The 52,025-nt window shown below is 64.0% G+C and carries 48 protein-coding genes; 22 read left to right on the forward strand and 26 right to left on the reverse strand.

Annotated features, from left to right (window positions below):
- The 8 genes from KDJ86_RS18685 to KDJ86_RS18720 all read right to left on the reverse strand — a co-directional run.
- The coding region (locus tag KDJ86_RS18685; RefSeq protein WP_291749350.1) for an ABC transporter substrate-binding protein at nt 1-1,070 on the reverse strand (1,070 nt) is incomplete at its 3' end.
- 272 nt (nt 1,071-1,342) lie between these two features.
- Entirely contained in the window at nt 1,343-1,648 is a 306-nt protein-coding gene (locus KDJ86_RS18690) for a N,N-dimethylformamidase alpha subunit family protein (protein ID WP_291749353.1), read from the reverse strand.
- A gap of 17 nt (nt 1,649-1,665) precedes the next feature.
- A complete protein-coding gene (locus tag KDJ86_RS18695) occupies nt 1,666-2,850 on the reverse strand; it encodes a M20 family metallopeptidase (RefSeq protein WP_291749356.1) in 1,185 nt (394 codons plus the stop codon).
- Between the two features lie 60 nt (nt 2,851-2,910).
- On the reverse strand, nt 2,911-3,681 hold the full coding sequence (locus tag KDJ86_RS18700) for an SDR family NAD(P)-dependent oxidoreductase (protein WP_291749358.1): 771 nt from the start codon (nt 3,679-3,681) through the stop codon (nt 2,911-2,913).
- A gap of 31 nt (nt 3,682-3,712) precedes the next feature.
- On the reverse strand, nt 3,713-5,983 hold the full coding sequence (locus KDJ86_RS18705) for a N,N-dimethylformamidase beta subunit family domain-containing protein (protein WP_291749361.1): 2,271 nt from the start codon (nt 5,981-5,983) through the stop codon (nt 3,713-3,715).
- 20 nt (nt 5,984-6,003) lie between these two features.
- A complete protein-coding gene (locus tag KDJ86_RS18710) occupies nt 6,004-6,327 on the reverse strand; it encodes a N,N-dimethylformamidase alpha subunit family protein (RefSeq protein ID WP_291749364.1) in 324 nt (107 codons plus the stop codon).
- A gap of 4 nt (nt 6,328-6,331) precedes the next feature.
- A complete protein-coding gene (locus tag KDJ86_RS18715; protein WP_291749366.1) occupies nt 6,332-7,024 on the reverse strand; it encodes an HAD family hydrolase in 693 nt (230 codons plus the stop codon).
- Nucleotides 7,024-8,523, reverse strand: a complete 1,500-nt coding sequence (locus KDJ86_RS18720; RefSeq protein WP_291749369.1) for an FGGY-family carbohydrate kinase — start codon at nt 8,521-8,523, stop codon at nt 7,024-7,026. The genes KDJ86_RS18715 and KDJ86_RS18720 overlap by 1 nt, the downstream gene beginning before the upstream one ends.
- 300 nt (nt 8,524-8,823) lie before the next feature.
- Between KDJ86_RS18720 and KDJ86_RS18725 the strand changes: the two genes are divergently transcribed.
- Nucleotides 8,824-10,311, forward strand: coding sequence for an amidase (locus tag KDJ86_RS18725; RefSeq protein WP_291749370.1), 1,488 nt, complete (start codon nt 8,824-8,826; stop codon nt 10,309-10,311).
- 16 nt (nt 10,312-10,327) lie between these two features.
- Complete coding sequence (locus KDJ86_RS18730; protein ID WP_291749372.1) at nt 10,328-12,058, forward strand: GMC family oxidoreductase; 1,731 nt, start codon at nt 10,328-10,330, stop codon at nt 12,056-12,058.
- Nucleotides 12,059-12,200: 142 nt separating this feature from the next.
- On the opposite strand, the gene KDJ86_RS18735 is transcribed toward KDJ86_RS18730, so the two are convergent.
- Both KDJ86_RS18735 and KDJ86_RS18740 read right to left on the reverse strand, forming a co-directional pair.
- Complete coding sequence (locus KDJ86_RS18735; RefSeq protein ID WP_291749373.1) at nt 12,201-12,923, reverse strand: maleate cis-trans isomerase family protein; 723 nt, start codon at nt 12,921-12,923, stop codon at nt 12,201-12,203.
- A 32-nt stretch (nt 12,924-12,955) separates the two neighbouring features.
- On the reverse strand, nt 12,956-13,768 hold the full coding sequence (locus tag KDJ86_RS18740; RefSeq protein ID WP_291749376.1) for a GntR family transcriptional regulator: 813 nt from the start codon (nt 13,766-13,768) through the stop codon (nt 12,956-12,958).
- A 173-nt stretch (nt 13,769-13,941) separates the two neighbouring features.
- Between KDJ86_RS18740 and KDJ86_RS18745 the strand changes: the two genes are divergently transcribed.
- Genes KDJ86_RS18745 through KDJ86_RS18765 form a run of 5 tightly spaced genes read left to right on the forward strand, consistent with a single transcriptional unit; the run spans nt 13,942 to nt 18,579 of the window.
- On the forward strand, nt 13,942-15,228 hold the full coding sequence (locus tag KDJ86_RS18745; protein WP_291749378.1) for an extracellular solute-binding protein: 1,287 nt from the start codon (nt 13,942-13,944) through the stop codon (nt 15,226-15,228).
- A 9-nt stretch (nt 15,229-15,237) separates the two neighbouring features.
- Nucleotides 15,238-16,158 carry a carbohydrate ABC transporter permease gene (locus tag KDJ86_RS18750; RefSeq protein ID WP_291749381.1) on the forward strand — a complete coding sequence of 307 codons (921 nt, stop codon included), beginning with the start codon at nt 15,238-15,240 and terminating at the stop codon, nt 16,156-16,158.
- Entirely contained in the window at nt 16,155-17,003 is an 849-nt protein-coding gene (locus KDJ86_RS18755) for a carbohydrate ABC transporter permease (RefSeq protein ID WP_291749383.1), read from the forward strand. The genes KDJ86_RS18750 and KDJ86_RS18755 overlap by 4 nt, the downstream gene beginning before the upstream one ends.
- A complete protein-coding gene (locus tag KDJ86_RS18760) occupies nt 17,000-18,025 on the forward strand; it encodes a carbohydrate kinase family protein (protein ID WP_291749386.1) in 1,026 nt (341 codons plus the stop codon). Before KDJ86_RS18755 ends, KDJ86_RS18760 begins: the two co-directional genes overlap by 4 nt.
- Nucleotides 18,022-18,579, forward strand: a complete 558-nt coding sequence (locus tag KDJ86_RS18765; RefSeq protein ID WP_291749388.1) for a TIGR00725 family protein — start codon at nt 18,022-18,024, stop codon at nt 18,577-18,579. The genes KDJ86_RS18760 and KDJ86_RS18765 overlap by 4 nt, the downstream gene beginning before the upstream one ends.
- 133 nt (nt 18,580-18,712) lie before the next feature.
- Here KDJ86_RS18765 and KDJ86_RS18770 read toward each other — a convergent pair whose 3' ends face one another.
- Nucleotides 18,713-19,669, reverse strand: coding sequence for a helix-turn-helix domain-containing protein (locus KDJ86_RS18770; protein WP_291749390.1), 957 nt, complete (start codon nt 19,667-19,669; stop codon nt 18,713-18,715).
- Between the two features lie 294 nt (nt 19,670-19,963).
- On the opposite strand from KDJ86_RS18770, the gene KDJ86_RS18775 reads away from it, so the two are divergent.
- The 3 genes from KDJ86_RS18775 to KDJ86_RS18785 all read left to right on the forward strand — a co-directional run bounded on the left by KDJ86_RS18775 (nt 19,964) and on the right by KDJ86_RS18785 (nt 23,245).
- Nucleotides 19,964-20,926 (forward strand): hypothetical protein, encoded by a 963-nt coding sequence (locus tag KDJ86_RS18775; RefSeq protein ID WP_291749392.1) that lies wholly within the window; start codon nt 19,964-19,966, stop codon nt 20,924-20,926.
- Between the two features lie 127 nt (nt 20,927-21,053).
- On the forward strand, nt 21,054-22,478 hold the full coding sequence (locus tag KDJ86_RS18780; protein WP_291749396.1) for a DUF1254 domain-containing protein: 1,425 nt from the start codon (nt 21,054-21,056) through the stop codon (nt 22,476-22,478).
- A gap of 95 nt (nt 22,479-22,573) precedes the next feature.
- Nucleotides 22,574-23,245 carry a hypothetical protein gene (locus KDJ86_RS18785; protein WP_291749399.1) on the forward strand — a complete coding sequence of 224 codons (672 nt, stop codon included), beginning with the start codon at nt 22,574-22,576 and terminating at the stop codon, nt 23,243-23,245.
- A gap of 267 nt (nt 23,246-23,512) precedes the next feature.
- On the opposite strand, the gene KDJ86_RS18790 is transcribed toward KDJ86_RS18785, so the two are convergent.
- Nucleotides 23,513-25,630, reverse strand: a complete 2,118-nt coding sequence (locus tag KDJ86_RS18790) for an ADP-ribosylglycohydrolase family protein (protein ID WP_291749402.1) — start codon at nt 25,628-25,630, stop codon at nt 23,513-23,515.
- A gap of 129 nt (nt 25,631-25,759) precedes the next feature.
- Between KDJ86_RS18790 and KDJ86_RS18795 the strand changes: the two genes are divergently transcribed.
- From KDJ86_RS18795 to KDJ86_RS18815, 5 genes are all read left to right on the forward strand, one after another.
- The gene (locus tag KDJ86_RS18795; RefSeq protein ID WP_291749407.1) at nt 25,760-26,764 is read left to right on the forward strand and encodes a LacI family DNA-binding transcriptional regulator; all 1,005 of its coding nucleotides are present in this window, start codon (nt 25,760-25,762) and stop codon (nt 26,762-26,764) included.
- Nucleotides 26,765-26,841: 77 nt separating this feature from the next.
- A complete protein-coding gene (locus KDJ86_RS18800; RefSeq protein ID WP_291749410.1) occupies nt 26,842-28,182 on the forward strand; it encodes an ABC transporter substrate-binding protein in 1,341 nt (446 codons plus the stop codon).
- 200 nt (nt 28,183-28,382) lie between these two features.
- Nucleotides 28,383-29,270: a carbohydrate ABC transporter permease gene (locus KDJ86_RS18805; protein WP_291749412.1), complete on the forward strand. Its 888-nt coding sequence runs from the start codon at nt 28,383-28,385 to the stop codon at nt 29,268-29,270.
- Nucleotides 29,263-30,102, forward strand: a complete 840-nt coding sequence (locus tag KDJ86_RS18810) for a carbohydrate ABC transporter permease (protein WP_291749414.1) — start codon at nt 29,263-29,265, stop codon at nt 30,100-30,102. Before KDJ86_RS18805 ends, KDJ86_RS18810 begins: the two co-directional genes overlap by 8 nt.
- A 33-nt stretch (nt 30,103-30,135) precedes the next feature.
- Nucleotides 30,136-31,281: a glycoside hydrolase family 172 protein gene (locus KDJ86_RS18815; RefSeq protein ID WP_291749415.1), complete on the forward strand. Its 1,146-nt coding sequence runs from the start codon at nt 30,136-30,138 to the stop codon at nt 31,279-31,281.
- 151 nt (nt 31,282-31,432) lie between these two features.
- On the opposite strand, the gene KDJ86_RS18820 is transcribed toward KDJ86_RS18815, so the two are convergent.
- From KDJ86_RS18820 to KDJ86_RS18860, 9 genes are all read right to left on the reverse strand, one after another.
- The gene (locus KDJ86_RS18820; protein ID WP_291749418.1) at nt 31,433-32,287 is read right to left on the reverse strand and encodes a sugar phosphate isomerase/epimerase family protein; all 855 of its coding nucleotides are present in this window, start codon (nt 32,285-32,287) and stop codon (nt 31,433-31,435) included.
- A 36-nt stretch (nt 32,288-32,323) separates the two neighbouring features.
- Nucleotides 32,324-33,148, reverse strand: a complete 825-nt coding sequence (locus tag KDJ86_RS18825; RefSeq protein WP_291749421.1) for an ABC transporter ATP-binding protein — start codon at nt 33,146-33,148, stop codon at nt 32,324-32,326.
- Nucleotides 33,148-34,044 (reverse strand): ABC transporter ATP-binding protein, encoded by an 897-nt coding sequence (locus KDJ86_RS18830; protein WP_291749424.1) that lies wholly within the window; start codon nt 34,042-34,044, stop codon nt 33,148-33,150. Before KDJ86_RS18830 ends, KDJ86_RS18825 begins: the two co-directional genes overlap by 1 nt.
- Nucleotides 34,041-34,856, reverse strand: coding sequence for an ABC transporter permease (locus KDJ86_RS18835; RefSeq protein ID WP_291749427.1), 816 nt, complete (start codon nt 34,854-34,856; stop codon nt 34,041-34,043). The genes KDJ86_RS18830 and KDJ86_RS18835 overlap by 4 nt, the downstream gene beginning before the upstream one ends.
- A 17-nt stretch (nt 34,857-34,873) precedes the next feature.
- Complete coding sequence (locus tag KDJ86_RS18840) at nt 34,874-35,878, reverse strand: ABC transporter permease (protein ID WP_291749429.1); 1,005 nt, start codon at nt 35,876-35,878, stop codon at nt 34,874-34,876.
- Between the two features lie 125 nt (nt 35,879-36,003).
- A complete protein-coding gene (locus KDJ86_RS18845; RefSeq protein ID WP_291749432.1) occupies nt 36,004-37,737 on the reverse strand; it encodes an ABC transporter substrate-binding protein in 1,734 nt (577 codons plus the stop codon).
- Nucleotides 37,738-37,763: 26 nt separating this feature from the next.
- Nucleotides 37,764-38,687, reverse strand: a complete 924-nt coding sequence (locus KDJ86_RS18850; RefSeq protein ID WP_291749434.1) for a sugar phosphate isomerase/epimerase family protein — start codon at nt 38,685-38,687, stop codon at nt 37,764-37,766.
- A 40-nt stretch (nt 38,688-38,727) separates the two neighbouring features.
- Nucleotides 38,728-39,198, reverse strand: a complete 471-nt coding sequence (locus KDJ86_RS18855) for an Lrp/AsnC family transcriptional regulator (protein WP_291749437.1) — start codon at nt 39,196-39,198, stop codon at nt 38,728-38,730.
- 846 nt (nt 39,199-40,044) lie between these two features.
- Nucleotides 40,045-40,857 carry an FCD domain-containing protein gene (locus KDJ86_RS18860; protein WP_291749440.1) on the reverse strand — a complete coding sequence of 271 codons (813 nt, stop codon included), beginning with the start codon at nt 40,855-40,857 and terminating at the stop codon, nt 40,045-40,047.
- Between the two features lie 157 nt (nt 40,858-41,014).
- On the opposite strand from KDJ86_RS18860, the gene KDJ86_RS18865 reads away from it, so the two are divergent.
- Nucleotides 41,015-41,917 (forward strand): aldose epimerase family protein, encoded by a 903-nt coding sequence (locus tag KDJ86_RS18865; protein ID WP_291749444.1) that lies wholly within the window; start codon nt 41,015-41,017, stop codon nt 41,915-41,917.
- Here the strand turns inward: KDJ86_RS18865 and KDJ86_RS18870 are convergent.
- Together KDJ86_RS18870 and KDJ86_RS18875 are read right to left on the reverse strand one after the other, a co-directional pair.
- The gene (locus tag KDJ86_RS18870; protein ID WP_291749445.1) at nt 41,914-43,326 is read right to left on the reverse strand and encodes an aminotransferase-like domain-containing protein; all 1,413 of its coding nucleotides are present in this window, start codon (nt 43,324-43,326) and stop codon (nt 41,914-41,916) included. The two genes, KDJ86_RS18865 and KDJ86_RS18870, sit on opposite strands and share 4 nt — an antisense overlap.
- Complete coding sequence (locus KDJ86_RS18875) at nt 43,326-43,556, reverse strand: hypothetical protein (protein ID WP_291749448.1); 231 nt, start codon at nt 43,554-43,556, stop codon at nt 43,326-43,328. Before KDJ86_RS18875 ends, KDJ86_RS18870 begins: the two co-directional genes overlap by 1 nt.
- 173 nt (nt 43,557-43,729) lie before the next feature.
- Between KDJ86_RS18875 and KDJ86_RS18880 the strand changes: the two genes are divergently transcribed.
- From KDJ86_RS18880 to KDJ86_RS18905, 6 genes are all read left to right on the forward strand, one after another.
- Nucleotides 43,730-45,151, forward strand: a complete 1,422-nt coding sequence (locus KDJ86_RS18880; protein WP_291749451.1) for an ABC transporter substrate-binding protein — start codon at nt 43,730-43,732, stop codon at nt 45,149-45,151.
- Nucleotides 45,152-45,234: 83 nt separating this feature from the next.
- Nucleotides 45,235-46,140, forward strand: a complete 906-nt coding sequence (locus KDJ86_RS18885; protein WP_291749454.1) for a carbohydrate ABC transporter permease — start codon at nt 45,235-45,237, stop codon at nt 46,138-46,140.
- On the forward strand, nt 46,137-46,970 hold the full coding sequence (locus KDJ86_RS18890) for a carbohydrate ABC transporter permease (RefSeq protein WP_291749457.1): 834 nt from the start codon (nt 46,137-46,139) through the stop codon (nt 46,968-46,970). The genes KDJ86_RS18885 and KDJ86_RS18890 overlap by 4 nt, the downstream gene beginning before the upstream one ends.
- Entirely contained in the window at nt 46,967-48,106 is a 1,140-nt protein-coding gene (locus tag KDJ86_RS18895) for a DSD1 family PLP-dependent enzyme (RefSeq protein ID WP_291749459.1), read from the forward strand. The genes KDJ86_RS18890 and KDJ86_RS18895 overlap by 4 nt, the downstream gene beginning before the upstream one ends.
- A gap of 2 nt (nt 48,107-48,108) precedes the next feature.
- Nucleotides 48,109-49,374 carry a D-amino acid dehydrogenase gene (locus tag KDJ86_RS18900; protein ID WP_291749462.1) on the forward strand — a complete coding sequence of 422 codons (1,266 nt, stop codon included), beginning with the start codon at nt 48,109-48,111 and terminating at the stop codon, nt 49,372-49,374.
- Nucleotides 49,371-49,955, forward strand: coding sequence for a hypothetical protein (locus tag KDJ86_RS18905; RefSeq protein WP_291749464.1), 585 nt, complete (start codon nt 49,371-49,373; stop codon nt 49,953-49,955). Before KDJ86_RS18900 ends, KDJ86_RS18905 begins: the two co-directional genes overlap by 4 nt.
- 11 nt (nt 49,956-49,966) lie before the next feature.
- Here the strand turns inward: KDJ86_RS18905 and KDJ86_RS18910 are convergent, their stop codons facing one another.
- The 3 genes from KDJ86_RS18910 to KDJ86_RS18920 form a co-directional block, all read right to left on the reverse strand.
- Nucleotides 49,967-50,734 (reverse strand): SDR family NAD(P)-dependent oxidoreductase, encoded by a 768-nt coding sequence (locus tag KDJ86_RS18910; RefSeq protein WP_291749467.1) that lies wholly within the window; start codon nt 50,732-50,734, stop codon nt 49,967-49,969.
- A gap of 60 nt (nt 50,735-50,794) precedes the next feature.
- Nucleotides 50,795-51,748 carry a cyclase family protein gene (locus KDJ86_RS18915; RefSeq protein ID WP_291749471.1) on the reverse strand — a complete coding sequence of 318 codons (954 nt, stop codon included), beginning with the start codon at nt 51,746-51,748 and terminating at the stop codon, nt 50,795-50,797.
- 86 nt (nt 51,749-51,834) lie between these two features.
- Nucleotides 51,835-52,025 (reverse strand): hypothetical protein (locus tag KDJ86_RS18920; protein WP_291749474.1); only part of this gene is annotated, 191 nt, incomplete at its 5' end.

Consider the following 52,025-nt stretch of genomic DNA (forward strand, 5'->3'; position numbering starts at 1 on the left):
GCGATCTGGCCATCCTGGTTCTTGTAGCCGTACCAGGACGCGAACTTCTTGACGTCGTCGGTCACCGCGTCGGGACGATCGCGGCTGGTCATCAGGTACATGGCGCTGTCGATCAGACCCCACGGCTGGCCCTGATAGGGGAAGAATCCGATCTTGCCGGCCACGGCAGCGGATTGTGCCGGATCGTTGAAGGTCTTGAGGTCGTAGATCTGCTGCGGGCTGATGATGTAGCGGCCGGACCGGTAGGCGTCGATATAGGCCGCCTCGTTGTAGGACAGCACTTCCTCGGGAATGAAGCCGTCCTTCCAGATCTTCTTCCAGTCCTCGAGCGTCTGGCCGGCGGGGCCGTCCACCGTCATCATCGGCGCATGGGTTTCCGGGTCGGCCATGACGCCGCCGCGGTTCATCATCTCCAGGACATAGCCCCAGCTGATGCCGAACCATTCAGCGAACCAGTGGGCCAGGTACGGCTGCTTCTCGCCCTTGTCGCGCAGCTTGTAGAGCAGGTCGTAAACACCGGGCCAGTCCTTCGGATAGTCTTCCTCGCTGAACCCGGCTGCCTTGAATTTCTCGGTATTGACGCACATCACGCCGCGGGTCGAGACGAAGTAGCTGAGCCCGAGCAGTTTGCCCTTGTAGGTCCAGGCCTCGCGGATGTTGTCGTACATCGCCGCCTTGATCTCGTCGGCGTCGGGCATCTCGTCGACTGGCATGATCCAGCCGCCGCCGAGATAGCGGACCGCGCTCGACGGATTGGCGTAGAGCACGTCGAGATCGGCCTTCGAGATCAGGCTCTTCTCCATGATCGACGGATAGTCGCCGGTGACGGTGGCATAGTCGACATGCCCGTCCATGGCCTGATTGTAGCTGTCGACGTTGCCCTGGACGACGTCGGTGCGGAAATTCCAGCCGCGGAAGTAGATTGGCTCGCCGCTGGTCGCCTTGAGGTCCATGCCCTGGGCATGGGCCAGATCCCTCGGCAGCAGCATCCCCGCCGCGGCGGCGGCACCGACTCCGGCGGTCGTCTGCAGCAGCCTGCGACGAGTGATGCCAGTTTCACGTTTCTTCATCGCTCATTCCCCTCTTTTATCGCGGCGCCCCGTTGTGCGCGAACGCTCCATCCGATCATTTGTGTTCGTTCGCTATTGTATATGTTCGATTAAATCGGTGACCCGTCAGCGGGTCAACAGAAAAGGAGAATGTCGGTAACAAAGGACCAGTCCTCGGCGCTTTCGTCACTCGCGCGCTCGCGCCCAGCCAGGTTTTTCGGCAACCCGCTGTCCATCTGGTGAACAATAGGTTTGATTTTGTGCAGATAGGATCGCCGCGCAAACAGGCGGGATCAGTCCAGCCAAATGCCGGTCCGGTCGTGCCAGCGGCGGCGGAACAATTCCCACTCCGCGGCGCCGGGGTCGGTGAATATCCGATCCCGCTCGATCTCGATCCGTCCCTGGCGATCTTCGGGGATGCGTGCGATCGCCCAGCGACGAAACGGCTCCAGGGTGACAAGCACCAGACGACCCGAGCCGGGATCGGCGCGCAGCCTGTTGAGAAGGCGCTGCAGCGCGGGCCCGTGCGGGCCCGTCGGGTTCCGGCGGAATTCGGCGATCAGGTCGGCCTCGGTTTCTTCCGGATAGAGGTCGGACAAGGTTGGTTCCTCATTGCCTAGAAGCGTGCGGCGCGTCTCGCCGCGTCGGCCAGCATGCGAGCCGCCTCCGCCACTTCGGCAAGGTCCACGAATTCGTCGCGGGCGTGCGCCTGCTCGATGCTGCCCGGCCCGAAGATGATGGTCGGGACGCCACCGACATTGACCATCTTGGTCGCGTCCGAACCGTAGGGGACGCCGGTCGGCGTCGGGTCGATGCCGCGGTCGCGGCATATCTCGCCGAACAACCTCACGATCGACGTGTCCTCGGCGACGTCCATGGCGGATGAATCGATGAACGGCTCGTGGACGGTGAAGCGCGCGCCGCCTTGCTGCTGGCCGGCGACCTTGGCCGTCAGGTCCTTGAAGGACCGCCATACCGTCTCGCCCGTCTCGCTCGGCAGGTACCTGTAGTCGAAGCGCAGCATCGCCCGCGACGGCACCGTGTTCGGACCCTCGCCGGCCTCGAAGCCGGTACAGACGAGGGTTGCGGGCCCCAGCAGCGGATGGGATTCGGTGCGTCCCGCCATCTCCGCCTCGAAGGCCGAAAGGAGCCGCCGTGCCGCCGCGATGGCGTCGGTTCCTTCGTGCGGCTTGGCGGTATGCGCAGGCCGCCCATGGATCTCGACATACCATCGGACGCAGCCCTTGCAGGCGCGTACGATGCTGAGATTCGTCGGCTCGCCGGCGACGCCGAGGTCGTAGGATTCGCCGCGCTTCAGATGGTGGCTGATTCCGGCGAAGCGGTACTCCTCGTCGGCCGCGGCGACGAAGGTCACGTCACCGGCGGGCGGATCGTCAGCGAGCGAGGCGAGGGCAAGCATGAACGCCGTCAGGCAGCCCTTGTCGTCGACCGCGCCGCGGCCGTAGAGGCGGCGACCTTCGACGCGCGGCGAGAACGGCGCGTCCATTCCGGTGACCTGAACGGTGTCGAGATGGCCCTCCCAGATCATCCGCGGCCCGCCTCCCGTACCGCGCAGTCGTGCGATGACATTGGGGCGGCCAGGCATCACCTCGTCGACCTCGACCTCGATGCCGCGCTGGCTGAGCCAGTCGGCGACGAACGCTCCGGCGCGGGCCTCGTCGAACCAGTCATCCGGGTCGCCGGGCAGGCGGAAATGCGGGTTGACGCTGGGGATCGCCACCAGCGCCGCCAGCAGCTTCGCGGCTTCGTCTTCGGAAATGCTGTCCTGCTTCGTGCCCATCGAGTCCGCGACCTCAGGTCGAGTGAACGGCGCCGGCAGTGTCGGCGGCATCGCGCTTGATCACCAGCAGGTATAGCCGCCGTCGACGAGGACGATGCTGCCGGTCATGTAGCTCGCCGCGTCGCTGGCCAGGAAAAGCATGACATTGGCGATCTCCGACGGTTCGGCGAAGCGCTTCATCGGAGTCATCTCCTCCCACAGCTTCACCCATTCGGTGTTGCTCAGGCCGCGCCTGGTCATCTCGGTGAGGACGTAGCCGGGGGCGACGGCGTTGACGCGAATCTTGTGGGGCGCGAGCTCGACCGCCATCGACTTGACCATCTGGTGGACGGCCGCCTTGGAGGTGTTGTAATGCGCTTGGGGCTGCGGCTTGTCGACGATGAAGCCGGAATCGGAGCCGATCGAGACGATGCTGCCGCCGCCGTTCCGCGCCATCTGACGGGCAAAGGCCTGGGCAATGAAGAACTGGGCGTTGACGTTGACGTTGATGACGTCCCGCCACTCCTCGGCCGGGATCTCGAGGACATCGGTATTGGGGTTGATGCCGATGCAGTTGAACAGCACCCCGACGCGGCCGAAATCACGTTCGACATCCTCGGCGACGGCCCGGGCTGCCACCGGGTCGCGGAGGTCGGCGCGATAGGCCCTCACGGTGCGTCCCGACGCTGCTTCGAGTCGCGCGGCCGAATCCGAGCCTTCTTCCAGTATGTCGATGATGGCGATGTCGGCGCCGGCGGTCGCCGCAAGCTCGGCGATCGCAAAGCCGATCCCCCTGGCGCCGCCGGTCACGGCGGCGATCCTGCCGTCGAGGCGAAACTGATCGAGTGACATCGGCACTGTCCTTCGTCTTGAAACCGGTCCTTCAGGTCTCGCCGCCGGCGAAGGGCTCCGCGTCGAGGAAGCGCCTCAGGACGTTCGCGGTGATCTTCGAGACGTTGTTGTCATAGTGGTTGTGAGAGAGCGAACCGCACCAGGCGATCGAGGCGGTGGCGAAGATCGCGCCGCCCGCCGGCGTTTCGCCGAAGGCGAGATCGGCGCGCACCCTGGTGTTCTGGTCGCCGCCGAGGTTCGGCGGCACCGGGCCGAATTCCTCGTTGACGAGGAGCATCATCGCCGAATGCCCCTCCGAGCTCGCCAGCCGCAACATGTTGGGCGGCGAGCCGAGCTCGCGGGTGATGCAGTCGAGCTCGATCCCGGCCGCGCCGCCACCGACGAGGCCGAAATCGCCGATGATCTCGTCAGGCACGCCTTCGAAGATGAAGGCGGCGCGCGGATTGTCGGCGTCCGGAGCGCGGCGATAATAGGAAGAGATGTCAAAGCCCTGGGCGATGAAGCCGACGCCGGCCATGACGTTTGGTGCCCGGCCGATACGCCGCCACAATCCGCCATATTCGCCGTTGAAGGAATGGAAATACTCGCCCGGCTCGGCAATCCATGGCCGGATGCCGTCCTCCGCCCGGCGGAGCTCGATGGCGCCCGGCAGTTCGTCGTGGAAGGCGACGCGCCAGTACCAGCCATTGCCGCCCATATACATGAGGCGCCCGCCGCGATCGATCCACGCCTTCATCGCGTCCCACATGCGGGTCGAGTGATATTCGGGATGAGTGCCGGTCATCACGACCTGGTAGCCGTTGAGAAGCTCCAGTCCCTCCTCGTGGAGGTCCTCGTCGGTAATGACGTCGTAGTCGATGCCCTGATGTTCCAGCCAGTCGAAGAAGTGCGTGTCGGCGTTGTACTGGTAGACGGCGGAGCCATGCCCGCCGAGCCATGAATGGTATTGGGCGGTGAAGTTCAGGATCGGCCGCAGCCGGCTCGAATAGGCGACGCCCGAGCCGTCGGCGTGGGTGTCGTAGAGCGAGCCGCCGAGTTCCGGGTGCTCGTACATGTAGAGATCCGAATGGCCGAAATTGACCATGCGGTTCATCAGGACCTCCACGCCCCGCGCGGTGATGTGCTCGGCATGGTTGGCGTAGGCGATATAGGAGCAGGTCGGGGCCAGGAAGACCACCTTGGGGCGATTCACCCGAGCCTTCCGGTCACGGGGCGGGCGAACGAAGAACGCCAGGTAATCCTCCCGCGTCGCCTCGCCGTCGCTCTCGCCGCAGCTGACATGCAGGGCGTAGGGACCGCTGCGCAGGTCGGCGGGGATCTCAACCGATACCGAGGTCTCCCAACCTGCGTCATAGACGTCGTCGCTGTGAAAATGGACGGCTCCGTAATGCTCCGGCTTCTTCGACCAGGAATGCTCCTCGCCGGTCCAGTTCCAGCCCTTCATGCCGCGTGTCGGCAGGTTGACGAGCACGCCGTCCCGGCCGGAGGCGCCGATGTCGACGCAGCGCAGCGAGCGGATGTCACGTGAGAAATCCCACCGCGCGATGACATGAGTCGCGAGCGTCGGGTCGAGCGGCCGGCGCAGCAGCGCGTCGTGAACCGCCGGGGCGTGAAGGCCTGAGAGCAGGGCAGGTCCGTCGATCTTGCCGTCGAAATGGCGCCCGACGGTGCCGTCGGCCATCGGACAGCCGGCAAGGAAGAGCGGCGCTTCGATCGCCGGCGGCGCGACGTCGAGAGTGAAAGTACCGGAGAAGCTGTCCCCGGTCTGGGCATAGGGCACGAGAGGGCGTTGATCGATCGTGACCTGCCGGTTCGCGGGGTCGACGCCGACGACCAGCGAGTACCATTCCCGCTCCAGCATGGCGCGATCGGTCACCACGGTGGACAGCGCGCCGTTATCGGCGAAGGTGACCTCTACCCGCCCGCCGGCGGCCACGCCGATCCGGATGCCGCTTCCGCTGGCGGCATCCCACTGACAGAGCAGGGTCTGGTCGTCGCGCTTGAGCAGCGTCGGCCAGAGCATGGTCACGAAGGTGAAAGGCGCAGCGGCGAGGGCGGGAAAGCCATCCACCCGCATGAAGGAGCCCGCATCGATCCGCTGGACCTTGCCGGGATGACGGCCGTCGGCGTTGGTCGGTACGTGGACGAACTTCAGCCCGGGGCCCTCGGGGTTGCAGTCGCCGTGGACGACCCGGACCATCCGGGCGTCGAAGCCGTCGCCCTCCTCGACCGAAATCTTGAAATTGATCGTCTCGCCTGGTGCGACGCTGAAACGATCCGGATAGCCGACAATCTTCAGCATGGTTCAGCCTCCCGCAGCGGTCATTCGTCTTTGAAGGGTCGGTTGATGCTCTCGCCGGTATGCTCTCGCCAGCGGCGGCAGAACATCTCCCACTCCGCTTCCTCGCGGGTGGCGAAAACCTTGTCGTCCTCGATCTCGATCGGGTCGGATCGATCGGGCGGCATCCGGCCGATCACGTATTCCTCGAAGCGCTTGCGGCAGACCAGGATGTACTGGATGCCGCCGCGGTCCAGCCGCATGATGTTGAGGACCCGCTGGAGGCCGGGGCTGTGCTCGCCGATCGGCAACCTGCGGAATTCCTCGACGTATTTGCGATCCTCGTCGGCGTCGATCTTGTAGACCATCTGATCAGCCTCCCATCGGTCCAGCCATCTTGTTGTCGGTGGGGATGGCCTTCGTCCTGCCTTGTCGGTCGAGCAGCGGCAGGATGTCGGCCAGCGCCTTCACCGTCGTGTCCGCGCCGGGCAACATGCCGCCGGTCGGATCGAAGCCGATCACGAAGAGGCCGGCGGCTTTCGCCGAAGCGGCGCCGGTCGCACTGTCCTCGACCGCCGCGACACGCCAGGGATCGAGGCCGAGCCGCTCGCATGCGATGCGGTAGGGCTCCGGGTCCGGCTTACCGCGCGCGACATCGTCAAAGCTGATCGAAAACTCGATGGTCTCGCCGATGCCGAGGCTGTCGACGTTGGCATCGACGATGGCCCGCCCCGAATTCGAGACGCAAACCTGCCGGAGACCCTGCGTCGCCAGCTCGCCGATCACCATGGTCGCGTCCCGCTGCTGAACGAGCTCGGTTCTGCGGTCGACATAGACCCGGGTGATTTCCTCGATCCAGGCATCGCGCTCGATCGCGGTGCCCAGATGCGGGTGCAGAGCATCCCAGACATCATGGAGATGGACGCCGAGAAACGTATCGGCGGGCATCGTCTCGACGTCGAAGCCGTGCCGGCGGCACACTGTTACCAGGGTCTCCTGGTGCAGTGGCTCGCTGTCGACCAGGGTGCCGTCGATATCCCAGGCCATGGCCGCGATGGCGTTCATCAGGCAGCCTCCCCGGCAAACAGGCGCGGATAGAGATCGCGGTAGCGCCGGTAGCCTTCGGCATAGACGGCCGCATTGTCCGGGTTCGGCTCGACCAGCGGCCCGTTGGCGACAAACCGTGAGATGCCGCTCCAGTCATCGGTCAGGCCGGTGCCGACCGCCGCGGTCCAGGCGGCGCCGAGGCAGGACCCGGGATGGCCTTCCAGGAGCTGGATCGGGCGCTGCAGGATGTCGGCGACGATCTGCATCCATATCCGGCTCTTCGAGCCGCCGTCGCAGGCCATGTAGCGGTCGGTCGCGTGGCCGATGTCGTTCAGCACCTCGACATGATGGGCGATCGCGTAGCCGTAGGCTTCGAGCAAGGCCCGCCACATATGGCCGAGACCGTGCGAGAAGCTGATGCCGTGGAAGACAGCCCGCGCGGCCGGGTCGTGGATCGGTGTCTTCTCGCCGAGGAAATAGGGCAGGATCGTCACCCCGTCGGCGCCGGCGGGGACTTCGGCGGCGCGGGCGTCGAGCCGGGCGTGAATGCTGATGCCCGCTTTCTCCGCGGCGGCCGCCTCGCCCTGCCCGAAGGTATCGACGAACCAGTTGAGCCCCGAGCCGCCCGTCGCCATGCATCCGTTGGGGACGAAGAGACCGGGCACCAGATGATAGTCGAGGTAGAGGCGCGGATCGGGCTCCGCCTTTTCCGCCGCAACGAGGATATCGGCCGATCCGCCGAACTTGAGAAGTGTGTCGCCGGGGCGCGTCAGGCCGGCGGCGAGCGCCGACGCGATCAGGTCCGCAGCGCCGCCTACCACCGGCGTTCCGGTTTTCAGGCCGGTTTCGGCGGCAGCTTCCGGGGTCACGCCGCCAAGCAAGGCATGCGACACAGTCTTGGCCGGCATGGCGGATCGGGGGATATGGGCAAGCGCGACCAGATCGTCGGCGACCGCGTTGTCGTTGAGATCGATGAAGCCGCCTTCGAGGGCCCAGTTCTGCTCCACCGCGCGCTCGCCCGTCAGGCGCCAGTTGATATAGTCGTAGGAGCCGAACACCGTCGCAATGCGCGAGAAGGCCTCCGGCTCGTGCTTTTCCAGCCAGCGCAGCTTGCAGGTGACGAGTTGCTGGTTGATCCCGTTGCCGGCCCGGCGAAGAAAGGCGTCGCCGTCGACCTCGGCGGCCAGCTCGCGCACTTCGGCGCCGCAACGCCCGTCGCTCTGCTGGATGCTGGGGCGGATCAGGTCACCGGCGTCGTCGAGGAGGATGACAGCCGGCAGCATCCCCGTCACGCCGACCGCGGCGATCGCCTCGATATCAGTTCCGTTGTCGCGGAATTCCCGCAGGATCGCGCAGACATTTGCCCACCATTGGCGAGGGTCTTCCTCGGTCCATCCGGGTTGCGGGGCCGACAGGGTCACCGGCCTCGAGACAATCGCCATCACCTCGTCGGGCAACCGGATCAGAATACCGATGGTGGAGGTCGTGCCGATGTCGAGACCGAGGAGACAGGCCATTCAGTTGTCACGCATCTGGTGTTCCTTGTGGGCTGTTTAACACGGGACTCGGGCCAAACAATCTTTTTCAAACAAGATTGAACGTTTCCGGCGACACGGGCCCGAGAGACAGCCTGAGCCGGCACGCGGCCAGCGGTTGGAACACCGTCTCCCAGCCTTCCGTCACGAGTGTCCCGTGGCGGCCTGGGCAGCGAACCGTTGCAAACATAAACGCTCATTGATAATGACGAAAGCGACCAGATGTGGCGACGGCGGCTCACCCCGACGGGCCGTTCCGGGCGTTCTCGCAAGGAGTGGTCGATGCCGCTTGCAGATGACATTCCCCATATGAGCGCCGTGGAGATGGCCCGCCTCATCCGTGAGCGGGCGCTCTCGCCGGTCGAGCTGATGGATGCGGTGATCGCGCGGATCGAGGCGCGCAATCCGAGCCTCAATGCGATGGTCTATTTCGGATTCGACGAGGCCCGCGAGCGCGCCCGGGCCGCCGAGACCGACGTCATGGCGGGAAAGGCCCTGGGACCGCTTCACGGCGTGCCGACCGCCATGAAGGACTGCGTCGACTTCAAGCCAGGATGGCCGAGCACCTTCGGCGGCATTCGGTGTCTTGCCGATGCGATCGCCGATTCCCGGTGCACGTTTGTGTCGCGTATGGAAGCGGCCGGTGCGATCATCGTCGGCAAGACCAACAGCCCCCAGCTCGGCTTTCGCGGGACATGTGACAACCTCCTCTTCGGGCCGACATCGACGCCGTTCAAGGTCGGCCATAATTCCGGCGGTTCGTCGGGCGGCAGCGGTGCCATGGTCGGCGACGGCATGCTGCCCTTCGCCGAAGGCACCGACGGTGGCGGCTCGATCCGGATTCCGGCGGCCTGGTGCGGCGCCTTCGGATACAAGGCATCCTTCGGGCGCGTCGCCTCCATGGCCGGGCCCAATGCGCTGTCGAGCATATCCCCCTTCGTCTATGAAGGCATCATCGCGCGACGCGTTGCCGATGCGGCGCTGGCGACCGACTCGCTCTGCGGCTACGACCCGCGGGACCCATTCTCCCTCGACGAGACGGTCGACTTCAGCGCGGTGCTGGAGAACGGGATCAGGGGCTGGAAGATCGGTTACAGCCGCGACCTGGGTATCTTCCCTGTCGATCCTGCCGTGCTCGAGGTCGTCGACGCCGCGGTGAAGGCCTTCGAGGATGCCGGCGCGGTCGTCGAGGAGGTCGATCCCGGCTTCGGCATCGGCCAGGCCGAGCTCTGCGATGTCTGGTGCCGGTTCTCCGCCCTCAATGCCCTGGGCGCGTTCGAAGCCTTCAAGGAGATGGGATACGACATTCTCAAGGATCATCCCGACGACGTGCCGCCGGAGGTCCATGAATGGGTCCGAATCGCCCGGACCCTGACCCCGCTCGACAAGCATCGCGACCAGATCGTCCAGACCCGGATCTTCCTGGCATTTCAAAGGATGCTCGCCGACTACCGGCTGCTGGTGACACCGACGCTGGCCGCGATGCAGGTCAAGAATGCCGACGACGGCAACACGCTGGGTCCGGCGGCGATCAACGGCGAGCCGGTGAACCGGCTGATCGGCTGGTGCATGACCTACCCGGTCAATTTCGGCCCGCACCCCGCGGCCTCGGCGCCGGCCGGGCTGTCTTCGCAGGACAAGCTGCCGGTTGGCCTTCAGATCATTGGCCGGCGCTACGCCGACAACGACGTATTCGCGGCGGCCGCGGCGTTCGAGCGGCACCGGCCCTGGATGGACAGCTACGCCATACCGGAGCAGCGTCCCCTTTGACCCGGAAGGTGGCAGGATGAGCGAGACCCCGGAAGCCGACTATCTCATCGTTGGCGGCGGCTCCGCCGGCTGCGTGCTGGCCTCCCGCCTCAGTGAGGATAGCGGCAGCCGGGTCGTCCTGGTCGAGGCAGGTCGCGACCTCACCGAAGAGACGATGCCGCCGGAGCTGCGCAGCGGCTTCCCGGGCCGCGCCTATCTCAACCGCGCCTATCTGTGGCCCAACCTCTCCGCGACCCTGCCGTCGCGCGGCGCCAACGATCCCTCGCGCGATGCCGGCTTCTACGAACAGGCGCGGATTCTCGGTGGCGGGTCGAGCATCAACGGCATTGGCGCCAATCGCGGCTCGCCGTCGGATTACGACGAATGGCGGGACATGGGCCTCGACGGATGGTCGTTCGACGAGGTCCTGCCCTTCTTCAAGAGGCTCGAACGCGACCTCGATATCGATGATGCGTTTCATGGTCAGGACGGCCCGCTTCCCATCCGCCGTCTCGGCGCCGCGATCTGGACGCCCTTCACCCATGCCATGATGACCAGCTTCGTGGTGCGCGGCATCCCCTACGTCGCCGACCAGAACGGTCGCTGGGAAGACGGCGTCTTCGAGATGGCGCTGAACGTCGACGAGAAACGCGAACGTGTCCCGACGGCGCTCGCCTATCTTTCGGCCGAGGTGCGGCGGCGGCCCAATCTGGAGGTACGCACCGGCCTGACGGTGGAGCGGATCATCCTCGAAGGCCGCCGCGCCGTCGGTGTCGCCACGCGCAGCGACGGCGGTGCGTCATCCGAGCTCCGCGGGCGAGAGATCATCGTCAGTTCCGGCGCGCTGGCTTCGCCGGCCCTGCTGATGCGCAGCGGTATCGGCCCCGCGGCACACCTGTCGGATTGCGGCATCGAAGTCAGGCAGGACCTGCCGGGTGTCGGTCAGAACCTGATGGAGCACCCGTCAGCGGGCGTCATGGCCTTCCTCAAGCCGCAGGCCCGCCAGCCGTATGAGGCCTATTACCATATCCCGATCGCCATCCGCTATTCGTCGAAGGTGGAGGGATGCCCGGTCGGCGACATGCACATGAACATCATGACGCGGGCGTCGTGGCACCAGATCGGACGTCAGTTCGCGCCGCTCTTCTTCTGGGTCAACAAGTCCTACTCGCGTGGCCAGCTCATGCTCGATCCGAAAGCGCCCGCGGGGCCGCCGCGGGTCGACTTCCGCATGCTTTCCGATCAGAGGGATGTTCAGCGCCTGGCCGACGCCTTCGAATACGCGATGGTGCTGCTCGCCGACCCGGTGGTGACGCCGATCATCGAGGCCATCTATCCGGTCGAGCTCTCCGAACGCGCGCGGGGCTATACCTACCCAACACGTCGCAACGCGATCATCACCGATCTGCTCAGCCGCATGCTCGACATCGGCGCCGGCGTCCGGAAGCTCGCCCTGCCGAAGATGATGGAGGGCGTGCCGTCTGCCCATCGCCTGGCGGCGGACCGGCAGGAGCTCGAAGCCTACCTGAAGGAGAAGGTCGGCGGCGTATGGCATCCTTCCGGGACATGCCGGATGGGCGCGCCCGGCGACCGGATGGCGGTGACCGGCAAGGATGGACGCGTTCGCGGGATCGCCGGCCTGCGGGTTTGCGACGCGTCGATCATGCCGACGATCCCGTGCGCCAACACCAACGTGCCGGTGATCATGATCGCCGAGAAGATTGCCCAGGACATCCGCGATACGGAGGGAATGGCGGGCCAGGGATGAAGGCCGGCGCAATCCGCTTCGTGGCGATTCCCATCGAGTGTCCCGGGCTCACCGCATGAGCGAGACCGCACGCTCGGCGAGGGTCATGGTCGGGGCGTCGACGTTGGCTCGGCGGGCGACCGTTCCGAGGTTCAGCGCCCGGTCAGAGGTCGAACAAGCGACCCCATTGGCGGATGGCGCCCGGCGCCGTGCCGGCAGAGCGCATTGCGCCCCAGAGGCCGGTCGAGACCGTGTCAAAGACCGGCATTCCGATTTCGTCCTCGAGGCGAGCCGCGATCCGGGCGCCCCTGAAATTCGTGCAGAAGACCGTAATCGCCTGGGGCTTCGTCGCCGCGACGCCTCGGATCATCTCGCCGATCGTATCTTCGTCATATTCGGAGAAGGAGTAGTTGCCGCGATCACCGAGATGCTGCTCCGCCATGCATTCCAGGCCGGCACCTGCGAAGGTCTCGAGGATCGCCGCCTGCACCTCGTCGAGATAGGGCGTCACCAGGCCGTAGCGCGTGACGCCCGCCGCCTTGAACGCGTCGAGCAGAGCGAGGACCGATGTCGTCGCGGGAATACCCGTCCGGTCCGTCAGGGCGGCGCAGAGCGCCCTGTCGACGTCGAGCCCGAGCCAGCCGGAGGATGTCCCCGCCCACGAGATCGCATCCACCCTCGCATCGGCCAGAAGGTCGGCGGCAGCAAGGAGCTTGTCGTTCTCGAACTGGCCGACAGCCCGCCGGTCGAGACTGATCTCGGTCACGGAGAAGCGGCTGAAATGCGCGGTGACCGCATCAACCGGGTGAAGCATGGCCCCGATCATCGGCTCCAGCACGGTGTTGGAGGAAGGGGTCAAGAAACCAAGACGAACCGACGCGGGCATGCACGATTTCCTCTTTGGAATTGGGGTTCCGGCTATTCGCCGGCGCCGTCGGGAAGAACGATGCGCCGGGTCTCGAAGCGAACCAGCGTCGAGTTATGGAAGTTGTGCGAGAAGAAGAGTGGCTTGCCGCCGGAAAGATGGAGCTGTGTGAGTTCCAGCACCGGCTCCTTGCGCGCAATACCCAGCCGCTTGGCGACCTCCGCGGTCGCCGGGACCGCGGCGATCGAGGACTCGCACTGATCTACGCGCATGTCGAAATGCGATGCGAGGAAATGGTAGAGCGAAGCGCCGTCGAACGTCTCGAAAGCCTCCGCCGAACCGAAGATCGCGGCCGGAAGATATTCGTAGCAGACCATCAGCGGTTCGCCGTCCGCGGTGCGGGTCCGGGTAATGACGATCACCGGGCTCTTCTCGGCCAGCCCGAGCGCCGTCGAGACCGCCTGGCTCGCCTCCTTGCCGACGACCCGCAGGCTGCGCGTGCCCGGCTCGCGTCCGGCTGCGCGGATGAGGTCGGTTGCCGAGCGCATCCTTTCGACATCGCTCCGGATCCGCGGCTTCCTTTCGGTGACAAAGGTCCCGACGCCGCGACGCAGCTCCAGCGTTCCTTCGTGCACGAGAATGCTGACCGCCTGGCGGAGGGTCGGCCGGCTGACGTCGAGCCTCTCGGCAAGCACGATCTCATTGGCGAGCTTGGAGCCGGGGGAAAGATCACCGTGCTCGACGGCTTCCCTCAGCACATCGGCGATGGTCGGCACGAGGGGAGACTTCCGGCCACGCCGCCTGTGCACGCGCGTCCCGAGCTTCTGGAAAAAAGCGAGATCATCCGCCACAAATGTCTCCGTCATTTCCTATCCGGCCGTCCCTGTCCGAATCCGAGCACCTTTGTAATCGATCAGTGCCGCTCAAGCTATCAGCTTGACAGTTGTCAGACAACAAGTCACCGTGTCCATCGTCCGGTTTCGTGGCTCGTGGGACGCATCCGGGCAGGAACTCGCCCATACACAAGGGGACAAGTGCGATGCAAACCAGATTGAGCAAGATCGCCGCCATCGGCCTTGCCGCGCTGATGGCCGGCGTCGGCGCGGTGCACGCGGAAAACATCGTCGTAACAGGCGTTTCGAGCTTCAAGCTCATTGAGGATCTGCTGCCCGAATTCGAGGAACAGTCGGGGATCGATGTCGATCTCCAGATTCTCCCATATCCGCAGCTTCGACAGAATTCGATGGCCGATCTCGTCGGCGGAACGGCGAATAGCGACGTCTATATGCAGGACATCACGTGGCTCGGCGAATGGGCGACGAACGGCTATGTCAGGCCGCTCGACGACCTGATCGAGCGCGACAGCGCCGAGGTCGATCTCGATGACATCCTGCCGGGCGCCTTCGATTCGCTGTCGAAGTGGGACGGCAAGACCTGGAGCATGCCGTTCGGCGCGTATTACTTCCTGATGTATTACCGCTCCGATCTGTTCGACAAGGCGGGCATTGCGCCGCCGAAGACTTTTGCCGACATCACCGCCGCGGCAGACAAGTTGACCGACCCGTCGGCGAACCTCTGGGGCATCGCGATGCCCTATCGTCGCGGCACGCCGATCGCCTCGTGGTTCCTGGCGACCTATACCGGCGCCGGTGGCCGGCTGCTTCCCGACGCCCCGCAGGACTTCACGCCGAGCCTCGACACGCCGCTCGCGCTGGACACCCTGACCGCCTACCTCAAGTGGCTCGAGGACGCGCCGAGCGGGGCAATCGACTACCACTGGAACGACCAGACGGTAGCGATGCAGACTGGCCGCATAGCGATGGCCGGGACGTTCTCGATCAACGGGACCGAGTTCGCCAAGCCGGACGTCTCGCTGGTCTCCGATGCCATCGGTTACACCTACATGCCGGTCGCCAAGGAAGGCGATCCCAACACGATACCTTTCGGCGGCTGGGCGGTTGCGATCAACGCCAATACCGACAAGGTCGAGCCGGCCTGGAAGTTCATCAAGTGGGTGTCGAGCCCGGACGTCCAGCGCCGGCTTGGTGCGCTCAACGGCACGCCGATGCGCTCTTCGGCGATGAGCGATCCTGATCTCCAGAAGATGTATCCGTGGCTTCCGTTCATCCTGGATGCCGAGGAGGCTGGTATCGTCTATCCCGACTATCGTCCGCGCTATCCGTTCTATCCGAAAGTCGAAGAGGCGCTCGGACTCGAGCTCAATCGCGCGGCGCTCGGCGAGATCACCGCCGAGGAGGCGTTGTCCAATGCCCAGTCCGAGATCAAGAAGATCATCTCGGATGCGGGGTATCCGGTCAAAGGGTGAGCCGTGCCGGTGTCCGACACAACTCTGGCCGGCTCGTCCGCGAGCCGGCCAAGTTTTCAAGGCATAGGGATCGCGCGCGCGACCTACTGGTGGTTCCTGGCGCCGGCCACGACCCTTGCCGTGCTTCTCGTCATCCTGCCGCTGGTCGCACTGATCGTGATGACCTTCCTGCGCTGGAACCTGACAGAGAGCCCGATACCCGCATTCGCCGGTGTCGACAACTACCTCCGCCTATTCGCGGACGGCGCCTTCTGGGCCTCGGTCGGCCGGACCCTGGTCTTCACCGCCGAGAGCATCATCCTGCAACTGGCGCTCGGCATCGCCATCGCCGTGCTGTTCAATCGCGACTGGTTCGGCATGGGCGTCATCCGGGCGCTTTTCCTTGCGCCCATGATGGTCGCGCCGATCTTCGCCGGCATGATCTGGCGGCTGCTGTTCTCGGATGATTTCGGGCTGATCCGCTACGTCATCCTTCTGCTCGGCTTCGAACAGGCGCCGCTGTGGCTGGGTGATCCCAACATCGCCCTTCAAGCCGTCATCATCGTCAACGTCTGGCAATGGACGGCCTTCGTCGTGCTGTTCATCCTCGCCGGCCTGCAGGTGATCTCGCCCGACCTCTACGAGGCCGCGACGATCGACGGCGCCGGACCCTGGACGCGGTTCTGGAAGATCACGATCCCGCTGCTCTCGCCAATCATCATCGCCGTCATCATCTTCCGCGCCATCGATGCGATGAAGGTGCTCGACATTGTCTATGTTCTGACCGCGGGGGGACCGGGCAACAGCACGGAAACCGTCTCCTACCGCGTCTACCAGACGGGCATCACCTTCTTCGAGCTTGGCTATGCCTCGACCATGGCCCTGTTCGTGCTGCTGACGGTGTTCGTGATGGCCTACCTCCTCCTTCTCGCAGGACGGAAGCGGTCATGAGCGGGGTCTTTGGCAGGCCGCTGTCGCGGGTCGCCAGGCGTGGCGCCGTTTATCTCGGATCGCTCGTCGTCCTGGCGGCCTTCCTGTTCCCGATCGCCTGGATGGTGGCGATGTCGTTCAAGACCCGTCTCGACATCTTCACCTGGCCGCCAAAGGTCTTCTCTTTCACGCCGACGCTGGAAAACTACGAAAAGGTGCTGTTCGGGTCGAAGAGCTTCCTTCACTACGTGGCCAACAGCGTCGAGATCGCGGCGATCGCGACCCTGATTGCCGTCGCTTTCGGCGTAACCACTGCCTTCGCGCTCGCAAAGGGGCGGGTCGGCAATTCGAAGGCACTCGGGTTTCTCCTGCTTTCCTTCCGGATGATGCCGCCGGTTGCGCTCCTGCTGCCGTATTATCTCCTGTTCCGCTCGACCGGGCTGCTCGGGACCATTCCCGCCATTGCCATCACCCACGCGGTGTTCAGCATCGCGATCGTTATCTGGATGATGCGCGCGTTTTTCGAGGAGGTGCCGAACGAGATCGAGGAGGCCGCCACGATCGACGGCGCGACGCCATGGCAGGTGTTCATCCGCATCACCCTGCCGATGTCGCGCCCCGCGATCGCCGCCGCGACGATATTCGCGCTGATGACCTCGTGGAACGAGTTCGTCTTCGCGGTGGTCCTGTCGAATACGCAGACCCGTACCGTGCCCGTAGCGATCTCCTCCTTCGTTGGCGAAGTCTACGTCAGCTGGGGCGAGCTCGCTGCAGCGACGACGATCGGTATGGTCCCGACACTCATCCTCGCCTTCATCGGCCAGCGCTACCTGCTCTACGGATTGACCTTCGGAGGTGTCAAATGACGACGCCCGAACTGGTCGTCATGGGGAGCGTGACGACCGACAACGTGCTTACCGCCGGGGGCGTGCCTCTGCCGCAGACGCAAGGTGGCAACGTCATCTATGCCGCGCTCGGCGCGAGGATCTGGAGCGATTCGGTGGGTCTCGTCAGTCGTGCCGGGCGGGACTTCGGCCGCGGGCTGCTGGACCGCGTCGCCGCGCTCGGCATCGCCACCGACGGCATCCGGTGGCTGGACGAGCACCACGAAATGAATTGCGCCTTCCGCTACGACTCCGACGGCAACCGTGATCGCTCCTTCCCTGAAGAGGTGATGGCGACGATACCGGAAGCGGACCGCCCCCGCTTCCGCGACTACACGACATCCGGGATCGAGAACCGTTTCCGGATCTGGACCCATTTCGCGCCCGAATTCGAGGACATCCCGACGGCCTGGCGGGCGGACTCCGCCGGTTTCCACTTCGCCGCCATGCCCGTGACGCGCCACGCCGCCACGGCGGCGAAGCTCCGCGCCGCGCGTCCAGACGCTTATGTCCAGGTCGATTCCCCCTGGTATGACGTGCGCGATCCCGGCAGGCCCTATGCCGGCGAGCTGTTTCCCCGTATCGACCGCCTGCTTCCGAGCAAGGACGACATCCGCGTGGAAAGCGGCGAGGCCGACGCGGCGGCTTCGGCTGAAAGGCTGCTTGGTCGCGGCCTCGCCGCCGTCGTCATCAAATGCGGTCCGCAGGGATGCCTCATCCGCGACGCCGGCTGGCACGCCGCGGTCGCAGTGCCGTCCTGTCCGATTCATTCCGTGGATCCGACCGGAGCGGGCGATGCCTTCTGCGGCGGCTTTCTTGCTGGTTTCCTCGCCCGTGGCGATCCGGTCGAGGCCGCGATCCGGGGAACGGTATCGGCTTCCTTTGCCGTCGAGGCGCCCGGCCCGGAGGGACTGCTGGCGGCAACCAGGGAAATGGCGGAAGAGCGCTATGCGGCGCTCGCCATCCAGACTTCAACGACAGGATTTTGGGAAACACGAGCATGATCACGATCGGCGTCATCGGCAAGAACGAACAACATGAGAAAGATGTCGTCTCCGGCGACGCCATGCAGGTAGCCTTCGAGGTTGGCAAGGCAGTTGCCGAGCTCGGCGGCGTGGTCGTCACGGGCGGACGCCGAGGCGTCATGGAAGCTTCTTCGAAGGGCGCCAAGGAAGCGGGCGGGCTGACGATCGCGTTCCTGCCCTCGCTCGATCGCCGGGACGCCAATCCTTACGTCGACATCGTCTTTCCAACCGGCCTCGGGCGTGCGCGCAACCTCCTGACGGCGCGGTCCTGCCATGCACTGATCATGATCGGCGGAAGCTGCGGGACGCTCAACGAACTGACGATCGCCTATGCCGAGGCAAGGCCGGTCGTGGTCATGGAGGGCACCGGCGGCTGGGCGGACAAGATCCGCCCGGTCCTTCACAAGGGTCGCTATATCGACGAGCGGGAGAACATCGAGGTCCACTTCGAGACCGATCCGAGGCTCGCGGTGGAAAAAGCCTTCGCGCTGGCCCGAGAATTCGAGAACGTCGAGACGAACGACACGCCCTGATCTCTCCTCGCTGCATCTCTATCATAGTCCGCCCGGACGCGATCACGCGCGGATAGAGGAGAATCGACGGGGCGCCACCCTGTCGCCGGCCATGCGGCAATCATCGCTGTTGGCGGCGCGGGCCGGTGCCGTATCAGACTGCGCGACCGGTACCTCTATAACCGCGCCCCTTGTCCTGTGCCGCGACCTTCTGCGGGTCGTGTCGCTGGCGATATTCCTGCGGGTTGGCTCCGACGGCACGGCGGAAAGCGCGTGCGAAATGGGCCGGCGCCGAATAGCCGAGCGTCGCCGAGATTTCGGTGACGGAGGCGTTCGTGTCGCGGAGCAGCTCGATGGCCCGCCTGGCGCGTATGGTGTTGGCGAGGGCGCGGAAGCTGGTGCCTTCGCGGTTCAGTTCGCGCTGCAGCGTGCGCACGCTAGTGTCGAGCGAATGCGCCACACCCTCGATCGAGACGGTCCCGGTCAGTACCTGCGTCCAGATTTGTGCGGAGATGACATCGTGCGGGCTGTTCAGCTTCCGCCAGTCGACGCGAACCCGCGCAATATCTCCGACCGTGAGCAGCGGGCGGGTGCCGTTTTCCCGCGGACGGCTCCTCAGACGATATTCCCTGAAGCAGACGGAGAGGGCGGGAGCATCGAAGACGACCGGACAGCCGAAGACATCCTCGAAGGCGGTGGTGCTCGGTGGCCGGGGAATGTCGAGCTCTATCCTCAGCGGTTGCCAATGGGCGGGGAGGAAGGCCCGGCATAGGCTGAGGACGATGCCGACCGAGCCAAGGGCGACGTGGATGTAGCCGGTCTGGCCCCTGGCGGCGCTCATATAGCTCAGCCGCGCCTCGCCGTTGCCGGCCACCAGCGACATGACATCGCCCTTGCTGTGGAAGCCGATCGTCGCGATTCCCCGCCGGATCGCTTCGCCAAGGGTCGGTGCGCCGAGCATGTATCCGGCCCAGCGCCCCTTGCTGGCGATCGTCAGGTGGGGCGCGAGCAGCAGTCCGAGATACTCCTCGCCGGCGAGCCTGGCGGCGGCACAGGCGAAGCTCGTGACGACGAGGTGCGGGATGATCGTCCAGGACGAACTCCAGAACACCTACGATTCCTGCAAGGAAGGCGCCTGCAACTTCCAGCCATAAGCCGTCCGCCCGACGGCCGGGCATGACCTGGCCGTCGCGGCTGTTCGGTGCGAGCGCAGCCGCGCATTGCACGCCTGGAAAGCGAAAATCCGGATAATGAACGCCTGTCCTCAAAAAGCAATCTGGCGCACGCGCCTTCTGGTACCGGTGACAACCGAGGGTCGAGCGCCTGCAGAAGGGCCTCGACCTTTGCTCGGCCCGGCTTCGCGTTGCTGTCGGCCCGGAGCATCTTGCCACGGAGGGACCAGGTAATGAAATTGAGTGGATTCGTTGGGCTGAGGCGCTTTTGGATTGCTGCGGCGGCGTTGGGCGCCCTCGCACTGCCGGCGTTTGCGGAAGGTGCGTGGGAAAAACTCGACCATGGAGTCGATGTCGTCCGGGAGTGTTCGGGCGACGTCGCACGGAATTGCGACGGCGTGCTTCCCGGCGAGGGACGCATCAAGGCCTGCATGGCGAAGCATCTGGCAGACCTGTCGCAGGGATGCCTCAAGGCGCTGGCCGAGCCGGAACCCGCCGTGCTTTCCGACGGCGATCACGCCGTGACGAAGCGGATCGAGAACTCCCATCTCATGCGTTACATCGAGATGTACCTTGCCGGCATCGATCCGGAAACGGGAGACGTCGTCGCCGAATGCTATGGTACCTACGCCAACCCGGACATTCCTGCTGACAAGGATTCCTCTCCGCAGGCGCTTGTCGCGGCACTCAACATGAGCCAGATCAAGGAGCAGTACGGCGTTCTGGGTGCGTCCCTGAACGGCCCCAAACTTTGGACTCCGGACTGGTTCGAGGTCGAAGTCGGTGTGGTGCGTGAGTTCGGTGGGCTGAAGGCGCCCTGGACCGCCCAGCTGAACATGGGCAAGAACCTGAGCATCCACACCATCAAGCCATACGAGCCCCAGAAAATCGCCCGGAAGAGCGCGATCAACTGGAACAAGGGCACCAGGGTGATGCTCATCGACGATGCCGATGGCAACACCTGGATCATGAAAGGCTTCGAGCTGGGCCTGAAGCCGCAACACACCTACGAAGACTTCATGGCCGCCGGGGAAGCCAACTTCAAGAAGCTTCCTGAGGGGTGGAAGGTGCGTGTCGTGGAACTGGAACAGGACAACCACGAAGTCCCGGAAGGTGGGGTCGCAACGATCATGTTGGACGAATTCTTCAACGTCTACGACAAGACCGGCCCCGGAATGAGCAACTACAAACCATAGACTTGGCAATCACAGGGTTAGCCGCCGTGAAATGGCGGCGGCTAACCCGTCGCTTGCTTAGCCGCGCTCCGGGCCGGTGGGTCAAGTGCCGATTGGAAGCAGTCGTAATCACGCGAAGGGTGAATCGATGGCCCGCCTGATTTTGCTAGCTGTCACAGCGTTGCTGGGCCTGACGGCATCCCCGTCGACCATGGCCGCGGAGGAACGTCCCTCGACGGGCGAGATCCAGGCGATTGCCGAACAGGCGGCAATCTATTCGCTGCCGATGGTGATGAACTACGGGACCATGTACGCCTATGCCGTCGACAGGGATGGACCGCAATTCAAGGGACCCTTCAACAAACTCGTCAACGAGGCGAAGGTCTACACGCCGGCCGATACGGCGGTCATCCTGCCCAACAGCGATACGCCTTATTCGTTCGTCTGGATGGACCTGCGCGCCGAGCCGCAGGTTGTCTGCGTGCCCGAGATACCGAAGGATCGGTATTATTCCGTCCAGCTTGTTTCACTCTACACCTACAACTTCGGCTACATCGGCAGCCGCGCGACGGGAAACGATCAAGGCTGCTATCTGATTACCGGTCCGTCCTGGACCGGAGAGAAGCCCGCAAGGATCGACAGGGCCTTCGAATCCGGTACCGATTTCGCCTTCGTCATCTTCCGGACCCAGCTTTTCGATCCGGCTGACATCGACAATGTGAAGGCCATACAGGCGAAATACAGCGTCCAGTCGCTTTCCGCGTTTCTCGATGAGAAGCCCCCGCAACCGGCCCCTCCGGTGGAATGGCCGAAGATCGACAAGGAATCGGCGGCGAAAGACCCGTTGGGCTACCTGTCCTTCCTGCTCCAGTTTGCACCGGCGACAGGTTCCGCCGCCGTCGAGAAGCCGCTGCGGCAGAAGTTCGCCAGCATCGGGATCGTGCCGGGCAAGCCCTTCTCGACCGAGGGGTGGTCCGACCAGGAAAAGGCGGCGCTGATCGAGGGACTCAAGAACGGCGCCAAAAAGATCCACGAGCGCGCCGGGGATTGGGGGCACGAAGTCCACGGTTGGCAGATCAGCAAGGAGGGCTTCGGGTCCCGGGCGATACTCGGCGAGGACTATCTCCTGAGGGCAGCGGCAGCCGTCAAAGGCATCTACGGCAACGATGCGGCCGAGGCCCTTTATCCATTTGCCGAAAAGGACGGCAGCGGCGTGGCGCTGGACAGCAGCAAAGACCGGTACACGCTGACTTTCCCGCCGGGCGGACTGCCGCCGGTTCACGCTTTCTGGTCCGTCACCATGTACGACGCCAGGACCAGGTTGTTGGTCGCGAACAAGATCGGCCGATACCTCGTCAACTCGCCCATGCTGCCCGACCTCAAGAAGAACGCCGATGGCGCAGTCGAGCTCCACATCCAGAAGGACGAGCCGACCGATCCCGACGAAAAGGCCAGCTGGCTGCCGGCGCCGGACGGACCTTTCCTCCTCGTCATGCGGCTCTACTGGCCGGAAGCCGCGGCGCTGAGCGGAGCATGGGCTCCGCCGTCCGTGTCGAAAGGCGACGTGAACTGATCACTGACCAGGTTGGGATGCCGTCGTCAGTGCGTGGATCGATGCCGACGACATCCCCGCAAATTCAAGAGTCATCGAAGAAAGGAACGACAGTGATGAAGTCAAGACATCATGCCGTGATCACGGCGATGGGGCTGCTCGTGGCAGGGTTTCTGTCAGGGCCTCAGGCAGCAACGGCGCAGGATGCGATCCAGGCTCCCGCATCGAAGCAGATCGGTAAGACGACCGGCGAGGACCAGGCCATGGTCCCGTCGCTGATCGTCATGAACGCGCGTGGTGCGACCCTGACCAGCGACACCCTCACCCTCGACGGCGTGGCGCCCAACCTGATCATCTTCGCCGATCGTCCGGTCCGGGCAGCCGGCCATATGCTGGTCGCGCATATGGTCGAGGACTGGGCCGTCGGAAATGACAGCTTCGGAGAGCAGCCGCCTAATGCAACGGTTTCGGTGTTCAGCGAGACCGGCGACACGGTGACGGATGCCGTTGTCGTCCTGAAGTCCCCCAAACTCGAAGGCGACAAGCTGACATTCGCCGTCGAGGTTCTCGAGGGTGATCTTCAGAGCGCCAAAGGGGCTGCGGCGGTCTTTGTCGACATCTTCGGCGTCAGGCGTCGGGCCTTTCGTCGTGGCGCCTATTATGGTGCGGCGGTCGGTGCTGCCGCGACAGCCGGCGTGGCGGCAACCGCGGCCGTTGCCGCGGCACCCTACTACCCGCCGCCGCCGGCGGCCTACTGCGGGTACTACCCCTATCCGCCCTGCTACTAAGAGATTGGCCGGCGGTGTCTCGGACATGCGAGCCGGCGCCGGCCACATTTCACGATGCGGTGGAAGGGTCGGCGCCCGAATGACCATCTCAGGTCTTTGCCGGGTGATACGCTGGCGGAGGGAGAGGAACCCGGTTCCAACATTCTCCGCCCGACGAGCCGCTTGTCAGGAGCCTGCAAGCCGGTCGGGACTTAAGAAGTGGATATCTGCGCCCGAGAGCTGCACGTGCTCCAGGTCATCGCGGGCTTGTAAAGCACCGACCGGCCTTTAGAGGCTCGTCGGACCCGATACGGCCACCTCGCCCGCGGAAAGAGCGCCATTGGCAATGAACAGTCCTATCCCACCGTTGCGAAGTGGGGTTGCCGAGTCGTCTCGCGCCACAAGCCGAACGCCGCCCAAATTGGCCATGAGATCCAAGCCCAGGACAGCAATGCGGATGTCGATCGGCGATTCAAGCCTGAGTTCGAAGGGAGCGCTCGCCAAGACGGTCGTCGTCTCGTCATGAACCCGAACGAGCTCCACCAGCCCGGCCTTGGTCAGGCGCACGCCGTAGTAGCGCCGCAGCCCCTGGACCCGCACAGCCACACCGCCATAGTCGCCGAGATGAATGGCAATCGTCGCATGCACCGCGTAGTCGGTCCATTCGCGGGTGCCATGGATGATGATACCCTCTTCCCGGTCTTGTGAAATCCGGAAGCTTGGAGGGAATCGCTTCGAAAAGGAGCTGACCGCATTGACCCAGGACCTCAGCCAGAAATCGCCGTCGCCAGTGGGTCGGTGCAGGCGCAGCTCGGGAGCCCCGTCCCAGCGGAGGAAATCAAGAATGAGCTGGCCGTCTCCACGCGGGCCGGCGGACATGATCGCGAGTCCGATTTCGCCGACCGGCTGACCGTCGAAATCGGGCAACCTCCATTCCAGATGCGCCTCTTCACCGGCGGCCAGTGTGACGGGGTCGCCATCGACGTCGCGGAGTCGATCATCGCCGTCGTAGACGCGTACCCGGAGCCGCACGGTAATTGCGCCGCTGTTGGCCTCGTGCGCGACAACGCGAGCAATCACCCTCTGCCCGGGATAGACCAGTGGGGTGGCCATGAGGTCGTAGGTCCTCATGGCGACGACCTCCGGCGGCGAGAAGGTCGGGGTCATGGCGGCGGCCACCTGGCCCGGGCCCAGGGCCTGATAGCCGATCGAGAGCGCGCGTGAGGTGCCAAACTTCACGTTTTCGACCCGCGTGGTCCTGCTTATGCCGTCGCCGGCTTGCGGCCGGAAGCCCTGCACGCTGCCCGGCAGCGAAAAATGGTAGCGAGCCCCGTCCTTCGGCTGCCGTAGCGGTCGTCTCCCCGCGAGCCTCAGTCCGAGATCGGCGAGGTAGTAGGCGGTGCGAACGGCATCGTTTATGGAATTGCCGCCATCGGCCGAGGAGATCAGGAGACGATCGGCGATCGGGCCGCGCCAGTCGGGTCCGGCATCAAGACCGTCCAGGCCGAGCATGATTCCCATCAAGCAGCCGACATTGCCGGCATTGCAGTCCGTGTCCCACCCCGATGTGTTGACAATCATTTGGGCCCGCTGGAAATCGTCGGGGGCATAGAGCACGGCCATGATCATCAGCGCGTGGTTTGGCACCACATGGCAGTTTCCGGGATATCTGTCGTAGCCGTAGATCGCCTCGATCTTCCGTCTCGTCTCCTGCCAGTCGGAGTATTGCCGATGCCACGAACGGATATCGGCGATGAGCCGCGCGATAGGCGATCGCTCCGGTATGACCGAGAGCCCGGTGTCGAGGAGGTGATCCACATCGCTTGAAGTGAATGCCTCGGCTTCCATCGCCGCCCACAGCATGGCCGCGTGGACGGCAGCGCCGTCGTGGCTGACGCTGCCGGCTTGCTCGGCGAAACGCGCCGCCAGCTTGGGCTGGCCGGGTGCTACCAACGCCCAGCCGTCGACGAAGATCTGCGCGCCGATCTGTTCCGCCACGCTCGATCCATTGATGGCGATGGAGCCGGATCGCGGTGCAGGCACGCCCTTTTTGAGGTTGAGCCAGGCGGTGTGTTCGGTCGAGTTGCCGTTTCCGCCCCACCAGAGGATGGATCGATGCTCGACGATATAGTTGAGCCACGTCTTGCCGATCTCCTCGGCCGACAGGTCCGGCTGGACCCCGTGGTCCTCCAGCGCCCGCACGAAAGTGAAGGTGCCGGCGATATCGTCGTCGGTGACGACCAGCGGCTGGCCGAGGCGCTCGTGGACGAAATACTCGATGGGCCCGAGCTCCTCGATGATGCTTTGGTAGGTCCATCCCTCGAAGGGCCGTCCGAGATAGACGCCGATGAGCTTGCCGAGAACGCCGGCATAGACGCGCTCGAGGTAGTCGTCAGGTATCCGCATGGTCCGTTCGTCCCCCCGTTTCAATGCCGGGCTTCGCTGCTCCGTTTTTGCCGGGGCGCGTGTTGACCACAGAAATCGATTTGCAAATTGATTTGCAAATCGATTTCTTTTGAATTCATATAGCACGCCATGAGTACTATCGCGAAGGTAGCGGAGAGGGCGGGCGTCTCGCGGACGACGGTTTCGCACGCGATCAATCACGCGGAGCGCGTGTCCGAGCCCCTGCGCCGCCGCGTCGAGGAGGCCATCAACGCCCTCGGCTATCGCCCGAACCCGCAGGCGCAGAGCCTGCGGACCGGGCGGACCAACCTGATCGCGGTGATGATCCCGGACATCCAGAACCCCTTCTACCAGGAGCTGGTGAAGGTCCTCCATTCCGAGCTCGAGAAGGCCAAGCGCGACACCCTGATCTTCGACACCGACGTCCCGGGCGGACATTCGGTGGAGCATGGCCGCGAGTACCTGCGCCAGATCCAGAACCGGCGGATCGATGGGCTGATCATCGCCGACTATTCGGTCCACGGGATGCACGAGGACCTCAAGCACCTGACGACCCCGGCGGTGTTCATGGGACGCCTGCCGAACCAGGCGATCGACTCGGTCGGCTTCGACGACGAGGGCGGCTGCTACGCGATGGGGCGCTACCTGGCCGAACAGGGACACCGGCGCGTGGCGCATGTCACCGGACCGCATTTCTTCGAGCGGGCGATGGCGAAGCGCGCGGCCTTCGAGCGGGGTTTCGCCGAGCATGGCGGCTCGCCCGACGAAACCTTGCGGTTCGAGGGAAGCTACCTGGTGCCCTCCGGATACGAGGCCGTCGAGTGGCTGCTCGATATGCACGGCAAAAAGATGCCAAGCGCCATCTTCTTCGCCAACTCGCTGATGGCACGCGGCGGGCTGGCGGCGCTCTACGACCACAAGATCGAATCGCCGCGCGACATCGCGGTTGCGACCTTCGGCGATCTTGACCACCTCGATTATGTTCGGCCGAGGCTGACGCGCGTGGGGTCCCGCCCCGCCCTGCTTGCGACGCGGGCGATGGAGATGCTGCGCGATCGCCTCGAGGGCCGCTGGAACGGAGAGGTTCGCTCCGAAACCCTGCCCTGCACGTTGAGGAGGTTCGATACCGCCTGACGCAAGGCATGTCCCGGCGGCCGGAGAGTCCAGGGGCCCGCCACTTCTCAAGACAAAGAAAATGGGAGGAAACAAAGATGAGTCTGGAGACCAAACTGCCCGCCGGCTGGAGCCGCAGGGCGATACTGAAGGGCGGAGCCGCGCTCGGCGCCGGCCTGGCCACCGCGCCGCTGCTTGGGCGGTCGGCATTCGCCGCGGACGAGCCGCTGCACTTCTGGCAGTTCTACGCACCGGGCGGCGACGTCAAGACCCAGGTCGACTGGTTCGTCAAGATGGCCGACGACTGGAACGCCCAGAGCGAGGCCAAGGTCCAGCTCGATTACATCGTCAACAACGACTACATGAACGGCACCAAGCTGGCGACTGCCTTCGCCTCGGGCGAGGGTCCGGACATCTTTATCATCTCGCCGGGCGACTTCCTGCGCTACTACAACGGCGGGGTGCTGCTTGACCTCACCCCCTACATCACGCCGGAGGCCCAGGCCGACTTCCCGGACGGGGTCATTGCCAGCCGCAAGGTCGACGGCAATATCTACGGCATCCCGATGGAGCTGGAGCCGATGGCCTTCTACTACTCGGTGAAGGCCTTCGAGGATGCAGGCCTCAACGAGAATGACGTGCCCGGGACCTGGGACGAACTGCTCGAGCTCGGAAAGAAGCTGACCACCTCCGACCGCTATGGCCTCCTCTTCGAGACCACCCCCGGCTACTACCAGAACTTCACCTGGTATCCCTTCATGTGGCAGGGCGGCGGCGAGTTCCAGACCGCGGACGGCAAGAGCGCCTTCGATTCGGAGGCTGTCGTCGGTGGTCTCAAGCTCTGGCAGGACACCATCAACATGGGCATCGCGCCGCGCCAGGTGAACAGCGGCGGCTGGGACATCGTCGCCAACCTCGGCGCCGGCTATTGCGCGATCCAGAACATGGGCATCTGGGGCATCTCGGCCATGGCGAACAATGCGCCGGATGTCCCCTATGGCATCTTCAAGCTGCCGATCCCCGATGGCGGCAAGTATGTCACCGTCGGCGGCGGCTGGGCCTTCGTCGCCAATGCCAGGGGCAAGAACCCGGAAGCCGCGGGCAAGTTCATCGCCTGGGCGCTGGCTTCGATGGACCCCGGTTCGATCCAGCGCGAAGTCGACTGGTGCACGGTGGCGAAGTCGGACATGCCGACCCGCACCAGCGCGCTGAAGCAGGGCGCGGAAGCCTTCAACAAGGGCAACCTCGGCATCTTCACCCGGGACATCCTGCCCGGTGTGCGGGCCGAGCCGCGCCTGCCGCCGGAGGTCTACAAGATCATCTCCGACGCGATCCAGCAGACCCAGCTGGGCGGCGCCGATCCGCAGGCGACGGCAACCGCGGCGAGCCAGCAGCTCGACGCGTTCCTCGCCACCTACAAAGGCGCCCCGATGATGTGAGCCTGGCGTCCGGCCTGTCCGCATCGTCGCGGGAAGGGCCGGACACCCTCGCCCTGGTCCCTCCGCACCGGAGACCGGGGGGGCGCCCGTACAACGTCGCCCGGGACACCCGCTCCGTTGATGGCCCCATGCCGATGACGATCGAACAGACGCATCAAGCGCGGCCAGGCGCACGGAGCGAGCGAGCCGGTCGCCGGGGCATGAGCGCACGCCATCGCGAGATGATAGCCGGCTACCTTTTCATCCTGCCCGATTTCCTGGGCCTGTTGATCTTCGTCGGCCTGCCGATGCTGCTGGCGCTGTTCATCGGCTTTTTCGACGTCAACGGTTTCGGGGCTTTCGAATTCGTCGGCCTCGACAACTACAGGCGGATGATGGTCGACCCGCTGTTCTGGCAGTGCCTGCGGGTAACCGGCCTTTATACGGTGCTGCTCGTACCGGGACTTTATTTCTGCGGGCTGGGGCTGGCGCTCCTCGTGCGACGGACCAACCGGTTCAACACGGTCATGCGGTCGATGTTCTTCGCGCCGCAGATGGTCAGCCTGGTCGTCATCGCCGTGATCTGGCAGCTGATGAGCTCCGACAAGGTCGGGATCGTCGCCCGCCTGTTCACCGCCATCGGCCTGCCGGGCGTTTCGATACTCGGCGACCCGAGCATCGCTCTCTACACGGTGGTGTTCATCACCGTCTGGTTCCTGATGGGCTTCTACATGCTCATCTTCCTGGGCGGCCTCCAGGATATCCCCAACGAGTATTACGAGGCGGCGCGAATCGACGGAGCGACCGCCATCCAGAGCTTCTGGCACATCACCCTGCCGATGCTGCGGCCGACCAGCTTCTTCGTGCTGCTCGTCTCGCTTGTCGCCGCCGTGGCGGGGCAGCAGGCCTTCGACCTGATCTACGTGATGACCAAGGGTGGCCCCGCCAATTCGACCCAGGTGATCATCGTCTACATCTACCAGCAGGCCTTCCAGTACAGCTCGTTCGGCTACGCAGCGGCGATCGCCTCGATCCTCGTCGTCATCCTGCTGGCTGCGACCAGCATCCTCTTCGTCCTGACGCGCGGCGGACGCTTCCACCATGAATAGCGAATCGCTCGTCACGCGCCGGCAGGTGAACCTCGTCCGGCTCGTCTGGATGGCGATCGCGCTGATCCTGGCGCTGATGACCATCTTCCCGCTTTTCTGGATGGTCTCGATCGCCTTCAAGACGCCGACCGAGGTATTCCAGCCGGCCCTGCTGCCCAAGGCGCCGAACTGGGACAACTTCCTTTACGTGCTGACCGAGGTGCCGTTCATCCGCTATCTCGGTAACACCACCTTCGTCGCCGGGGTGGTGACCGTCGTGGCATTGTTCTTCCATACGATGGCCGGCTACGCGCTTGCACGGCTTCGCTTTCCCGGCCGCGAAACGCTCTTCATCCTGATGTTCTCGACGTTCCTGGTTTCACTGCCGGTGATCATCGTGCCGCTCTTCATCATGGTCCGCACGATGGGGATGCTGAACACCTATGCCGGCCTGATCATCCCGTCGATTTTCAACGCGTTCGGAATCTTCCTGCTCCGCCAGTATTACCTGTCGCTGCCGCGCGAGATCGAGGAGGCGGCGGTGATCGACGGCGCCGGCTACTGGCGCATCTACTGGAGCGTCATCCTGCCGCTGAGCCGGCCGATCATCGCATCGCTGGCGATCCTGTTCTTCCTCGCCAACTGGAATTCGTTCCTGTGGCCGCTGACCGTCACCGGCGACGACCGGTTGTGGATGGTGCAGGTCGGCATCTCGAATTTCCGCAGCCAGTATTCGGCTTCCTGGACCTACATCATGGCCGCCTCGACAATCGTCGCGGCGCCGATGCTCATCCTTTTCGTGATCTTCCAGCGGCAGATCATGGAATCCATCAAGACCAGCGGTCTCAAATAGCCGCTTCCTCTACCCAACCAACGGACATCTTTCATGAGCAGCTTCAACGGTCTCGGCGTCAATCTCTCCAACCTCTACCGCCTCTCGGACGCAACCACGCGATCGATCTCGCCGGAAAACTTCACCGGCGAAAAAGGAAAAGGCGGGATGGCGACCGAGGGCACCGGCGCGATTCACGCCCGTGGGCTCGGTAACGACGGCGGCGTCCAGGGGTGGAAGGTTTCGCCCTCGATCCGGATCGAACCGGGCGAGACGCGGGTGCTGGGCGAAATCAAGGGCGCGGGAGCGATCCAGCAGATCTGGCTGACCTCGGCGAACCTCCGGTGGCGCGACATGATCCTGCGCATCTACTGGGACGACCAGGAGCAGCCGTCGGTCGAATGCCCCGTGGGCGATTTCTTCTGCAGCGGCTGGAACCGGTTCGCCCAGGTGAGTTCGCTCGCCGTCTGCGTCAATCCCGGTCGCGCCTTCAACTGCTACTGGGAGATGCCCTTCCGCAAGGCGGCGCGGATCACCATCGAGAACCGCGACCCCGAGAGCCACGGCATCATCTACTATCAGGTCAACTACACGCTCACCGACGTGCCCGACGACGCGGCGTATTTCCATGCGCAATTCCGCCGGACCAATCCGCTCCCCTACAAGGCCGACTACACGATCGTCGACGGTATCGTCGGCCGCGGCCACTATGTCGGCACCTATATGGCCTGGGGGGTCAACAACTCCGGCTGGTGGGGCGAAGGCGAGATCAAGTTCTTCATGGACGGCGACCGCGCCTTCCCGACCATCTGCGGCACCGGCACCGAAGACTATTTCTGCGGCGCCTACAACTTCGACGGGGGCGTCGTCGACGACACGATGGACAGCCGCTACCGGGAATTCACCACCCCCTATGCAGGCCTGCCCCAGGTCATCCGCCCTGACGGAACCTACGACAGCCAGCAGCGCTTCGGCATGTATCGCTGGCACCTCACCGATCCGATCCGGTTCGAGAGCGACCTGAGGGTCACGATCCAGGCGCTCGGCTGGCGGACGCAGACGCCGGAGCGCACCCACGCGCAGGCCCGCCGCTACCTGCCACTGCAGGACGACATCGCCTCCGTTGCCTTCTGGTACCAGACGCTGCCGACCCCGCCGTTCGCGTCCTTGCCCGACCGGGACTATCTCGAAGTCATCTGAGCTGGTTTTCGGCCGCCAATTTTATCGTCTCCGGCCGGCCGCCGAGGACCCGTGTGCTTCAACAATCGTTTCGGGGCTTCGGGAGGCGGGGCGGCCCGTCCCGAGAGTGACGGCTGCCGGTCTATTCCGGAGACGAGCACGTATAAGATCGTTACAGAGGCCGCTCCGTTCCCGTCATGTGGACGGTGAGCGATGCCATGCCGAGGCGTGCCGCCTCTGCTGGCGGCTTCTGCCAGAGTGCCTCATTCAGCAGCTCGAGGACCCAGTATCCGTTGTATCCAGTGCTCATGATTGCGTCGCGATAGGCGTCCAGCGGCAACACCCCATCGCCGGGTAGGACCCGATCGCCGTCGCCCAGTTCGTGTCGGGGCATTCCGTTCACGTCCGTCACGTGAACGTCGACGATCTCAGTGCCGGGAACTGCAGCCAGTTCGGCGACGGTGCCGCCGCTCCGGTAGTGATGGAAGTAGTCGATGTTGATCCCGATGCTGTCGCTGCCCACGCGATCGACGATCCGGCGTGCCTCTTCGAGCGACGACAGGACAAAGGGCCCGATCGGCTCGTCCAGGCTCATGAACTCGAGCCCGATTCGCATGTCTGCCTCTGCCGCCATGGCGGCGGCGACCCGCAAGTTGCGGATCGCGCCTGGCATCCAATCGTCTTCGGTGATCCACTTGGCTGAATCCGCTCCGATTCCGATCTGCTTTATTCCGAGCGTTCGACACAATGCGAGCTGTTCGCGTAGAGCTTCGACATACGTCTCGAATGACTCTCCGCGTGAGAGGAGCAGAGCGGGGCCCGACGGCGCCAGGCCAATGGCGCCATTCGGTGTCAGACCCGACTGTTCGAGGAGGCGTTTCATCTCCTCGATTGAATGGGTCGCGAGATAGCGGCCGACTTTCTCCAGCGATAGCTCGACGGCCGTAAAGCCCGCGGCGGAGAAGGCGGCCACGTCATCTTCCAGCGAACTGGGCAGGGTGGTGATTTCCGAGATCGACAGTTTCATTCGGATTGGCTTTCGCTGATCAAGAGGAAGTGTGGCTCAGGACGCAGTCGGTACGCTCTCCTGCCCCCAACGCTGGTCGGGGTCCGGCACGGGAACCGAGGTGACGAGGAGGCGCGTGTAGTCGTCCTGCGGGTTGTCGACGATTTCTTGAGGATCGCCACGTTCGACGATCCTGCCGCGGTGAGCGATCAGAAGCTCGTCGCTGATCTGAAGCGCAGTCGAGAGATCGTGGGTGATGTACAGAATGTTGATGCCGTCGCGAACCTTGAGGTCGACCAGGTGACGGAGCACCAGAACCCGCAGAGACGCGTCGATCATCGATACCGGCTCGTCGGCGACGATAAGCTCCGGCGAAAACAGCATGGCGCGCGCGATCGAAACACGCTGCAACTGGCCACCGCTCATCTGGTGCGGATATCGTTCAAGCACCTGTCCGGGATCGAGCCTGACCTTCTCTAGCGCCTGTTCCATCAGCCTCTTGCCTTCACGGCTGCGGGGAGCGACCCCGAGTTGGCGCAGCGCGAGATGCAACGGATGTGAAACCCCATAGAACGGATTGAATGTCTCAAACGGGTTTTGCAGCACCGCCTGGACCTTGTGGCGAAAGCGTCTGAAGTCCGCCCGATTCAGATCCGGCAGCGCAATTCCTTTATAGAGAACTTCCCCGGTTGTCGGCTTCAGAAAGCCAAGAGCCATGAGTGCCAGCGTAGTTTTGCCGCAGCCGCTTTCTCCAGCGATTGTGATCAGCCGCGCCCCGTCCGAGGGAAAGCTGAGGGACATGTCGACAACGGCGGGACGCGCGTGCCTGCCGCTGCCAAACGTCTTGCCGGCCTGTTCGATCGCAAGGAGGTCGGTGCTCATCATTGCGTCTCGCAGCGGGCCTGGTGATTGGGCCCGACAAGACGCATCGGAATCGACCGGTCGCTCCAGTGCTGGCGGTCTGCCTCGCTCGGGAATGTCGCCTCGGGGAGGTCGCTGCGCACCCGGATCGAGGGGACCGCCTGAAGCAGGCGCCGGGCATAGGGATGTGCGGGCTCTTTGAAGATAGCTCTGGCCGGACCGTACTCGACGAGCTGTCCGGCGAACAGAATGCCTATGCGGTCCGCCACCTGTGCCATTACTGCCAGATCGTGGCCAACGAGCAGAATGGCGGTGCCGAACTTGTCGCGCAGCTCAAGCAGCGTCTGCAGCACCAATCGCTGTGACACGACGTCAAGGGCACTGGTTGGTTCGTCGGCCACCACCAGCTGTGGCTGGAACAGCATTGCCATCGCGATGCAGACCCGCTGGCGCATGCCGCCACTGAGCTGGTGCGGATAGCACCGCAGAACGGCGGGCTCCAGACGTACCGCAGTGAGCACGTCGATGACCTTCTGCATCCACTCGCCGGCCAGTGCCACGCCGTAGTGATCCGCGACCATGTCACCAAACTGGGCACCGATGCGGCGCACCGGATTCAGGATGTTGAGGGCCGCCTGGGGCACATAGGCGATCTGTTTCCATCGGATCGCTCGCCAGGCCTGCGGCTGCACCGGGTAGAGCGGCACTCCGTTGAGAGCGATATTGCCCTCAAGGATGTTTGCCCCTGCGGGCAAGTCGTTGAGCACGGCCCTGCTGAGCGTCGACTTTCCGCCGCCGGATTCGCCGACCAATCCGACAAGCTCGCCGGCGCGCATGTCGAGATCGATCGGGCCCAGCACGGGGGGAGCATCGCCGTACCCAACGACCAGCCCGCGAATCTCGAGCAGCGCCGTCACGTTGTCGCTCCCAAGGCGCGCGGATTGGCGATCGAATCGAGAGCCTTGCCGATGAAGAAGAGGCCTTGGAACAGGCACACAAGTACGATGACAGGCGGCGCCCACCACCACCACATGCCGCGCCACATGGCGGTGTAGTAGAGCGCCTCGAAGATCGTGTTGCCGAGGGTTATCGTCTGGCGCGGTCCGAGTCCGAGGACCTCCAGGCCGATCGTGGCGGCCGTTGCCGTTACCACGGCGTTGACGAAGATCGCCGAGAGAAACGGGATGAGGTTCGGCAGCAGCTCGAGTGCGATGATCCGGAATCCACCGAGTCCGGACAACTTGGCGATTCTGACGAACTCGCGCTCGCGCAGGGTAAGCACCTGCGCTCTGACCACCCGGGCCGGCCCCATCCACGCCGTCAGTGCGATGATGAATCCCATTGCCGATAGGGAGACAACCGGGAAGGAGGCACCGATCAAGATCAGGACCGCCAGCGTGGGGATGGTAAGCGCAACGTCTACCGCGGTGCGGATAACCCCATCGACCACACCGCCGAAATAGCCCGCAGTCATACCCAGTATGGTGCCGATGATCACCGCGACGCCGCCGCCGAGCAGCGAGACGAATAGGGTTGCCGGTATCGCTGCCGCCATGACGGCAAGCATGTCGCGGCCCTGCGACTGGGTGCCGAGCGGATGAGCGGCGTCCGGCGGCAGGTTGGGCACAGCGCTAAACATGGCTGTACTGTCGGGGCTGACCAGGACGTGTCCGGCAACGACGGTGAGGAGAACGCCGCCCAGAAAGGTCGCCCCGATGATCAGGGGCACGGTTGCCGGGCGACGCCTCATCGGCCTGCCTCGCCGGCGGTAATGCGCGGGTCGATCAGCGGATAGACGAGGTCGACGACCAACATCGCTAACGAGACCGACACGATGATGAACAGAACGACGCCCTGGATAACGAAATAGTCCGAGGTCCGCAGCGCATTGAAAAGGACTGTGCCGACGCCCGGATAGTTGAAGATCGCCTCGACCAGGACCTGTCCCGAGATCAGCTGTCCCATGTCGATGGCGAGCGCCGTGACCTGGGGTAGGATCGCATTGCGAACGCCGTAGTGGAGGAAGAGCGTTCGCTCACGCAGGCCCTTCACCCGACCGTACATCAGGTAGTCCTCGTCGAGCACGGTGGTCATGACGCCGCGCATGCTGAGCGCCCAAAAACCGACCAGCCCGAGCGCAATGGATCCCACTGGCAGTATCGCGTGGCGAATGAAATCGATCGCGGTCGCGAGGGAGAAGTCGCGCGTGCTGCCGACCGTGAAGCTTCCTCCCGTCGGCAGGATCGGCCACATGAAGGCGAACAGGTATAGAAGGATGAGTGCCAGCAGGTAGAAGGGCACCGCTGAAATCGTCATCGATAGGTAAATGAGACCGCGCAGAACGAGCGGGGCACGGCGCCAACTGCCGAGCGCGCCAAGGAGGTTGCCGACAACAAAGGCAATGGACACCGCGGTCAGGAGCAGACCGAGGCTCCATGGAATTGCGTGCAGAAGGACGTCGCCCACCGTCGCCGGAAAATAGGCCAGCGAGTAACCGAGGTTGCCCGAGAGCAACTGACGCAGGTACATGAAATACTGAACGGGCCAGGGCTCGTCGAGAGCGAATGTGTCGCGATAGAAAGCAACGATCTCCGCGCCGCCCTGCACCGATTGTCCCTTGCTGGCCATGCGGCCGAGGATTCCCGCGATGGGATCGACCGGCGTCGCCCGCACGATGATGAAGTTGACCGTGATGGCGACCCAAACGGTCAGGCAGAAAATCAGGATCCGGATGATCGTGCGTCTGAGCATCGTGTCCGCTGCAGCATTCTGTTTGCAGGTTGGGCGCCGCTCACGGCACGGCGCACGGGAGGAGCGGCAGGGCCGGTCAGGTGTCGACCCCGCCCGAGGCGGGGCCGACCAATTCAATGGAGTCTTTACTCCGCGGGCTTGACGTTGAGGATGAGCTGGTTGCCGCTCACCCACCAATGATCCGGTTGGAAGTAGTTGTTTTCCACCGTCGGCCAGTTCGTCCAGTACGTCGTGGCGAAGGGCGTCAGCAGGCGAGCCTGAACAAGGGGAATAACCGGCAGTTCATCGGAGAAGATTGCCAGGGCCTTGTCCGCGGCCGCCACGAACTCGGGGTTATCCGCCGGTAGTTTCGCCATCGTTGCCACCGCCTCGTCGAACGCCTTGTTCTCAAAACGCGGCGTCTCAGTGCCGGGTGCGGCCTCTCCGATCGGCGCCGAATGGGTGCTGTCGTAGAATGCCATCGACGCATAAGGGTCCTGCACGCTGCCGCAGGTGCCGCCGAGCCACGCTGCCGCCTTGCCGGTCTTGATGTCGCTAAAGAAGTTGGCGCTCTCTACCGGCTGGAAGCTGGCGTCGAAGCCAGCATTCTGCAATTGCGCAACGACGACGGGCGCGGTCTTCATTTCGGTGGCTTCACCGGATCGCACGATGATCTGTATGGCGACCGTCTTTCCCTCGGAGTCGACCCATTTGCCGTCGGCACCCTTCTCGAAGCCGGCCCCGGTCATGAGCGGCTCGATATTTTCAGGATGCGACTTCACCTTGTCGACGGTCGCGGCATTGCGCTCGAGGAACGCCGCGAGCGGCGGGTAGGTCGGGAATGGCGCATAGCTCGGATCAGTCGCGCCTTCGTACGCGATATCGATGACTTGCTGACGATTGATGGCGTCATTAATCGCGTGGCGAACCTCCTTGCTGTCGAGCGGTGCCAGCTTGTTGTTCAGGCCGAGGTTGCGCGGGCACGCGTCAAGGTAGGCGTAGGGCAGATCCTCGGTCCAGGCGATGACGTTGGGATTGCGCTCGCGTGCGATCTCGAAGGTGCTTCGACCTAGGATCCAGGCGGCATCAAGCTGGTTGTTCACCAGCATCGAGGCGCGTGCGTCTTCCGTGCCGACACCGGTCCAGATCACCCGCTTGGGGGCAGGCAGGTCGTGGAAACCGCTCTCGGCGCCCCACCAGTCGTCGCGCCTGTCGAACACGGTCTCGGTCTCGGTTGAGCGCACGAGACGGTAGGGACCGGTGCCGAGTGGCCAGCCCTTCTCAAGATCGAAATCGGTGAATGTCATCGGGTCCTTGTCCTCCCAGATGTGCTTGGGAGCGATCAGGACCGTCCGCCAGATGCGGACGCCGAAGTAATCCAGCAGAAAGCGCGGATTGGGCTCTTTGAGATGGAAGACGACGGTAGCGGGGTCCGTCGCTTCGACGCTATCAACCCACACTTTCAGGTCGGCGGAGTACTGAAGGCCAGGATTGGCCATGAGCATGTTCACGGTGAACACGACATCGTCGGCGCTGAAATCGACGCCGTCGCTCCACTTGACGCCCGGCCGCAGCTTCACGGTGACGGTCTGATAGTCCGGCGAAAATGTGCCGCTTTCCGCCAGCCAGGGCTCGAGCTCGCCGGATTCAAGATTGTAATTGAAAAGCGACTCCTGGGTCGCCTGCCACATGCCCCAGTCGAGGTTGCTGCCGGCGATATACGGGTTCATGTTGTCCGGCACCGGCACCCGCCCGTCGATGTTCTCCAGGATCAGTGTGTCCTGGCGCGGTACCTCGGGTATGGACTGCGCATGGGCGACGCCCGCAACGAGAAGCGAGCTGACACTGCAAAGTAACGTTCGCAAGATCTTGCTGTTCATCAGAACTCTCCTTTGATCGTACTGCTTCATGCCACCAGGGGACGAAGGGTGTTGTAGCCAAGCCGGAGGCCACGGCGTTCGGTGCTGTAGCGCGCGACGAGATCGGCCTCGCTCTCGTGCTGGCCGATCTCAGCCGCCTTGGCGAAAACCTCGTCCTCGTGCTCGATATCGAGGTTGCCGGCGTAGCCGACTTCGATCAGCGCCGTGATGAAAGCCGGCCAGTCGACGTCGCCCCATCCCGGGGTGCGAGCGCGCCACCAGCCGTGGCCGAGATCATCGCTATTCGACAGCTGCCCGTAGATGCCGGTGCGGCTTCTGATACTTTCGACGATCTCCATGTCCTTGGCGTGGGCGTGGTAGATGCGGTCGCCGAAGTCGCGCACCGCCTTCACGTAGTCGATGCCCAGCCAGACCATATGAGACGGATCGATCTCGAGCCCGATGGCGCGCGAGGGTACGGCATCGAACATCATCTCCCAGACTTCGGGACTGAATGCGATGTTGATGCCCTTCATCTCGATCACATCCATCATCGGGCAGTTTTCGATGGCCAGTCGAAGGCCTCGCGTCTCCGCTTCGTCGGCCAGGCGCGAGAACACTTCCTTATAGAGGGGCAGGTTTGCGGCGACGCTCTTGGAGGGATCGCGGCCGGCGAATGTCGCGACGGTCGATATCCCCATGCGCTTCGCGAGATCGAGGACCTTGACCAGATACTCCTGGGCTTCCTTGCCCTCAGTTGGATCGAGGTAGTTCGGGTAATAGCCGAGGGCAGAGATCTCGATGTTCTTCGATGCGAGGTCCTCGCGGATCTTCGCGATTTGCTCGTCCGTGGTCGTGCTCGCATCGAGCGAGGATCCGGGCCACGCCGACAGCTCGATGCTGTCGAAGCCGACTTCATGGGCGAAAGCGGCGGTGTCCGGAGTATAATTTGCGTAAAATCCAAGCCTCACGGCCAACTCCCTTGTTTTCTAACGATTACGACTGCGCTCTCTAGAGCGAATCGTAGCTGACGATGCCGCCGCTCCAGGCGTAGTACTTGCTGAGTTTGAGAAGCGGATAGACATCAAGCCTGATCACGCCATCGATCTTTCCGAGGCGCTCATTCTTGAATTTCACGATGTCGGCCTGAGAGCTCAGCCAGACCTCCATCATTAGGTCGTAAGTGCCGGCGCATACGCCGAGGAAGTGGACTTCGGGAAGCTTGCGAAGCTCGTTCTCGATGTCGGGAACCTTGGCCGCCAACGCCTGGACGAAAATCACCGCAACAGCATTGAAGCCAAGCTTGTGCGGATTGGCCGACGCCGTCATTCGGATGACGCCCTGTTCCTCAAGCCGCAATCGCCGCCGCCGCACTGTCGCTTCAGACAGTTTGAGGCTAGCGGCGATGACTTGATTGGTCATGGCGCCGTCATCCTGAAGCATGCGAACGATCGAACGGTCTACTTCGTCGATTTTCGTCATATCAAATCCATTTTTGACGATTTCAGTCTACGATAGACATATATATGTCTGTCAAGTGACATTTTAAGGCGATATGCGGCGATTTTCGCAACCCCTGCTGGTCTGCTCCAGCCCATCGCAGAACGGCCTCGCATCCATCACCGCGGTCCGGTCGAGACGAGATCCGGCTCACTGTGTCAGCATGTGTGCGCGCCCGTCTTGGGGCCGCTCGCCCCGACTGACTTAGGTCGCGTCAATCATTTGCCGGTGCGCTGGAAACGGGCGACCGCCACGGGGCGGTCGATCGCTTGCGGACAGATGAGATCAAACTGAGAGGTGATTCACCTGGCACCGCCCGACCGGCTGTTCAGTCGCCGGGTTGGCTGGGGAATCCGATGACTTTGATCTGATCTGTGTCGCTGATCTCGAGAGTGTGGATGACCGACAACGGCGTCTGACCGATCGGCCATGTGGGCGTGCCGGGAAGGCGTCCTTTCGCACCGCGGTGGTGAAGACGACGTAGAAGAACCCAATGTCTCGCAGAGCACCGAGGGACGGACGCCGCATGCTGCGGATCGAGCTGGAGAAGTTGCCCAGATAGTCTCTGATGGAGACAACATTCTGCGGCGTGATTGCGAAGCTAAGGTAGAAACGGTCTTCTACCTGGCCTGCCGGTCTGGTCGCCTTTGCCGCCGGTGCGCAGGTTAGCCCGCAAAGTAGCGCGGAACCTTGCGATTCCAGCGCCAGGATAACGATCTCAGATCTTTGCCGGGTGATACGCTGGCGGAGGGAGAGAAACCCGGCTCCAAGATTCTCCGCGCGGAGGCATGGGACAAAACGTAGGATGGGCAGCGTTGCCGCCGGACATCATTCCCCACCCTTGTCGCGGCCGAAAGAGGTCGCCCAGCGGGCGGCCTTCTCCCGCTCGAAGCGCTGGGCAACGTCGTGGGTGACGGCACGCAGTATCTCGGAGGACAGACGCTTCGATTCGCGATAGAGCTGCCCGATCAGTTGGATGTGGCTCGCCATCTCGTGGAAGGCGCGCGCCGGATCGCGCGCGGCAATGGCCTCGTAGATGGCCGTGTGATCGCGGACCGAGAGTGCATCCGCATCGGGCATGTGATACGTCGTCGTGCGCTGGTCGACGAGCCAGTCGACCACCGCCTCGTGTATCGTGGTGAAGATCGGATTGCCGGTGATCGCGGCTATCTCATAGTGGAACGCGACATCGGTGCGGATGAATTCGACACGATCGCCGACCGCGGCAACGTTTGCGTCGAGCGCCGTCTTGAGCCGCTTCACATCGTCGTCTGATGCAACGGTGGCGGCGAGCCAGCATTGACCGGATTCGAGCACCAGGCGGGCCTGTTCGCCCCGCTGTTGTCCCTCCGGACCCGAGGACAGGCGCTTCGAAAGCCGCGTAAATTGCTGAACGAGATGCGCCGCCGACGGGGGTATGACCCTCGCCCGAGCGCCGTTGATGATCTCGACCATGCCCTGCTGCTCGAGGAAGAAGAGCGCTTCCCGGACGGCCGGACGCCCGACCCCGAATCGCTGCATCAGGTCCTTTTCGGTGGGCAGACGGTCGCCAACCGCAAATTCCCCGCTGTCGATCAGCTTCTCGATCTCGTCGGCGACATCATGCGCGCGCTTGCGGCGAACGATGGGTGCCTTGGGCAATATTGAATTTACCGGGTCCATTCCCTGCCTCCGACCGCCGAATTGCGGGCCCCTCCATACCCGTTTTTGGCCCTTCGAACAGCCCTCCAATGAGGAGCTTGTACTGCAATAGGTAGCAACTTATGATCCTATTGCAACGAGGGATGATTTTCCCGGAATGTTCTCTCTTCCGTCGACCGGACCGCTGGTCACTTTGCGCGAGGCAGATACCGAGCTTGTCGTTGCGCCGGCGTGCGGGGCCCGGCTCTCGGCTTTCCGGATCGGCGGTCGCGACGTCCTTCGCCCGGCGACTGAGGCCGTGCTCGAAAGCGCCTTTCCGTATGGTTTTGCGGCGTTTCCGCTGCTCCCCTATTCCGGTCCGATCTTCGGCGACGGGTTCTCGTTCGGTGGCGAATTTCATCCGCTCGGCCGTAACGTGCCGGCCGAGCCGGGCGCGACTCACGGCGAAGGCTGGATCCGTGACTGGTCGATCCTAGAGCAGTCGGATACGCGGATAGGGCTGCGGCTAGACTATGCTCCGATGCCTGGCGCGTTTCCTTTCGCCTGGCGGGGCGACATTACCTACGCCATCGCCAACCGGCGGCTGGAGGCGACCTTGTCGCTGACCAACCGTGACTACCGGCCGATGCCGGGCGGTATGGGCCTTCACCCCTACTTTCCGAAGGCTCCCGGCACGGAGCTGGCTTTCGATGCCACGGGGTTGTGGCCCGCGGACGCGCCAGAGGCCGTCACGCTCGGCGCCGGACCGCTGGAAGCCGGGCTCGATTTCCGCCAGGGCCAGGACGTCGATGGCATCGTGCTCGACCGCTGCTACGAGGGATGGGACGGTCGCGCCGCGCTCACCGCGCCCGACGGACTGGTGACGGTGATCAGGGCCGATCCGGTATTTGGCAAGCTCCAGGTCTACGACGCCTGGGACTATCCCTATATCTGCATCGAGCCGGTTACGAACGCCAATGACGGTTTCAACCGGGCCGCACTGGACGTTCCCGGCCACGCCGTGGCGGTTCTTTCCCCGGGACAGTGCCTGAAAGGAACGATCTCGATCCACCTGTCCTAGACGACCGGCAACGCGGCCGAGCGGTCGGCCTCCGCCAGGCGTGCCAGGGTGTTCAGAGCCCGCTCCAGGCGGCGCTCGTCAGGCTCGGCGCAGACGCAGACCCGGACCGCGCCCGGATCGTCTCCCGGCCGGACGCAGAAGACGTCGCCCGGCGTCACCGCGACGCCCTGGCTGAGGGCGCTTGCGACGAAGTCGCTGGTACGGATACCGGGCGGCAGTGGCACCCACCTGTGCAATGACGCGGACACGCCGCTTGCCGGCCCGAGGATGCGATCCGCGAGCCGCTGGCGCCGGAACGCCGCGTCGGCCTGAAAATTGGCGCGTTTCGCGCCTTCGCCGCTACGGATCATCCGGGCGGCAAGTTCGGAGAGAAGCGGCGATGGCATGACCGTCGTAGCGCGCAGCGTCCCGAGCAAGCGGCGGCGATGCTGCGCGCGGGCCGCGAGATAGCCGATGCGCATCGCGGGCGCGATCGGCTTTGAAAGGCTGGTCAGGTAGATCGAGATGTCGGGCGCGATCTCCCAATAGGAAGAGACGCGCGGCTGGAGGATGAAGCCATAGGCGTCGTCCTCCACGATGAGCACGCCGTGCTCACGGGCGATGCGCGCGATGTCCTTTCGCCGACCGGTGCTCGCAGTTGCCGTCGTCGGATTCTGCAGGGTGGGCATCGTGTACAGGAGCCGCGGGCCAAGGCGCTTGCAAGCTTCCTCGAAGCGATCCGGGTCGAGCCCTTCGTCGTCGAGATCGACCGACTCGAGTCGAATCCCAACGGACTGAGCGATGGCCAGCGCGCCGGGCCAAGTAAGCGATTCCGTTACGACGACATCGCCGCGGCGGGCGAAGGCGAGGAGGGTCGAGAGGAGGCCGGTCTGGCCGCCCGCCACCACCATCACGTCTTCCGGATCCGCCTCGACACCGAGAAAGTTCAGCCAGTCGGCGCCGGCGGCGCGATGGTCTGCCCGGCCATGCGGAGGATGATAGAGAGACAGTTCGTCTAGATCGGTCTCCCCTATCATCGCCGAGAGGCTCTCGCCGAGTGCCTGGCCGGCGCCCTGCTTGAGCGGGTGATTGAGGCTGAGGTCGATAACGTCGGCCTCCGGAACCGATGAGACATACATGCGTTCCAGCGGCCGGGTTTCGGCCCCGCCCGCTGAATTTCCATTCGTCGCCGACCGCACGAAAGTCCCGCGTCCGACCGTGCTCTCGAGAAGGCCGCGGCCTGTCGCCTCCGCATAGCCGCGCGTAACCGTGCTTGTCGCAACGCCGAGCTGACGTGCCAGCGCCCGGTGGGTCGGCAGTCGCTCGCCCGCCTTGAGACGGCCGCTGCGGATCGCCCCTTCGATGGCGTCGGCGAGAATCACATACGCATCGCCGTAACCGCGGTCGATGTCGGGTAGCCAGGTCAACATCACGAAATATCCGGGGTCTGCCCGCCATCGAAAGGAATCGCCGCACCAGTCAGCCAGCCAGAGTCCGGCGTGGCACGCAACTTGATCCATTGGGCGATTCCATCGGCCTCGGCAATGCGGCCGATCGGTCCCTGACTTCCGACTGCCTTCGCCGCGGCGCCGATGCCGGCTCCCGTACCTGTCACCATCGCCGCTGTCATTCCGTCTTCATCCCGGGCCTTGGCGCTCAATTGTATCTATCAAAGAGACAATGTTCATTTCGGTACTCCCTAGCGAAGAATACGCTGCAGTCCAAGCCTATATGCCCATGAGCGACATTGACTCATCCAGGCCGTCATGGTGCGATGCAGACCTTGTGTTGTCCATCAGTACAAATGGCCAGAGGGGAGCGATCATGCGTGCAATGACACTTATGTCCGCAGTTGGTGGTGCCCTGCTGCTCGCGGCGCAGCCCGCACTGTCGGAGGAGAATGCAGCAGAGAAAGCGGTCGACGCGGCCAAGCAATATTCAGGGATCACCCTGAATTCGGCCGAGGAAGCCGGCCTGATGGCGATGCTCGGGATAAACATCACCGGGCCCGAATGGAAGGAACTCACCGGGATTGGCCTGAACGTTACCGAGATACCGTTCGAGGAGCTGTTTCCGAAGCAGATGCTGGAGCACAAGGCCGGCAGCGGTGCCTACGACATCATGACGATCGGACCGTCCTGGGTCGCCGACATGGTTCGCAACGGCGCCCTTGAACCGCTCGATCCCTTTATCGAGAAGTACGGGGTTGCCAGCGAATTCGACGACATCGCGCCGGCCTTCAAGGACTGGATGACCTATGACGGCAAGACCTACGCGCTCGTCGTCGACGGCGATGTCCACCTTCTCTACTACCGCAAGGACATCTTCGAGGATCCGGAGAACATGGAGGCGTTCAAGGCCGAGTACGGCTACGACCTCGCGCCGCCCCAGACCTGGGAGCAGTTCGGCCAGATCTGCAAGTTCATCACGGACAAATATGCGCCCGAGCTCTACGGCGCCGGCCTCATCAATACCGGTTATATGCACTTCTTCTTCTCGGAGCGGCTCCGCACCTATGGCGGCAAGTTCTTCGATCCCGAGACGATGAAGGCGACCGTAAACAGCCAGGAAGCGATCGACGCGTTGACCGACATGGTCGACCAGCTCGACTGCCAGCCGCCCGGCGTCCAGACCTGGGGCTTTGGCGAAAGCCTCAGCGCTCTCAGCGCCGGCGAGATTGCCATGACCATCAGCTGGCCGCCCATCGCCCGCTGGGCTCAGGGCATCAACGCTGACGAGCAGGCGCTTTCATGGGTGCCGGAGAGCACGGTCGTCGACAAGATCGGCTACGCGCTGCCGCCCGGCGGCCATCCGGAACTCGCCTCTGGAATCATGCTGGCGGTCTCGCCCGACAGCAAGAACAAGGATGCCGCCTACCTCTATATCCAGTGGCTGCATTCCAAGCAGGAGAGCCTGAAGAACGTCATGCGTCCGCTCGGGCTCCGCGACGCCTTCCGCATTTCGCACTACGAGGCGCCGGAGTACCAGGCCCTCTGGCCGACCGCTCCGGACTATCTCGCGACCCTGCGTCAGGCGGGCGAACAAGGCTATTCGGACCTCGCGATCCTCGAGACCTACAAGTACTGGGATTCGATGGGGCGTGCGGTTGTCGCGGCGATCGGCGGAAAGGATCCCAAAGAGGCGCTGGATGACCTCGCCGCCGAATGGGACGGCCTGACCGAGCAGATCGGGGTCGACCGCCAGAAGGAGGCCTATCTCGAGTGGGCCCAGAAGCCGAGCGCCTATCGCGAATAGGCGGCAGGGTTTCGGACCCAGCGATACCGTGCGGCGGGGAGACTTTCTCCGCCGCATCGCGATGAAGCCAATCGGGGGATAGCGTGGCGAGCGCAGCGGTGTCTGGATCGGCCTCGGGACGAGCGGATGACACCCGCCTGTTCAAATACGGGCTGATTGCACCGGCAACCTTTGTCATGGTGCTGGTCGCCGTTTTCCCGTTGATCTACCTCATCGTTGTCAGCTTCCAGCGGATCAGCCTCAGCGACGATATCACCAGCTTCTCCGGACTGGTGAACTACGCGCGGATATTCTCCGACGCGCGGCTCTGGGATGCCGTGCTCCACACCCTCCTCATCACTGTCATAGCGTTGCCGATCGAGCTCGTGCTCGGCATGCTGCTCGGCTATCACTTTCTCCCCGACAGGCCGTTCAAGCGCCTGCTTGTCGCCTTGCTGATCATTCCGTCGGTGATCTCTCCGATGGTCGCAGGCTCGATGTGGCGGCTGATGTTCGACGACCGCTATGGGCCGATCAACCAGATCATCTCGTGGTTCGCCGGCGAGCGCATTTCGATCCTGTGGACCATCAACATTGCCTGGGCATATCCGGCAATCATCATAACCGACGTCTGGCAGTGGACGCCGTTCATGTTCATCATCCTGATGGCGGCGCTCGCCAATGTCGATCAGGAACTGCTCGACGCGGCAGCGATCGACGGGGCTTCGGGCTGGCGCACGTTTCTCGAGGTGACGCTGCCCGCTATCCGTCCGGTAATGATGATCGCGCTGCTCATCCGGGGCCTCGATCTGATACGCCTCTTCGACTCGGTGTGGCAGCTCACGCGAGGCGGACCGGGCAGCGCGACAGAAACGATATCGATCTACGCCTATATCCGCGGCTTTCAGGAATTCGACACGAGCTACATCGCGGCCGTCGTCGTAGTCCTGGCCATCCTGTTTTCCGTTGGCCTCGTCGTGGTGCTCAAACGCATGGCGATCGCACGATGAGCGCCGTGGCACCCCACCGGCGCCTGCGAAAGACAGGATGGTACATCGCCTCCGCGGCGATCGTTGTTGCTTTCCTCTTCCCGGTCTACTGGATCTTCGCCGTGTCGCTGAAGACGCCTCGGGAGATATTCAAGTTCCCGCCTGCCTGGTATCCGGCGACGCCCCAGTTCAACAACTTCCTCGTCCTCTTCCGGGATGGAGACGTCTGGTCGATCTGGAACAGTTTCGTGCTCGCCTCAACCAGCACGGTGGTCGCCATGATCCTCGGCATCATGTGCGCCTACTCGATTGTCCGCTTCAAGACCGGCGGCGAGAATCTGGCGATCTGGATCATCTCCCAGCGTCTGCTGCCGCCGATTGCCATCGTCTTCCCGATCTTCCTCATCTATTCCAAGCTCGGGCTGACCGACACCTATCAGGGGCTGATCCTCCTCTACACGGCGTTCGCCCTGCCATATGTGATCTGGCTGATGCGCGGCTACATCCAGGAAGTGCCGATGGCGCTCGAGGAATCCGCCCTCGTCGACGGCGCGTCGCGCTGGCAGATCCTCTGGTTCGTCGTCATACCGGTCACGCGCAACGGGATATTCGCGACGGCGGTCTTCGCCTTCATCTTCTCGTGGAACGAGTTCCTGTTCGCTCTCGTGCTGACCCGGACCGAGGTCATCACCTTCCCCGTCCAGGTCAGCCAGTATTTCGGCGCGCAGTCGACCTTCTGGGCGAAAATTTCGGCGATGTCGGTCCTCGGCACGCTGCCGATCTTCTTCGCCGTCGCCGCCTTCCAGCGATACCTGGTCCGCGGCATCACTCTTGGAGCTGTCAAAGGATGACGTCTTCTCTGGGCCCGAACCGCCACCTGATCGGCCGCGAAGCGGAACTCGTCGCGCGCGAGCTTTCGACCCCCGCCCTGATGGTCGACCTCAATGCGTTCGAGGCCAATCTCTTGAGGATGGCCGATCTTGTCGGCAGCGCCGGGCGCAAGGTCCGGCCTCACGCCAAGGCCCACAAGTCCAGCCTCGTCGGCAAGCGCCAGCTCGACGCGGGAGCGGTCGGCCTTTGCTGCGCGACGGTCCGCGAAGCGGAGGTGCTTGGCGAGGCCGGCCTGTCCGGCCTGCTGGTGACCACGCCGGTGGTGACGCCATCGATGGTGTCGCGCCTGACCGCCGTCGCCGAGCAGGCGGACGACTTGATGGTTGTTGTCGACAGCCTTACCGGCGTCGAGATCTTCGCGGAATATGCCCGGCCCGGCCGCCCGATCGGCATCCTGATCGACATCGACATGGGCCTTGGCCGTGACGGTCTCGTCGAACCTGCCGAGGCGGTCGCGCTGGCGCGGCGGATCGACGAGCTGCCGCAGCTCACCTACCGCGGCGTCCAGGCCTACTACGGCCATCTCCAGCACGTGAAGACGCTGACCGACCGCCATGCGAAGATCGCCGAGCAATGGGACAACCTCGTGCGGTTCCTTGAAGCATTGTCAGGGGCGGGGTTTGCACCGGAGATCATCTCGGGCGGCGGCACCGGCACCCATCACCTCGACCTCGCGCATGGACCTTTCACGGAGATCCAGCCGGGATCCTACCTGTTCATGGACAAGCAATATGGGGAGGTCGAGATTGCGCCCGGCGGCTCGCCCTTCGCGACCTCGCTGACGGTCGCCGCGCGCGTCGTCAGCACCGCCCAGCCAGACCGCGTGATCGTCGACGCCGGTTCGAAAGCCCTGTCGACTGACTATGGTCCCGCGCTTGTCGTGAAGGGCGCGCCGGAAGGCGCAACCTACCAGTTCATGGGCGACGAACACGGGGCCATCCGCATGCCGGAGGGCGCAAACCGGCCGCCGCTCGGCGGCATCATTGAACTTGTAGCGCCACATTGCGATCCGACGGCCAACCTGCATGACCGCTTCCACGTCATGCAGGGCGGCCGGCTCGTCGATATCTGGCCGATCGAAGCACGGGGCTATTAGCCATGAAGACCATTGTTCTCGGAAGCGGAATCATCGGCACGACGACCGCCTATTACCTGGCGAAGGCCGGACATGAGGTGCACGTCATCGAGCGGCAGCCGGAAGCGGCGATGGAGACGAGCTTCGCCAACGGCGGCGTCCTCCATACCAGCGAAGCGGAACCGTGGTCGCGTCCGGGCATGCCGCGTGCCGTCCTCTCATGGATCGGCAAGGAGGATGCGCCGATGCTCCTCCGGCTCAGCGCGCTGCCGTCGATGTGGCAATGGGGCCTCGACTTCATCCGCAACTGCGGGGTCGAGCGCTACCGCAAGGCCGTCCTCGTCAACCTCCGGCTCGCCAACCACACGTTGTCGCTGATGGACGACGTGCGGAAGGAATCAGGCGTCGAATACGACCTGATGCAGAAGGGCACGCTGAAGATCTACACGCGCCGGGAAGCGCTCGACAAGAATGTCGCGGAATCGGAGAGGCAGCGGGAGGTGGGGCTGATCTTCGAGGCGGTGGACGCGCGGCGGTGCGTTGAGATCGAGCCGGCGCTGGCGCCGATCGAGAAGACGCTGGTCGGTGGCATCTATGCTCCGCCGGACGAGCACGGCGATTGCCACAAGTTCGCGGTCGGCTTGCGCAAATACTGCACGGAGAAGCTCGGCGTCACTTTCCATTTCAACACCGAGATCAAGCGGATCGTGCGCTCCGGCGACCAGGTCGCCTCGGTCGAGACAAGTGCCGGCAGCATGACAGGAGACGCTTATGTCGCGGCGTTGGCGAGCTTCGCGCCGGCATTGCTCGGGCCGCTCGGCGTGAAGGTCAGCATCTACCCGGCCAAGGGTGTCACCGTGACGGTGCCCGACACGGGATGGCCGGACGGACCCAGCGTCCCGATCATCGACGACACGCGGCTGTTCGGGCTGATCCGGCTCGGCAATCGCTACCGGTGCTCGGGCTCGGTCGAATTCACCGGCTGGGACGTGACGCCGAGCCCGGCCCGGGCGCAGGCGATCGTCGACAACGTCATCGGCGTCTTCCCGGAATTCGCCAAATGCTATGACAAGAGCAGCGCCAAGGTCTGGTCGGGCCTCAGGCCGATGCCATCTTCCGGCAATCCTTATGTCGGGCCGACCCAGGTCAAGAACCTTTATCTCAACTGCGGTCATGGCCATCTCGGCTGGACACTCGCCTGCGGCTCCTCCCATCTTCTTGCCGACGTCGTGTCGGGCCGCAAGCCCGCCATCGACATGACCGGCCTGACTCTGGCCACGCACGCATGACGCCGCCAATTCTCAGGACACGAGCCCGGGCGACTGCCGTCGCTCTTGTCGCCTCGGTCATACTGGTGGGTGCAGCGCTGGCTGCCGAACATGCGCGCGACAATGTCGTAACGGCCGCGGAACTCCGTCACGCGGATCCCGAGCTCGAGGCCCTGCTGCCGACGTCGCTCGGCGGCATCGCTCTCACTGTCGAGAGCCAGGCCGGTACCGATCTCTCGACCCGCAGTGCGCCCTTCGACACTTTCCTTGAAGGTCTTGGAAAGGGCAGGGCGGACTTCACGCTTGCGAGTGCCTATGCGCGAGGCGGCGACCTCAAGGCGGAGGTCGGCGCCTGGCGCGTGGACGGCGCCGATACGGCGATGCTCCTGCCGGGATTCAAGGACGTGATGCAGGCGTCGAGCACGACGCCGCTGACCATCGTCGAGCAAACAATCGCCGGGCGGGATGTCATCCGCATAGGCGATCCCGGGCAACTGACGCGGGGGCCGCTCTACGTCATGGTGCGCGGAGAAACGCTTCTCTTCGTGCAGACGCCGGAGCCGTCGCTCGCCGAGGAGGCGATGTCCAAGCTGCCGCAGTAGGTGGGCGAGCGTCAGAGCTCGGCGTTGACGATGAAGCCCGCGTCGACGAGCAGGGTCGCCGACGTGACGTAGCTGGCATCGTCCGACAGCATGAAGGCGACGGTCGCGGCAAGCTCCGAGGGATCGGCGATGCGGTGGAGCGCGATCCGGTCGAGGTAGTATTTCATCACGTCCGGCATATCGAGCATCGGCGCGCTCATGTTGGTCGCGACCGCGCCGGGCTCGATGACGTTGACCCGGATGCCGTTGTTGCCGAGTACCGCGCCAAGCGCCTTGCCGAGCATGCTGATCGCGCCCTTGGTGCCGCAATAGGCAACCTGGTCCGGCGAGCCGACATGGGCCGAGATCGAGCTGATCATGACGATCGCGCCGCCATGGCCCTCGGCGACCATCTGCTTGGCGCCCTCGGTGCAGACCACCCAGGCGCCCCGGACGTTGGTTTCGAAGAGATCGTCGAAGTCCTCGATCTTCGTCTCGTTCCACGGCATGAAGGGATTGATCGCCGCATTGGAGACGATGTAGTCGAGCCGCCCGCCGCGTTCCGCGACCTCCTTCACCATCGCGGTGACGGCCGCCGGGTCTCGCATGTCGGCGACGACCGGGAAGGCCTTGCCGCCAAATTCCTCGATCCTGGCGAGGGTCTCGCTCGCATCGAGGCCGGGCTTCTGGTTGACGCCGACCACGGCTCCCTCCGATGCGAGCCGAACGGCGGTTGCCTGTCCTATGCCGGTCGTCGCGCCGGTGACCAGCGCGACCTTGCCCTCGAAGCGACGTTCCATAGTGTTCTCCAGCGGAAAGCTCAGCGAATCCCCTTCGGTATCCGCCGCGGGAATGGATGTTCAGAAGATCGCCACCGGGTTCCAGGGCGTGCCGGTCGCGCCCGGAAGGCGCAACGGCAGGCCGACGACCATGAATTCCCAGCGGCCTTCTTCCTCGCAGGCCTTGGCCACGTCCTCGAGGTTCAGGCTGTCGGAGATGCACATGCCCATGGCGACGAGCTGAAGCGGATGGATCGGGTAAGGCATCGCCTCGACGTTGCTCGGCACCGTTTCGCCATCGCCGTCAGGAAGAAAAGCCGCGATTTTCCGCTCGTGCATCCACGGTACGGTATCGACATGGAGGCCGGCCTTGCCCTCGCCGCCCGGCTCGTTGTTCCAGGCGCCGAGCGCGAGGCGTCGGGCATGATGGCCGGTGCGGAAGACGAGGATATCGCCCTCGCCGAGGCGGACGCCCTGCTCCTCCTCGATTGCCTCGAGCTCGGCCCGCGTCACCGCCTCGCCGGGCTCGAGCCAGTCGACCTTGCGGTGCCGGGCGGCATCGAGCAGGACGCCGCGACCGACGATGCCATTGGCGTAGGCGGTGATCGCCCCCCATTCCGAGCCGCGCGACGTCAGCAACTCGGCCGGCTTGCCGTTGTAGAGCTTGCCCTTGTAGGCGACATGGTTCAGCGCATCGACATGGGTATGGCAGTCGCCGTGGCTGGCCATGGCGAGGTAGCACATGCCGAAGGAAAGCCCGTTGTCGGTGATCGGAATGTCGTGCATCAGCGACATCAGGTGGACGGCCGGGTTCGGGTTGTCAGGCCCGGCGACCTTGTTGATCGGAATCGCCATCGACACCGTCCGGCCGCTCTTCACCAGCGTTGCAGCCGCAGCGATCCTGTCGGGCGTCAGGTAGTTGAGCGTGCCCCGCTCGTCGTCAGGACCCCAGCGGCCCCAGTTCTTGACGGACTCGAACATCGCGTCGAAGTCCTTGAGGCTGACGGGCGCGGGCGGGGTCAGTGTCCGTGTCATCTCAACTCGCAACCGCTGATTCCGGTGAGTGGAGCAAAACCCGGGCCGGAGGCCGATACCTCCGGTCCGGGCGCTTTCGTTTGATGCTACTCGGCGCTCTCCGTCGCGGCGAGGATGGTATCGACATTGTCCTCGGTGACGAAGATCAGGCCCGAGTCACCCTTCGCCGGCAGCGGGTTCTGGAGCCACTGGTCCATGCCGAGGTTGCGGATGATGTCGTTGTGGAACGTGTAGAGGTACAGGACGGCGAAGAAATCCATCGTCTCGTACTTCTCCA

The sequence above is a fragment of the Bauldia sp. genome (genome assembly GCF_020442045.1).
Classification (GTDB): Bacteria; Pseudomonadota; Alphaproteobacteria; order Rhizobiales; family Kaistiaceae; genus Bauldia.

Excerpts from the sequence above, each read along its gene's own strand:
- KDJ86_RS18705 (WP_291749361.1), bottom strand. The coding sequence starts at position 5,983 with ATGCTGAAGATTGTCGGCTATCCGGATCGTTTCAGCGTCGCACCAGGC.
- KDJ86_RS18725 (WP_291749370.1), top strand. The coding sequence starts at position 8,824 with ATGCCGCTTGCAGATGACATTCCCCATATGAGCGCCGTGGAGATGGCC.
- KDJ86_RS18865 (WP_291749444.1), top strand. The coding sequence starts at position 41,015 with ATGTTCTCTCTTCCGTCGACCGGACCGCTGGTCACTTTGCGCGAGGCA.
- KDJ86_RS18790 (WP_291749402.1), bottom strand. The coding sequence starts at position 25,630 with ATGCGGATACCTGACGACTACCTCGAGCGCGTCTATGCCGGCGTTCTC.
- KDJ86_RS18735 (WP_291749373.1), bottom strand. The coding sequence starts at position 12,923 with ATGCCCGCGTCGGTTCGTCTTGGTTTCTTGACCCCTTCCTCCAACACC.
- KDJ86_RS18755 (WP_291749383.1), top strand. The coding sequence starts at position 16,155 with ATGAGCGGGGTCTTTGGCAGGCCGCTGTCGCGGGTCGCCAGGCGTGGC.
- KDJ86_RS18785 (WP_291749399.1), top strand. The coding sequence starts at position 22,574 with ATGAAGTCAAGACATCATGCCGTGATCACGGCGATGGGGCTGCTCGTG.
- KDJ86_RS18900 (WP_291749462.1), top strand. The coding sequence starts at position 48,109 with ATGAAGACCATTGTTCTCGGAAGCGGAATCATCGGCACGACGACCGCC.
- KDJ86_RS18815 (WP_291749415.1), top strand. The coding sequence starts at position 30,136 with ATGAGCAGCTTCAACGGTCTCGGCGTCAATCTCTCCAACCTCTACCGC.
- KDJ86_RS18730 (WP_291749372.1), top strand. The coding sequence starts at position 10,328 with ATGAGCGAGACCCCGGAAGCCGACTATCTCATCGTTGGCGGCGGCTCC.
- KDJ86_RS18915 (WP_291749471.1), bottom strand. The coding sequence starts at position 51,748 with ATGACACGGACACTGACCCCGCCCGCGCCCGTCAGCCTCAAGGACTTC.
- KDJ86_RS18720 (WP_291749369.1), bottom strand. The coding sequence starts at position 8,523 with ATGGCCTGTCTCCTCGGTCTCGACATCGGCACGACCTCCACCATCGGT.
- KDJ86_RS18765 (WP_291749388.1), top strand. The coding sequence starts at position 18,022 with ATGATCACGATCGGCGTCATCGGCAAGAACGAACAACATGAGAAAGAT.
- KDJ86_RS18805 (WP_291749412.1), top strand. The coding sequence starts at position 28,383 with ATGAGCGCACGCCATCGCGAGATGATAGCCGGCTACCTTTTCATCCTG.
- KDJ86_RS18745 (WP_291749378.1), top strand. The coding sequence starts at position 13,942 with ATGCAAACCAGATTGAGCAAGATCGCCGCCATCGGCCTTGCCGCGCTG.
- KDJ86_RS18810 (WP_291749414.1), top strand. The coding sequence starts at position 29,263 with ATGAATAGCGAATCGCTCGTCACGCGCCGGCAGGTGAACCTCGTCCGG.
- KDJ86_RS18855 (WP_291749437.1), bottom strand. The coding sequence starts at position 39,198 with ATGACGAAAATCGACGAAGTAGACCGTTCGATCGTTCGCATGCTTCAG.
- KDJ86_RS18695 (WP_291749356.1), bottom strand. The coding sequence starts at position 2,850 with ATGGGCACGAAGCAGGACAGCATTTCCGAAGACGAAGCCGCGAAGCTG.
- KDJ86_RS18905 (WP_291749464.1), top strand. The coding sequence starts at position 49,371 with ATGACGCCGCCAATTCTCAGGACACGAGCCCGGGCGACTGCCGTCGCT.
- KDJ86_RS18715 (WP_291749366.1), bottom strand. The coding sequence starts at position 7,024 with ATGAACGCCATCGCGGCCATGGCCTGGGATATCGACGGCACCCTGGTC.
- KDJ86_RS18820 (WP_291749418.1), bottom strand. The coding sequence starts at position 32,287 with ATGAAACTGTCGATCTCGGAAATCACCACCCTGCCCAGTTCGCTGGAA.
- KDJ86_RS18780 (WP_291749396.1), top strand. The coding sequence starts at position 21,054 with ATGGCCCGCCTGATTTTGCTAGCTGTCACAGCGTTGCTGGGCCTGACG.
- KDJ86_RS18825 (WP_291749421.1), bottom strand. The coding sequence starts at position 33,148 with ATGAGCACCGACCTCCTTGCGATCGAACAGGCCGGCAAGACGTTTGGC.
- KDJ86_RS18800 (WP_291749410.1), top strand. The coding sequence starts at position 26,842 with ATGAGTCTGGAGACCAAACTGCCCGCCGGCTGGAGCCGCAGGGCGATA.
- KDJ86_RS18910 (WP_291749467.1), bottom strand. The coding sequence starts at position 50,734 with ATGGAACGTCGCTTCGAGGGCAAGGTCGCGCTGGTCACCGGCGCGACG.
- KDJ86_RS18870 (WP_291749445.1), bottom strand. The coding sequence starts at position 43,326 with ATGTTGACCTGGCTACCCGACATCGACCGCGGTTACGGCGATGCGTAT.
- KDJ86_RS18880 (WP_291749451.1), top strand. The coding sequence starts at position 43,730 with ATGACACTTATGTCCGCAGTTGGTGGTGCCCTGCTGCTCGCGGCGCAG.
- KDJ86_RS18895 (WP_291749459.1), top strand. The coding sequence starts at position 46,967 with ATGACGTCTTCTCTGGGCCCGAACCGCCACCTGATCGGCCGCGAAGCG.
- KDJ86_RS18890 (WP_291749457.1), top strand. The coding sequence starts at position 46,137 with ATGAGCGCCGTGGCACCCCACCGGCGCCTGCGAAAGACAGGATGGTAC.
- KDJ86_RS18710 (WP_291749364.1), bottom strand. The coding sequence starts at position 6,327 with ATGGTCTACAAGATCGACGCCGACGAGGATCGCAAATACGTCGAGGAA.
- KDJ86_RS18795 (WP_291749407.1), top strand. The coding sequence starts at position 25,760 with ATGAGTACTATCGCGAAGGTAGCGGAGAGGGCGGGCGTCTCGCGGACG.
- KDJ86_RS18840 (WP_291749429.1), bottom strand. The coding sequence starts at position 35,878 with ATGCTCAGACGCACGATCATCCGGATCCTGATTTTCTGCCTGACCGTT.
- KDJ86_RS18845 (WP_291749432.1), bottom strand. The coding sequence starts at position 37,737 with ATGAACAGCAAGATCTTGCGAACGTTACTTTGCAGTGTCAGCTCGCTT.
- KDJ86_RS18700 (WP_291749358.1), bottom strand. The coding sequence starts at position 3,681 with ATGTCACTCGATCAGTTTCGCCTCGACGGCAGGATCGCCGCCGTGACC.
- KDJ86_RS18740 (WP_291749376.1), bottom strand. The coding sequence starts at position 13,768 with ATGACGGAGACATTTGTGGCGGATGATCTCGCTTTTTTCCAGAAGCTC.
- KDJ86_RS18760 (WP_291749386.1), top strand. The coding sequence starts at position 17,000 with ATGACGACGCCCGAACTGGTCGTCATGGGGAGCGTGACGACCGACAAC.
- KDJ86_RS18775 (WP_291749392.1), top strand. The coding sequence starts at position 19,964 with ATGAAATTGAGTGGATTCGTTGGGCTGAGGCGCTTTTGGATTGCTGCG.